This is a genomic window from Massilia niastensis DSM 21313 (assembly GCF_000382345.1).
Lineage (GTDB): Bacteria > Pseudomonadota > Gammaproteobacteria > Burkholderiales > Burkholderiaceae_D > Telluria > Telluria niastensis.
In genome coordinates this window covers 1-57,013 of the sequence record NZ_KB908086.1, presented here as the reverse complement: position 1 = coordinate 57,013, position 57,013 = coordinate 1, and the positions used below count along the sequence as shown (strand labels likewise).

The following is a 57,013-nucleotide window of genomic DNA, read 5'->3' as shown; positions in this document are numbered from 1 at the left end:
GCGACGGCATCGCGGCGGCGCGCAAGGTCGCCGGCTATTCCGCCGGCCACCTCCGGATCGGGTCGCTGTACTCGCTGACCACCAGCACCACCCCGGAAGTCATCTTCGACATCAAGCTGCGCCGCCCCGAACTGGAGGCCGAACTGGTGCTGGGCTCGAACGCCGACCTGCTGCACAAGCTCAAGCAGAACGTGATCGACGCCGCCCTGATGGCGGTGCCCGGCGACGATCCCGAGATCGTGTCGATCCCCCTGTTCGACGACGAGATCTACTTCGCCGCGCCGGCCGGCTCGCCCTACGCCGGCGCCGCCGCCATCGACCTGCGCCAGTGCGGCCACGAGAAGTACGTCAGCCTCAGCGAAGGCTTCATCACCTACCACGGCTTCATGGACGCGTTCCGGGTGGCCGGCTTCCAGCCGACGGTGGTGATGAAGACCAGCGACATCTTCTCCCTGATGAACCTGGTCAGCGCCGGGCTGGGCTACACCCTGCTCCCGGGGCGCGTGCGCAACGTATTCGGCGACAAGCTGCAGCTGATTCCCCTGTTGCCGGAATTCCGCATGCAGCAGACCATCGGCGTCAACTTCCTGCGCGTGCGCGAGCGCGATCCCAACCTGCTGGCCCTGGCGGCGGTCTGCCGCATGCTCAAGCGCGGGCGCGACCTCGCCGCCTGAGCCCGCACTTCTCCGCTTCACCCTTCGCACTCCACACTTTCGCTGAGCGTAAACGTTCAACCGGCGGCGCTAATTGTTCGTGAGAGGTTTCGGGGTTACCTTAGACCTGTTGTCAGTCCCATCATAATTTCAGGCGCGTCCACGCGCTGCCCCGAACAACTCTTGTTCAAGCGGAGACACCATGTCCTCTCACATGCTTTCGATCTACGTACTCGTGGCGATGTTCGTTCTGGCCACTATTTTCCCCATCAACATGGGCGTCATTGCTTTCGTCGGCGCCTTCCTGGTCGGCACGCTGGTCGCAGGCATGCAGACCAAGGCGATCATGGCGGGCTTTCCCGCCGAACTGTTCCTGACCCTGGTCGGGATCACCTTCCTGTTCGCGCAGGCCCAGAACAACGGCACCATCGACTGGCTGGTGCGGCTCGCGCTGAAGGCGGTGGGCGGACGAATAGCGGCGATTCCCTGGATTATGTTCGGGATCACGGCCCTGCTGACGGCGGTGGGCGCGGTCAGTCCGGCGGCGGTGGCGATCATCGCCCCGATCGCCCTCGGCTTCGCCGCCAAGTACGGGATCAATCCGCTGATGATGGGCCTGATGGTGATCCACGGCGCGCAGGGCGGCGGCTTCTCGCCGATCAGCATCTACGGCGGCATCACCAACAAGGTGGTGCAGAAGGCCGGCTTGCCGATCTCCGAGCTGACCACCGCCTTCGCCAGCCTGGGCGTCAACCTCGCGGTGTCGGTGCTGCTGTTCTTCCTGTTCGGCGGCGCGCAGCTGATGCGCCGGCGCGAAAGCGGTCCGGGCCTGGCAGGCATCCCGGCCTTCAATACCCAGGTCGCCGTGCCGGCCCAGGGCCCGCAGCTCTACGCCGACGCCGAAGACGAGTCCTTCGGTGAAGAGAAGCTCACCAGGGCGCGCTCCCCGGATGCGCTCTCCGCGACCGGCGCCGCAGGCGGCGCCCTGGGTGGCGCGGCCGGTGGCGCCGCAGGCGCCATTGCCGGCGGCGGCGCGATGGCGGGGGCCCCGGTCAAGGGCGCCGCGGCTGCGGCCGGCCAGGGCGCCACCATGCAGCAGGTCTTCACGGTCTGCGGCCTGGTCGCGCTGGCCGTGCTGACCCTGATGTACAAGCTCGACATCGGCTTCGTCGCCATCACCATCGGCCTGCTGCTGTCCCTGATCGCGCCGAACGTGCAGAAACGCGCCATCACCCAGGTCTCGTGGCCGGAAATCATGCTGATCGTCGGCGTCAGCACCTATGTGGGCGTGATGGAGAAGATGGGCACCATCACCTTCGTCGGACACAGCGTGGCCGGCCTCACCTCGCCGCTGGTCGCCGCCCTGCTGCTGTGCTTCGTGGGCGCCGTGGTCTCCGCCTTCGCCTCGTCGACGGCGGTGCTCGGCTCGCTGATCCCGCTGGCCGTGCCCTTCCTGCAGATGGGCACCGGGGTCGACCCGATCGGCTTCATCGCCGCCATGGCGGTCGCCTCGACCATCGTCGACGTCAGCCCCTTCTCGACCAACGGCGCGCTGGTGCTGGCCAATGCCCAGGGGGTCGACCGCGATGTCTTCCTGCGGCAACTGATGATCTACGGCGGCATCGTCACCGTGGTCGCGCCGATCGTCGTGTGGCTGCTGTTCGTGGTCCTGTAAGTCACACTATCATGGAGAACACATCAATGGGTCACGCAGAACAGGAGCGCACCGGGCGCGGCTGGAACAGCCTGCAGGAGAACCGCCTGGCCCGCCTCCAGAGGGCGAGCAATGCCCTGGGCGGGGCGCTGTCCGGCAAGGTGGTCGAGGCCGCGAGCATCGTCGAACTGCTGCACCAGGTGATCGAGCCGGGCGACCGGGTCTGCCTGGAAGGGAACAACCAGAAGCAGGCCGACTTCCTCGGCAAGGCGCTGGCCGGCATGGACCCGGGGCGCGTGCACGACCTGCACATGCTGCTGTCGGTGCTGTCCCTGCCCGAGCACCTGGACGTGTTCGAGAACGGCATCGCCTCGCGCCTGGACTTCTCGTTCTCGGGGCCGCAGGCGGCCCGCCTGGCGCGCCTGGCCGGCGCCGGCAAGCTGAATATCGGCGCCATCCACACCTACCTGGAGCTGTTCGGCCGCTATTTCATCGACCTGACGCCGCGCGTCGCCCTGGTGGCGGCGGAAGCGGCGGACCGCCACGGCAACCTGTACACCGGGCCGAACACCGAGGACACCCCGGCGATCGCCGAAGCCACCGCCTTCAAGGGCGGCATCGTGATCGCCCAGGTCAACCAGATCGTGGACACCCTGCCGCGCATCGACATCCCGGCCGACTGGGTCGGCTACGTGGTGCAGTCGCCCAGGCCCTATTACATCGAGCCGCTGTTCACCCGCGATCCGGCCCAGATTTCCGAGATCCAGGTCCTGATGGCGATGATGGCAATCAAGGGCATCTATGCCGAATACGAGATCCGGCGCCTGAACCACGGCATCGGCTTCGACACCGCGGCGATCGAACTGCTGCTGCCGACCTACGCCGCCAGCCTGGGGCTCAAGGGCAGGATCGCCACCCACTGGGCGCTCAATCCGCACCCGGCCCTGATCCCGGCGATCGAAGCCGGCTTCGTCGAATCGGTGCATTCCTTCGGTTCCGAGCTCGGCATGGAGAACTACATCCGGGCCCGTCCCGACATCTTCTTCGTCGGCCCGGACGGCTCGATGCGCAGCAACCGCGCCTTCTGCCAGGCCGCCGGCCACTACGCCTGCGACATGTTCATCGGCTCGACCCTGCAGATCGACTTGCAGGGCAACTCGTCGACCGCGACCCTGGGGCGCATCTCCGGCTTCGGCGGCGCGCCCAACATGGGCAGCGACGCGCGCGGCCGGCGCCACGCCAGCCCGGCCTGGCTGAAGGCCGGCGCCCAGGCGCGCGAGGGCCGCAATACCATCCCGCGCGGCCAGAAACTGGTGGTGCAGATGGTGGAGACCTTCCGCGAGCACATGGCGCCGGCCTTCGTCGAGAAACTCGATGCCTGGACCCTGGCCGAGCAGGCCGGCATGGCGATCCCGCCGGTGATGATCTACGGCGACGACGTGACCCACATCCTGACCGAGGAAGGCATCGCCAACCTGCTGCTGTGCCGCAGCGACGAGGAACGCGAACAGGCGATCCGCGGCGTGGCCGGCTACACGCCGGTGGGCATGGGGCGCGACAAGCGCATGGTGGAAAACCTGCGCGACCGCGGCGTCATCCGGCGCCCCGAGGATCTCGGCATCGACAAGCGGCTGGCCACGCGCGACCTGCTGGCAGCCAAGACCATGAAAGACCTGGTGAGAGCCTCCGGCGGCCTGTACGACCCGCCGAAACGCTTCCGCAACTGGTAAGGAGACACGATGGAGACCTTGAATTTCCGTTTCGAGAACGGCAGCCGGAAGATTGCGGTGCCGCCGCAGCTGGTCGGGGTGGTCAGCTCCGGCAACCTGGAGGTGCTGATCGAGCCCGCGCCCCTGAATGGCGCCTGCGAGATCGAGATCCGCACCGCCGCCAACGGCTTCGGCGCCACCTGGCAGGCGGTGATGAGCGACTTCCACGAACGCTGGCAGCTGGCCGACACCCGCATCTGCATCAACGACATGGGCGCCACGCCCGCGGTGGTCAGCCTGCGCCTCGACCAGGCCGCCGAAACCATGACGACGGGAGCACCATGAGCAGCTATCTCGAATGTAATGCCCGCGAACGGGTGGCGCGCGTGTTCGACCCCGGTTCCTTCCTTGAATTCCTGCCGCCCGCGGCGCGCGTGGTCAGTCCGCACCTGGCCATGCTCGATGCCCCGGTCTCGTTCGACGACGGCGTCGTGGTCGGGCGCGGCACCCTGGACGGCAAGCCGGTGTTCGGCGCGGCCCAGGAAGGCGGCTTCATGGGCGGCGCGGTCGGCGAGGTGCACGGCGCCAAGCTGGTCGGCATGCTGCAGCGCGCGGTCGCCGAGAACGCCCACGCGGTCCTGCTGCTGCTGGAATCGGGCGGCGTGCGCCTGCACGAAGCCAACGCCGGCCTGATCGCCGTGTCCGAAGTGATGCGCGCCATCCTCGACGTGCGCGCGGCCGGCATCCCCGTGGTGGTGCTGATCGGCGGCTCGAACGGCTGCTTCGGCGGCATGGGCATCGCCGCGCGCTGCGCCAACACGGTCGTGATGTCCGAGGAAGGCCGGCTGGCGATGTCCGGCCCGGAAGTGATCGAGACCGCGCACGGGGTCGAGGAATTCGATTCGCGCGACCGCGCCCTGGTCTGGCGCACCACGGGCGGCAAGCACCGCTACCTGCTGGGCGACTGCCAGGTGCTGGTGGCCGACGACGTGAGCGCCTTCCGCCAGGCGGCGCTGGCGGCGATCGCGGAGGGACGCGCCCGCCATCCGGGCCTGACCCTGGAGGGGCTGGAGGCCGAGCAGGCGATGCTGGAGCGGCGCCTGGACGAATTCGGCGCCCAGTCCGAGCCGCTGCAGGTCTGGAAGGCGCTCGGCATCCCGGACCCGGGCGCGATCCCCATGCTCGACGTCGACGATTTTCTCGGCGTCGCCAACCAACACCGGGCAGGAGCCGCATGATGGACTGGCAAACCTTGACATCCCAGCTGTTCCCGCAAGGGCACGACATCCAGGAACGCCTGCATTTCCTGTCCGGCACCGGCACCGTGGACGGACAGGAAGTCGCCGTGATCGGCACCACCGGGCATGCGCCGATCGGCATCGAGATCGCCCTGGCCCAGGCCAGGGCGGTGCTGGAGACGGTGCGCCGCCATCCGGGGCGCCCGATCCTGATCCTGGTCGATACCCAGGGCCAGCGCCTGCGCCACCGCGACGAGATGTTGGGCATCAACAGCTACATGGCCCACCTCGGCAAGTGCATCGAGCTGGCGCGCCGCTCGGGCCACCGGGTGATCGGCCTGGTGTACGACCAGGCCCTGTCGGGCGGCTTCATCACCAGCGGCCTGATGGCCGACGCCTGCTTCGCCCTGCCGGATGCGACCATCCGGGTGATGGGCCTGCCGGCGATGGCGCGCATCACCAAGGTGCCCGAGGAACGCCTGACCGAGCTGGCCAAGACCGATCCGGTGTTCGCGCCGGGCGCCGGCAACTACCTGCGCATGGGCGGCCTGCAGGCGATCTGGGAAGACGACTTCGCAGCGCGCCTGGCGGCCGCGATCCGCGACAGCGACAGCGTCGACCGCCGCCGCGCACTGGGCTTCGAGCGCGGCGGGCGCAAGCTGGCGCAGCCGGTGGCGCAAGCGGTCAGCGCAGGCGAGCATGTTCGCCCGGCATGACCTGGTGTGGCTGACGCCGCGCGGCTGGGAGCGCGCGGCCGCGGCCGCCCCGGTTCCTGACAGTGCCGCGCTCGCGGAATGGGGCGCGGCCGGCTGGCCGGCGGTGGTGACGCGGCTCGGTGCCGGGGTGCCGCCGGGCCAGGTGGCCCTCGGGCTGCCCCTGCCCCCCCGCCCGGACGGCAGCAAGCCGCGCATCGCGTTCAGCGCCGAGGTGACCGACATCGAGAGCGCCACCTCGGCCCTGCCGCTGGCGCGCGCGATCGCCGCGGTGCCGTCGGCCTGGCGGCCCGGGCTGGCCGCGATCGTGCACGACGCCGCCGACGCCGGCCTCGACGTGCGCGTCTACGGTTCGGTGGCGCTGCAGGCCCTCACCGGCCAGGCCTACATCAAGCCCGGCTCGGACATCGACCTGCTGCTGCATCCGGTCACCCGGGCCCAGTACCGCTGCGCGCTCGAACTGCTGGGGCGGCGCGCCGACATGCTCCCGCTGGACGGCGAGATCGTGTTCCCCAACCGGCAGGGCGTGGCGTGGAAGGAGCTGGCGCGCGCCACCGAGGCCCGCGGACGGGTGCTCGCCAAGACCCTCCAGGGCGTCGCCCTGGTCAGCCTCGACAGCCTGCTCGCGACCATGGAGGATAGCCATGCATGACCTGGTGCTCGACCACGACCTGCGCCTGGCGGACGCCGGCGTCCGGGATCGTCCCTTCCGCCTGGACCACATGGCGCGCCGGGCGATCGGCGCCCGCACCGCGCGCCTGGCGGTGCGCAGCCTGTATGCGGAACTGAGCCTGTATCCCAAGCCGGGACTGGTGTCGCTGCGCGACAACGGCAGCCACGCCGACATGACGGCCGAGACCTTCATGCGCAGCATGTTCAGCCTGCGCCACTATTTCGCCCGCATCACCGGGGCCGGCATGGACGGCGCCTCGTTCGCCGCGCTGGCCGGCCTCGGCGTGGCGGCCGAGCAGCGCATGCTGGGCGCCACCCGGGGCATCAACACCCATCGCGGCGCCATCTTCGGCCTGGGACTGCTGTGCGCATCGATCGGGGCCTGCCATGCGCGCGGCGGCGTCGCCAGCGCCGACGCCATCCGCTCGACCCTGGTGTCGCGCTGGGGCGCGGCGCTGGCCGCGCATGCGCGCCCGCAGGACCTGGACTCCCATGGCCTACGGGTCAGGGCCCGCTATGCGGTCGGCGGCGCGCGCCAGGAAGCGGCGCTCGGCATGCCGGCCGTGTTCGACGTCGCGCTGCCGGCGCTGCGCCGGGCCCTGCTGGCCGGCCGCGGCCTGCGCCGGGCCCGGGTAGATGCGCTGTTCGCCCTGATGGCCCACATCGGCGACACCAATGTCTATCACCGCGGCGGCGCCGACGGCGCCTTGATCGTCCGGCAGCACGCGCTCGACTTCCTGGCCCATGGCGGCAGCGCCGCGCCCGACTGGGAGGCGCGCGCCGAGGAGTGCCACCGCCTGTTCGTCGCCCGCAGGCTGTCGCCCGGCGGCGCGGCCGACCTGCTGGCCGCGGCCTGCCTGGTCAACGAGGCGACCGGAGGCGCGCACTAGCATGACGGCGACGCTCGCCCTCCTCTGCCCCGGCCAGGGCGCCCAGCACCGCGGCATGTTCGAGCTGGCGCGCACCGATGCGCGCGCCAGCCGGCTGCTCGCTGATCTCATCGACGAGGCCCGGCTCCCGCAGCCGCTCGACGAGGTGCTGGCGCAGGACGCGCTGCTGTTCTCGAACCGCCTGGCGCAGCCGCTGGTCGTGGCGGCGACCCTGGCCAACTGGACGGCGCTCGGCGACGCCCTGCCCGCTCCCGCCGTGGTGGCCGGCTACAGCATCGGCGAAGTCGCGGCCTATGGCGTGGCCGGCGCGCTCGCGCCGCGCGACGCGGTGGCCCTGGCCCGCGAGCGCGCCCGGCTGATGGACGCCTGCCTGCAGCACACGCCGGCGCAGGCCCTGGTCGCCATCTCCGGCCTGCCCCAGGGCGCGCTGCGCGCAGCGCTCGGGCAGGCCGGGTATGACGTGGCGATCGAGACCGGGGAAGACAGCTTCATCGCCGGCGGACGCGCCGACCGGGCCGACGCGCTGCAGCACGCGCTGCAGGCGCTGGGCGCGCGCGCCAGCCGGCTGCCGGTCGAAGTGGCGTCGCATACCCCGTTCATGGCCGGCGCGGTGGCGCCTCTTGTGGCCGAACTCCAGGCTTGCCGCTTCGGCAATCCGCAGGCGCCGGTCCTGTCCGGCATCTCGGCCGAGCGGATCGTGCGCCGCGACCAGGCCATCGACCACCTGTCGCGCCAGCTCGCCCAAACCATCCTGTGGAAGGATTGCATGGATGCCATCGCGGAAGCCGGGGTGACGGTCGCACTCGAACTGGGACCAGGCGCCGGCCTGGCCCGCATGCTGCAGGCGCGCCATCCGCAGATCGCCACCCGTTCCGTTGCCGATTTCCGCTCGCTGGCCGGTGTCGCGGCATGGCTGCAGCGGCATGTCGATTAGCCTATTCAGCCATCCCATGTCTGATATTTCCAATCGGAATTGGAAATAGCGGGGTTTCGCCTCTATAACTAGAGCATAGGAAACCCATGGCGCACCGGATGGACCGCGCGCCGCAACGCTATCAGGAGATCGACGTGAAAGAAGTATTCGCCGCAGTGACCGAATTGTTGACGCAAGCCGCCCAGGAGCGCGCAAGCGAGGTCATGCACAAGCAGGCACAAGTCAAGGCCAGGGCCGCCGAGGATTACCGTTCGAACGCCGGCGGCTGGAACTGATCGTCCCCTGGTCACCGGCGTTGTTATGGGCGCTATCACCGTTGTCTGGTGGTCCGCCATGAACTGTTGAGGTTTTGCCTGGTCCAACGCCTATTGCATCGCAGGCGGAGGTCCGATGAAAGCGCCGCGTTTCAAGAGGTGGTTGGGACGATTGCCCGGTCTGATCCGGCCCCAGCGGGCACAGGTGCTGCAAGCCCTGGGTCCGACCGTCGGCCTGGACCGGGTCGTCGAAGTGATCGCGCAGGCCAGGGCCGCCCAGTGCTATTCTACCTGCGGGGAGAGCTCAAGGGCGGCTTCGGCATGGCCTGAGCCTGCCGCTACCAGGTCCTGCCGCGCCAGTCCGCGGCCCAGCCCATGTACTGGCTCACGGGCATGGGCTGGGCGAGGAAAAAGCCTTGCGCGACGTCGCAGCCCTGCGCTTCCAGGCTGGCCCAGACTTCCCTGTCCTCGACGCCTTCGGCGATGACTTCCAGGCCCAGGTTGTGTCCCAGCTCGATCGTGGCCCGCACGATCACGCTCGAGTCCGCCTGCGACGTCATCGGCCGCACAAAGGACTGGTCGATCTTGATGGCGTCGATGGGGAAGCGTTGCAGGTAGCTGAGGCTCGAGTAGCCGGTTCCGAAATCGTCGATCCAGATGTCGAAGCCAAGGTCCTTCAGGCGCCGCAGCGATACCATCACGGCCTCGGGATCGATCATGAGCGCACTCTCGGTGAGTTCGAACTGGATCGCATCGGGCGGGATGCCCCAGGTGGAGACCAGGTTGCGGATCCGGCCGACCAGGGCCGGGTCGTGCAGGTCGTGCGCCGACAGGTTGACCGACAGCGAGTAATCCTTGCCCGCCGCGCGCCAGGCATGGACCTGCTGGAAGGCCGCCTCGAGCATCCAGTCGGTGATCGAGGTGATGAGTCCGCCCTGCTCGGCCAGCGGAATGAAGGATCCCGGTCCGATCAGGCCGCGCACCGGATCGCGCCAGCGCAGCAGCGCCTCGGCGCCGCAGGGGCGGCAATTGCCGATCTCCACCTTGGGCTGGCAATACAGCTCGAACTCGCCGAACTCGATCGCGCGGCGCAGCTTGCCCATCACCGCAAGACGGTTCGCGGTGGCCTTTTCTTGCCGTGCGGAATGCACCGCGATCCCGTTGCGCTCGGTCCGCGCCACGTACATGGCGGCGCTGGCGCGCCGCGCCAGGCTCTCGGCATCGTCCGCGTGTTCGGAAAAGACGGCGATGCCGATGGCCAGCCGCGTGTCGATCAGCGCGGCCGAGGCTTCGATCGGCTTGGCGAGCCCTGCCAGCGCCTTGCGCGCGGCCGCGCGTGCATCCTCTACATTGCAATCTTGCAAGACGACGGCGAATTCGCCGTCTCCCGGCGTCGTCACCTGCGCGCCGACCGGAAGCAGGGACGCCAGGCGCCGGCTCAGCTCCTGCATCACCGTGTCGCAGGCGCCGTAGCCCAGCACATTGCAGATATCGTGGAAGCCGTCCACCCCGATATGGAGCAGGGCGAGCGGGCCGCCCGCGACGCGCGCGGCCTCGATGCCGGCGCGCAGCCGCTGCAGCAGGCCGGAGCGGTTCGGCAAGCCGGTGGGCTGGTCGTAGAAACTGAGGCGTGCGATCGTTTCCTCCGCCTTCCGGTGTGCGCGCCGCATGCGCAGCGTGTGGATGCCGAACGCCAGGTCGGCGGCGAGTTCGCTCAGCAGGTCGATTTCCTGCTGGTCGAAGGCATCCGGTTCCGGTGCCGCCATGAAGAGCGCACCCACCACGTCGTCGTCACATATCAGGGGAAAGGCGGTGAGCGACAGGAACTTCGCCTGCTCGGCCAGCCGGCGCAGGAGTTCGTAGCGGGGGTTGGCGAACACCGGGCCCGAAAGCACGTTCTGGCGGGTGAACGGTTCCCTGGTCCGGATGGCGATGCCCATCGTGTCCTGGCCGAGCGCCGTATCGTCCCAGGTGTAGCCGGCTTCATTGAGTTCCCGGACGTCGAACTTGACCGCCTTGCCACCCTCCAGCCCCATGCAGACCATCCACTGCTGGCGCCGGGACGGTCCCTTGTCGGCATACACGACGCCGGCCCGCACATAACCGCCCTGCTCCACCGCCACGGCGCACATGTCGCGCAGCAGTTGCATCTCATCGGTGGCGCGGAGCAGGGTCCGGTTGCTGGCGCTGATCGTCCGGTGGGCACGGATTGCGCGCTGCAATGCAGGCGGGACCGCCTCCGGCGGCTGCGGACCCTCGTGATTCGGCGTGTCGGACATGGCGCTTTCCCGTGCTGGAAGACAGCTCCAGTATAGTCGCTGTCCTTACGCTCCGGTTACTCTCGCATCGCGAATCGCCAGTGGGGGCAAATGAGAACCGGGCCGGCAGGACGCCGGCCCGGTGTGTGCGGCTATCAGGCCGACACGTCGCCTTCGCGGATGTCGGCGGCCGCCAGCGCCGTCATGTTGACGATGCGGCGGACCGTCGCGCTCGGGCTCAGGATGTGCACCGGCTTGGCGGTGCCGAGCAGGATCGGACCGACGGTGACGCCCTTGCCCGACGCGACCTTGAGCACGTTGAACAGGATGTTGGCGGCGTCCAGCGACGGCATCACCAGCAGGTTGGCGCTGCCGGCAAAGCCGTTCTCGATCTGGTAGATGTCGCGGATCTCTTCCGACAGCGCGGCGTCGCCGTGGATCTCGCCGATCACCGACAGCTCGGGCGCCATCTGGGTCAGCAGTTCGCGCGCTTCGCGCACGCGGCGCGCCGACGGACGCTCCGAGGAGCCGAGCGAGGAGTGCGACAGCAGCGCCACCTTCGGATCGACGCCGAACTGTTTCACCGCGTTCGCCGCCAGGCGCGCGATCACCGCCAGTTCGCCGGCGCTCGGCTGGTCGTTGACATAGGTGTCGGTGATGAACAGCGTGTACTTGTCCAGCACCAGCGCATTCATCGCCGCCAGCACCTCGACGCCGGGCGCCGTTCCGATCTCGTTCTTCACGTGCGCCAGGTGGCTGTCGTAGCTGCCCTTCATGCCGCAGATGAGCGCATCGACTTCGCCCGACTTCAGCAGGCGCGCGCCCTGCAGGGTGGTGTCGCCCTCGGCTTCCACCAGCGTGAAGTCGACATCCTGCTTCAGGCGCAGGCCCGCTTCCTTGATCGCACGCTCGACCTTGGCCTTCTCGCCGATCAGGACCGGCTTGGCGATGCCTTCGTCGACCACGGTCTGCACCGCGCGCAGCACGCGGCGGTCGTCGGCTTCCGCGTACGCGACCTTGCGCGGGTTGGCCTTGGCCTTGGTGAACACCGGTTTCATGAAGAAGCCGGTGTGGTAGATCATCTGCGCCAGCTTGTCGCGGTAGGCCGCCATGTCCTCGATCGGACGGGCCGCCACGCCCGACGCCGCCGCGGCTTCGGCCACGCGCGGTGCGATCGCCGCCAGCAGGCGCGGGTCGAAAGGCTTCGGGATGATGTATTCGGGACCGAAGGTCAGCTCCTGGCCTTCATAGGCCGAGGCCACCACGTCGGACGCTTCCGCTTCGGCCATCTCGGCGATCGCGGTCACGCAGGCCAGCTTCATCTCGTTGGTGATGCGGGTCGCGCCGCAGTCGAGGGCGCCGCGGAAGATGTAGGGGAAGCACAGCACGTTGTTGACCTGGTTCGGGTAGTCCGAACGGCCGGTCGCGATGATGCAGTCGGGGCGCGCGGCTTTCGCCACTTCCGGACGGATTTCCGGCTCCGGGTTGGCCAGCGCCAGGATCACCGGCTGCGTTCCCATGGTCTTGACCATCTCGCCCGTCAGCACGCCCGCGGTCGAGCAGCCCAGGAACACGTCGGCGCCGTCGACGATGTCGGCCAGGGTGCGCGCCTGCGTGTCTTGCGCATAGCGCGCCTTGTTGACTTCCATGTTGGCTTCGCGGCCGACGTAGATCACGCCCTTCGAATCGGTGACATAGATGTTCTCGCGCTTCACGCCGAGCAGGACCATCATGTCCAGGCAGGCGATCGCCGCCGCGCCGGCGCCGGAAGCGGCCAGCTTGATCTGGCCGATGTCCTTGCCGACCACCTTGAGCGCATTCAGCAGCGCCGCGGTGGAGATGATCGCGGTGCCGTGCTGGTCGTCGTGGAAGACCGGGATGTTCATGCGCTCGCTCAGCTTCTTCTCGATGTAGAAGCATTCCGGCGCCTTGATGTCTTCCAGGTTGATGCCGCCCACGGTCGGCTCGAGCATGGCGATCGCATCGATCAGCTTGTCCGGATCGAGTTCGTCCAGTTCCAGGTCGAACACGTCGACGCCGGCGAATTTCTTGAACAGGCAGCCCTTGCCTTCCATGACCGGCTTGGACGCCAGCGGTCCGATATTCCCCAGGCCCAGCACGGCGGTGCCGTTGCTGATCACGGCCACCAGGTTGGCGCGCGAGGTGTAGTCGGCGGCGGTGGCCGGGTCGGCGGCGATCTCTTCGCATGCATAGGCCACGCCCGGCGAATAGGCCAGCGACAGGTCGCGCTGGTTCGACAGCGGCTTGGTGGCGACCACCTCGATCTTGCCGCGCGTCGGGCTGCGGTGGTATTCGAGGGCGTCCGCACGCAGCTGGCTGTCGCGTGTTCCTTCGTTGTTGGATTCGATACTCATCTTTTCTCCTGATCCCTGTTTTGGAGTGGTTGGGGCGTTTATCCTGTGACGCCGGTCCCTGGACGCTGCGTCCATGCGGCCGACCGGTCAGTGGTTGGTGCGGCAGGCCTGTCAGAAGCCCGGCAGCGCGACATCGAAGTGCGACACATGCGGCGGCCCGTCGAAGCAATGTCCGACCAGGCGGCGCCACTCCTGGAAATCGTCGCTGGCCCTGAAGTGGACGGTATGGTCTTCCACCGTCTCCCATTGCACATGCAACAGGTAGGTCAGCGTTTCTTCGAGGCCACGCAGTAGCTGCATCGAAATGCATCCTGGCGCCCTCTGGAACAGCGGCAGCGCCTTGGCCACCGCCTGTTCGAATTCGTCTTCCATCCCTGCCTTGACCTTGATGACAGCGCTTTCCAGAATCATGAGTTCTTCCGCAAAAAAAACGTCGAGGCGAACGCATACCGGCCGGCAACAAGCCGCGCGGGCGCAGCCGTACCGCGATGGACACGGACAGCAACGCATTGTTCTATTTATAACCGATGATTGCGGGAGCGTCTACTTCTTGCTGGAAGCATCGATACCGCAATGCATGCCGTGCGAACGGAAACCGGAAGACGGGCCTGCTCGTACCGACATCGGCTTATTATCCTACATGCGGAGAAACGTTGTCTGACATGACATATTTCCCGAATTTCATCTGGAAGCGGGGACAATGAACGGCATCGATTCCTGGCCGTCGCGGCCATGGCCGCGCTGAAGGCAAGGGTGCGCAGCGTGGACCGCGCCCGCCTCGACCTGGCGCTGGCCGCCGTCCTGGAGGAGGCGAGCCGCTGACGCGCCGCGCCGTCGAATGCCTCAGAACGAATGCTTGATGCCGGTGATGACGCCGCTCTGGTTCAGGCCCGGACCGACCGAGCCGCCGGCCGACAGCGCGAGCGCCGAGCTGCCGCTGTTGACGATGCGGCCCGCCGCCGCATACACGGCGGTGCGCCTGGACAGTTCGTAGACGCCGCGCACCAGCAGCTGCCTGGCGTCGTTGTCGCTGTCGCGGTAGTCCAGCTTCGACACCTGGGCATCGACCTGGAATGCGGGCGCCGCGCGCCAGGTGGCGCCGACATAGTAGAGATTGCTGCGCTGCGTCAGCGCGCCCTCGTTGTCGCGCGCCAGCACGCCGGCCCCGATCTTCCATGCCCCGGCCCTGGCGAAGCCTGCGACGTGCAGGCGGCTGTCGGACAGCCCGCTGCTGTTCAGGCCAGCGGCCGCCGCCGGGCCGCCGTGGATGCGGTCATAGGCGCCGACCACACCCCAGCCTGCGCCGTCGTAGCGCAGCATGGCCGACCATTCGCGGCACTGTTTGCTGTCGGCCGCGCTCTCCCCGGCGCAGCCGGTTCCCGCCGGGCCGCCGGCGCTCGAGGTGTCGCGCCCGGTGCTGTAGGTGCCGGCCACGGTCAGGCCCTTGAACACCCCCTTGTAGGCGATCGAGTTGTCGCTGCGGCCGTTCGGGATGGCCGGGTCGAGCGAGCCCAGTCCGTACTGCGAGGCGGCGAACACGTCGACGTCGAAGGAAGACTGGTAGATCGCGTTGTAGTTGCGCCCGAAGCTGAGCTGGCCCCAGGAGCCGGCCAGGCCGACCCAGGCCTGGCGGCCGAACAGGCGGTTGCCCTGCCCCTGGCTGCCGCTGTCGAGGTAGAAGCCGTTTTCCAGGGTGAAGACAGCCTTCAGGCCGTTCCCGATATCTTCCGAGCCCTTGAATCCCAGCCGGGACGGGAACATGCCGCCGCCCAGGCTGGGCATGCGCACCAGGCTGTGGCCGGCGGCGTCGGCATTGTCATAGTATTCGGCGGCGCCGTCGACGATGCCGTAGATCTGGACATTGGCCTGCGCCGAGGCGTTGGCCATCGTGGCGGCGATGGCGCAGGCCGCCAGGGCGGCGCTGGACACGGGATGTTTCATTGAGGTCTCCTCCATGAGGGTGCGCGGCGGCGCGCCGGCCTCATGGCCGGCGGACCGCATCTGTGTTGCAGGGAGCCCCGCCCAGGGGCGGCGCCTGAAGGGAAAAACGCCGGAAGCCGTCAGGACCGGGACTGGTCCTGGTCCTTGTTCCAGTCGGCGCCGCTGGCGGCGCCCGCGCCGGCGACCGAATACAGCGCCCTGGTGTTGCGCGTCTTCTGGAAGTCTTCCAGTGTCTCGCCGCGCATGGCGGCGTAGATGTGCAGGTTGGACACGCCCACCACCGCGCCCAGCTTCTCCAGCAGGAAGAAGATCGCGCCATAGCGGATCAAGCCCTGCCAGTCGCGCCGCGTGATCAGGTCGCGCTCTTCCGGCAGCAGGCCGGCTTCCTCGTAGGTCGCTTGCGGATCGGCCAGGAAGCGGGCGCGGAACTCCGGCTGGACCAGCTGGTGCAGGTACTTGTTGATACGGTAGCCCTCGACGCTGCGCTGCAGGGTGAACGGATAGGTGCCTTCCAGTTCCTCGACGCCCGCCGTCTGGTGGCGCATGTGGGCGCGCTGGCGCTCGTTGGCTTTCGCGCTCAAGGCGGGATCGGGGTTGGCCTCGTTCTCGTACAGGGCCACCGCGATCCCGGTCATCGACGGCAGGTAGTATTCGCGGTGCAGGCAGCGCAGCTTGCTCGCCATGGCGCCGCGCGCCACCATCCACATCACCACTTCCGCGCTTTCCCAGCCGCCCAGGCGGGCGAAGTCGGCATGGGTCATGTTCAGCAGGGTTTCCGGATCCTTCTCGAACAGGTCGAGGAACTGGTGATCCCAGGGCGTGTTGTTGAAGCCGGCGCGCTCGCCGTGCACCTGGTGCGACAGGCCGCCGGTGGCCACCAGCACCACGTTCAGGTCTTCCGGATAGCTTTCGATCGCACGGCGCAGGCCCTGGCCGAGCTTGAAGCAGCGGCGCGCGGACGGCACCGGGAACTGCAGCACGCCGCACTGCAGCGGCACGATGCTGCCCGGCCAGCCGCCCTCGTGCGGCCACAGGATCGACAGCGGCGAGAAGCAGCCGTGGTCGAGCGGCTTGTCCTGGAAGAAGGACATGTCGAATTCGTCGGCCATCAGCGACTGGCCGATGTGGCGCGCCAGCCCGGCATGGCCGGCGACCGGCGGCAGGTCGCGCGCGCCGCCGCCCTCGTCGGCGACCCGGTACTGGTCGCCGATGCCCAGCGCGAAGGCCGAGTAGTGGTCGAAGAAGAACGAGGTGACGTGGTCGTTGTACACCACCAGCAGCACGTCGGGCTTCTTCTCGGCCAGCCATTGCTGGACCGGTTCGTAGGCCTTGAAGATCGGGGCCCAGGCGGGGTCGTTCTGCTTGCCGGTATCGAGCGCGAAGCCGATGGTCGGGGTGTGGGAGGACGCGATCGCGCCGATGATGTTTGCCATGATGGATCCTTAAGCCGCGACCGTGCGCGGTGCGATACGTGAAGAGATGATGGAGATTGCCGCGATGGTGGCGGGGATGGCCAGGATCGCGATCACGGCGCTGAAGCCCCAGCCCATGGACAGCAGCAGGCCGCCGGCGAAGGAGCCGAAGATGCTGCCGAAGCGGCCCATGCCCTGCATCCAGCTCACGCCGGTGGCGCGCACCGCGGTCGGATAGCAGGACGGGGCGAAGGCGTTCAGGCCGGTCTGGGCGCCGCTCATGCAGAAGCCCGCGAACAGCACGAACATGGCGAAGGTCGAGGACTCGACCGTGCCCGAGGACAGGAACAGGATGAAGGCCGCGCCGCCGATGTACGCCGATGCGATCACCTTGTTGGGCGTGAAGCGGTCCATCAGGTAGCCCACCACCAGGGCGCCGACCGTGCCGCCGAGCTGGAACAGGGCCGTGATGTTGGCGGCGCGCTCGATCGACTGACCGGCGTCCTTGATCATGGTCGGCAGCCAGCCGCTGAGCAGGTAGATCACGAGCAGGCCCATGAAATAGGTGCTCCACAGCGACAGCGTGATGCTGCGATAGGACGGCGACAGCAAGGCCCTGGCCGGTTGGCCGCCCTGGACGGCGGGTTCGCTGATGGTGAAGCTGGTCTGGTGCGTGACATCGGAACCGCAGACGCGGCGCAGGGTCCGGGCAATGCGCTCGGCCGGGTATTTCTTGACCACCATGAAGCGCACCGATTCCGGAATTAGCCAGAGGTAGAACGGCAGGCAGACCAGCGGAATCGCGCCGCCGGCGACCAGCACCGTGCGCCAGCCATGGTCCGGCAGCAGGGCCGCCGCGCCGAAGCCGACCAGGGCCGAGCCCAGGTTAAAGCCGGTGAACATGATGGCCAGCAGGGTGCTGCGCGACTTTTCCGGCACATATTCGGACAGCAGCGTGGTGGTGTTCGGCATCGCCGCTCCCAGTCCGAGGCCGGTCAGGAAGCGCAGCAGCGACAGCGTATAGACGTCGTTGGCCAGCGCGCACAGGATGCTGAACGTACCGAACCAGGCCACTGCCCCCATCAGCAGTTTCTTGCGCCCGTAGCGATCCGACAGCGGACCGATCAGCAGCGCGCCGATGGCCAGGCCGATCGGCGCCGCGCTCATCACGACGCCGAAGGCGGCGCGCGAGATACCCCATTCGCCGATGATGGCCGGCGCCAGGAAGCCCATGATGGCGACGTCCATGCCGTCGGTGGTGATGATGAGGAAGCAAAGGACAAGCAAGAGCCACTGGTAGCGACTCATCTTGCGGCCGTTGATGTGCGCCCGCACATCGAGGGTGTGTGCTGTATTCATTATGTCTCCTGGTCGAATACGAGTGTGGATGTTCCGCGCTGTTGTTCTTGCTTTTTCAGCCGGAATGGCGGCGAGGTACTGAATACCCCTCATGCAATCTGGTGATACCGCACTCGAAGTGTACGTTTCGACTAAGGATGAAGCATTGCTTTCGGCTGGCTCAGTGTTTCAATCTGCTTATCGGCCCTGCAAGGCACCGGCGCCTGCACTCATGCGGAATGGCCCTGGCGCCACTGGGCGCTGATGCTGTCGATCTCGTCGAGCAGCGCGCGCGCCCCCGGGGCCAGGTGGGCGCCCTTGCGCGTCATGACGCCGATCGAGCGCCCCATGCCCGGCATCGCGAACGGCAGCACCATCAGCTGCGAGGTCGCGATCTCGTGGTGCAGCTGGTGCGCCGACAGCACCGTCAGCATGTCGCTCGACAGCAGCAGCCCGCGCAGCAGGGCCAGGTCGCCGGTTTCCACGGTCGGTTCCGGCGGCGCGGCCCCTTGGCGCTGGAAGAACTGGCCCAGCGATTCGCGCAGCGGCGTGCCGGCGCGCGACAGCACCCAGGGATACCCTCCCAGGTCGGAAACATGCAGCGTCTTCTTCGCCGCCAGCGGATGCCCGGCGCGCGCCACCAGCGCCGCCTCGTCGTCGAACAGGGCGCGCGCGGCGAAGGCGTCGCCGGCGCTGGCGCGCTGCGCGCCGATGATGAAGTCGATCCGGCCGCTCAGCAGCCCGGCGGTCAGTTCCCCGTACGGACTCTCCAGCGAGCGCACATGCAGGCGCGGATGGCGCCGCAGCACCGAGGCGATCGCCGCCGGCAGCAGCTGGGAGCGCGCCAGCGGCAGGGCGCCGATGGTGACCGTGCCCTGCACCACCCCGGCCAGCGCCGCGACATCTTCCGGAATATGGCGCAGTTCGGCCAGCGCCCGTTCGAAGCCTTCGATCCAGCGCCGCCCGGCCTCGGTCGGCAGCATGCCGTGCGCGGTGCGCAGGAACAGCGGCTGGCCCAGCATGTCCTCGAGCCGCGCCACCGCCTGGCTGATCGCCGACTGCGAGCTGCCCATCGCATGGGCGACGGTCGGCATGTGGTGGACCTCGGCCAGCAGCGCGGCCGCCTGCAGGCGCCGTTCGTTCAGCAGGGCTTCGATGGCGCCGACCTTGGGTCCGCCGCGCTCCTGCAGGCGCACGGCGTCGTCGCGCACCGCGTGCAGTTCCTCCTCGATGCGGTCGGCGCGCAGGCGCACCACCTCGCCGGCCGCGGTGAGCAGCATGCCCCTGCCCTTGCGCTCGAACAGCGGCACGTCCAGGCTTTCCTCCAGCGCCGCCACCGAGCGCGCCACCGCGGACGAGGCGCGGAACAGCGATTCGGAGGAACGGCGGATGCCGCCGGTGGCGGCGACGACGCGGAAGGCATGCAGGTGGCGGAGGCTGACGAAACTCATGGACGGGACCGGGAATGTGGAGGGTGATAAGAAAATTAGAACAGTGTTGGGCGCACAAAGCAACCAAGGCCGAGGCTGTGCCAAAGATACTTGCGTACATCGAAAAGCACACCGAGACCCGTCATGACCACCGACCAACCTTCCGACCTCCGTCCGGTTCCGTGCATCCTGATGCGCGGCGGCACCTCGCGCGGCCCCTTCTTCCTCGAATCCGACCTGCCCCCGGACCCGGCCGCGCGCGACCGCGTGCTGCTGGCCGCCATGGGCTCGCCCGACCGCCGCCAGATCGACGGCCTGGGCGGCGCGCATCCCCTGACGAGCAAGGCCGGCATCGTGCGCGCCAGCACCACGCCGGGCGTCGATCTCGACTTCCTGTTCGCCCAGCTGCAGCCCGACAAGGAGACGGTGGACACGACCCCGAATTGCGGCAACATGCTGGCGGCCGTGCTGCCCTTCGCCCTCGAACGCGGCCTGCTGCCGATCAGGGACGGCGCGACCACGGCGCGCATCCTGACCCTCAACACCGGCATGCAGTGCGATGTCACGGTCCCGACGCCGGACCGCCGGCTGCGGTACACGGGCGCGGCGCGCATCGACGGCGTGCCGGGCACTGCGGCGCCGATCACCATCAATTTCCTGGACACGGCCGGCTCGGTCTGCCCTGCGCTGCTGCCCAGCGGCCGGGTCAGGGACGAGGTGCTGGTGGACGACGGCGTGGACGCGTTCGGCGTGCAGGCCACCCTGATCGACAACGGCATGCCGATGGTGATCGTCCGCGCCGCCGACTTCGGCCTGACCGGCTACGAGACGGTCGAGGAACTGAACGGCAACGGGCGCTTGCGCGCCCGCCTCGAAGCCCTGCGCCTGGCCGCCGGCCCGCTGATGGGCCTGGGCGACGTGAAGGGCAAGAGCTATCCGAAGATGTGCCTGGTGGCCGCGCCGGCGGCCGGCGGCAGCATCGCCACCCGCTGCTTCATCCCGCATGTCTGCCACGAGGCGATCGGGGTGCTGGCGGCGGTCACGGTGGGCACCGCCTGCGTGCTGGAAGGCTCGGTCACCCAGGGCATCGCGCAGCTGCCGCAGGGCCTGCGCAAGACGGTATCGGTCGAGCACCCGACCGGAGAATTCAGCGTCGAGCTCGAACTCGACGCCCACGACCGGCAGCGGGTGACGCGCGCCGCCCTGCTGCGCACGGCGCGCCCCATCATGCGCGGCGAAGTGCTGATCCCCGAATAAATCCACAGGAGACCCCATGCGACAACCATTGATCATCGACTGCCACGGCCACTACACGACGGCCCCGAAGGCGCTCGAGGAGTGGCGCAACCGCCAGATCGCCAACCTGGCCACGCCGGCGCTCGGACCCAGGCCATCGGAACTGACCATCAGCGACGACGCGCTGCGCGATTCGATCGAGACCAACCAGCTGCGCCTGATGAAGGAACGCGGCTCGGACCTGACCATCTTCTCGCCGCGCGCCAGCTTCATGGCCCACCACCTCGGCGACTTCGAGACCAGCGCCACCTGGGCCGCGATCTGCAACGAGCTGTGCTACCGCGTCTCGCAACTGTTCCCGGACAGCTTCATCGGCGCGGCCATGCTGCCGCAGTCGCCCGGCGCCGACCCGAAGACCTGCATTCCCGAGCTGGAGCGCTGCGTCAAGGAATACGGCATGGTCGGCATCAACCTGAATCCCGACCCCTCGGGCGGGCACTGGACTTCGCCACCGTTGTCGGATCGCCACTGGTATCCGATCTACGAGAAGATGGTCGAATACGACATCCCGGCGATGATCCACGTGAGCACCAGCTGCAACGCCTGCTTCCACACCACCGGCTCGCACTACCTGAACGCCGACACCACGGCTTTCATGCAATGCCTGACCAGCGACATGTTCAAGGACTTCCCGACCCTGAAGTTCCTGATCCCGCATGGCGGCGGCGCCGTGCCCTATCACTGGGGACGCTTCCGCGGCCTGGCCCAGGAGATGAAGAAGCCGCTGCTGCAGGAGCACCTGCTGAACAACATCTTCTTCGATACCTGCGTCTACCACCAGCCGGGCATCGACCTGCTGACGAAAGTGATCCCGGTGAAGAACGTGCTGTTCGCCTCCGAGATGATCGGCGCCGTGCGCGGCATCGATCCGGACAGCGGCCACTACTACGACGACACCAGGCGCTATATCGAGGCGGCCGCGCTGAGCGACGAGGACCGCTTCCGGATTTTCGAAGGCAATGCGCGCCACGTCTTCCCGCGCCTGGACGCCGCCCTGAAACTGAAAGGACTGTAAAGATGAGTATTTCCCTGATGAACCGGCTCGGCATCGTCAAGCGCCACATCGGGCGCGCCGACCGCGCCGCCGCCGAACGCCTGGGCAGGCTGGGCAGCGCCACCGTGCACGAGGCGATGGGCCGGGTCGGGCTGCTCCAGCCCCATATGCGCCCGATCTATCCGGACGCCCAGGTGTCCGGCACCGCCGTCACCGTGCTGCTGCACCCGGGCGACAACTGGATGCTGCACGTGGCGGCCGAACAGATCCAGCCGGGCGACATCGTCGTCGCCGCCATCACCGCCGAATGCAGCGACGGCTATTTCGGCGACCTGCTGGCCACCAGCTTCACGGCGCGCGGCGCCCGGGCCCTGGTGATCGACGCCGGCGTGCGCGACGTGCGCGTGCTGAAGGAAATGGGCTTCCCGGTGTGGAGCAAGGCGGTCAGCGCCAAGGGCTGCATCAAGTCCACCCTGGGCTCGGTCAACATTCCGGTGATCTGCGCCGGCGCCCTGGTCAACCCGGGCGACGTGATCGTGGCCGACGACGACGGCGTGGTGGTGGTGCCGGCCGGCGACGCGGCGCGCGTGGCCGGCGTCGCCGAACAGCGCGAGGCGCTGGAAGGCGAGAAGCGCGCCCGGCTGGCGGCCGGCGTGCTGGGCCTGGACATGTACGACATGCGCGGCCCGCTCGCCAAGGCCGGACTTGCCTACATCGATTGAGCCGGCGCCGGCGCCCGGACCTGTCGCCGATCAAGGCCCGCCCCGCCTCCCCTCCTAGAATAGCCCTCTGAAGCCCTGCCCACGGCGGCACCGGCTGAAGTTCGGCATTCACGGGAGGGCACATGGCACTGCTTGGCATTCCGGGAGCGCGTCATCCGGCCCGCGTGCCTGGACGGGCGCGCCGCCAGCGCGAACAGGGTGCGTTCGCCATCATGTTCGTCCCCCTGCTGTTCGTGATGCTGGGCATGTGCGGCCTGGCGCTCGACCTCGGCATGGTCTACAACCGCAAGGCCGAATTGCATGGCCTGGCAAAGACGGTGGCCCTCGCCGCGGCGCGCGAGTTGAACGGCAGGGCCGCGGGAATCGACGCCGCGCTGAACAAGGGCCGCGAAGCCGCCCTGCGTTTCAAGGTCGGGTACAGGATGCCGGTGACCTGGAACGACAACGCGATCAGCTTCAGTACCACTCCCGCCCCCGGCGCCGAGTGGGTGAGCGCCGCGGCCGCCAGGGCGACGCCCGCGGCGCGCTTCTACGTCAAGGTCGACACCGCGGAACTGGCGCAGGAGACCGGCCTGGTGCGCGCGCTCTGGATGCAGGTGCTGTCGCAGTCGCTGGCCACGGCCAGCATCCGCGAACGCGCCGTCGCCGGCCGCACCACCACCAATGTCCTGCCGCTGGCGGTGTGCGCCATGTCGCCGGTGCCGGGCGCAGCGCGCGCCAACGCGGGCGGCCCCCCCGAACTCGTCCAGTACGGATACCGCCGCGGCCTGGCCTATGACCTGATGCAGCTCAATCCGGGCGGAACCGCCCCGGCGAACTACGTCGTCGATCCGGTCTCGCCTCCCGGCGGCCTGGGCGCGGCGGGGAACACCACCCCGGGCGCGGTCGCGCCCTTCATCTGCAAGGGCGCCATGTGGGTGCCGCGTGTGACCGGCGGACCGATCCGGGTCTCATCGCCCTTCCCGCTCGACGCGCTGTACCGGGAACTCAATTCCCGTTTCGACGACTATGGCGCAGGCAGCTGCGATCCGAACGGCGCGCCTCCCGACTACAACATCAAGGCCTATGCCTACGATGCCGCGAAGGGCGTCGTGTGGATGAACCCGAAGCCGACGCGCCAGGGCGCGGCCAGCCACGCCGAAGGCGGCCGCCTGCAGACGATCGCCGACCTGCCGGCGCCGCCGGCCGGCACCGCCGCCGGCATGTATGGCCCGCTCTGGTCGTATGCGCGCGCCGTCAGGTTCTCGGCCTACCAGGAGGGCGAGCCCGAACCGGCCGCGGGCTACGCCAGGTTCAGCCCGTCGGACTGGGGCAAGCTCTATCCCCCGGGGCCGGGCTCCGTCGGCTTCCCGTCCCCGGCGCCCTACCAACTCAGCAGCGGCGACACCTACAAGTCGCCGGCGGCGGCCCGCGCCGACATCTCGGCCCTCGACCGGCGCCTGCTGCATGTGCCCCTGCTGTCGTGCCCGGTTTCCGCGGGAACCAATGTGGGCGCGACGGCGGTCGCGATCGGCAAGTTCTTCATGACGGTCCCGGCGACGGCCACCAGCCTGGTGGCCGAATTCGCCGGGATCGCCAACGAAACCACCCTTGCCGGCCAGGTCGTCCTGTACCCATGAAGCCCTTTCCTACCCTTTTCCCGCGCGAGCGCGGCGCGGCGGCCATCGAACTGGCCCTGCTGCTGCCGATCCTCGTGACCTTCCTGGGCTTCTCGCTGTTCTGGGGGCGCTACTTCTGGCATTACACGGCGGCGCAGAAGGCTGCCCATGACGCGGCCAGGTATCTGTCGACCGTTTCCGAGCAGGAGATGCGCGAGCCCACGCTGACGCCGGCCGCGGCCGCCCTTGCCCGCGGCATCGCGCTGGCCGAAATCGAGGACCTGAATCCCGGCCGCATCGCGCCGGCCGTCATCGTCCTCTGCGGCGGAGAAACCTGCGTCGGCGCCCAGGGCATGGCCTTGCCCGCCACCGTCAGCGTGACGATACGCATGGGCGTGCACGACATCGCAGGCCTGGTCGACTTCGGCCGCTATGGCGTGCCGATCGAAGTCACTTCCGAGATGCGCTATGTCGGCAACTAGCGCCAGCCGGGCGCGGCCCCGGCGCAAGCCCTCCTTCCAGGCCGGGGTCGCCGCGATCGAGGTGTCCCTGCTGGCCCTGGTCTTCTTTTCGCTGGTGTTCGGCGTCATCGAGATCAGCAGGCTCATGTATGTGTTCAATTCGGTGCAGGAAGCGACCAGGCGGGCCGCCAGCGCCGCCACCATGACCAGCCATCGCGACACGGCGGCCCTGGCGAGCATCCGCCAGCAGGCCGTGTTCCGGAACGATCCCGGCTACCTGCCGTTCGGCGCTCCCGTATCGGACCGGAACGTCCGCATCGACTACCTGGCCCTGGTGCGCAATGGCGCGGGGCTGTCCCTCACCCCCATTCCCGAGGCCGCGCTGCCGCTCTGCCCGCGCGAGAATCGCCGGGTCTGCCTGACCAACCCGAATGCGAGCAACTGCATCCGTTTCGTGCGCGCCCGCATCTGCGAGGACGATGGCGCGGCCCAGTGCAATCGCCTGGACTACAGCCTCGTCACTCCGCTGCTGCCCCTGACGGTCAAGCTGCCCCGGGCGACGACGATCAGCCTGGTCGAATCCTTCGGCTCGATGCCGGAAGGAACACCTTGCCTCTGAGCGCCGCGCTTCGCGTCCGTCCCGCTGTTCAATCGCGGCGGGCTTCGTGGTATCGTCTTCTTCACTGACAGGCGCGGGCCCCACGGGACCCCGGCCCGGGCCGTCAGGGAGGGGGGGACATGAACAGGCCACTGAGGCGTGCACTGCCCATTGCTTTGCTGCTCCTGCCCGTGCTCGCGCAGGCGGCGCCGCTGCGCGTCGTCATGGACGAGAACTATCCGCCCTTCGTCTACCGCAAGCCGGACGGCACGCTCGAAGGATACACGGTCGACATCTGGCGCCTGTGGCAGAAGAAGACCGGTGTGGAGGTCGAGCTGGTCGCCGTGAAATGGGCGGATGTGCAGCCGACCCTGCTGCGCGGCCAGGCCGACGTGATCGATCCCATCTTCCGCACCGAGACACGCTTGTCCACCCTCGATTTCACCCAGCCGTATGGCACGGTGTCGACGGCCATCTATGCCGACGCCACGATCGCGGGCATCCACGATATCGCCAGCCTGAAGGATTTCGAGGTCGCGGTGCAGGCGGCCGACGCCTGCGCCGAACAGCTGCAGCGCGCCGGTGTCGGCGAACTGCGCATCTTCCCGTCCTACCAGGCGCTGCTCGACGCGGCCGCCAGCCAGCGCGTCAAGCTGTTCTGCCTGGACCAGTACTCGGCCGATTTTCACCTGTACCGCCTCGGCCTGCAGCGGCGCTACGTCAAGGCCTTCGAGGTGAAGCGCGACGAGCTGCGCCGCGCGGTCAGGAAGGGCGACGAGGCCACGCTCGCGCTGGTCGAACGCGGCATGGCGCGGATCACGCCGGCCGAAGCCGAGGCCCTGCACAACAAATGGATGGGCCGTCCGCTGCTCTTCACGCGCTATGCCGAACGCCTGGTCGAGGCGCTGCTGGCGCTGGCGATCCTGATCCTGCTGCTGGGCTTCTGGCTGAGGTCGGTGCGCCGGGCGGTGCGCACCCGCACCGCCGAACTGGAGCGGGAAAAGGCGCAACTACGCACACTCGTGGAAAGCAGCCCGGACCTGATCTGGCTGAAGGACGCCGCCGGGGTCTACCGGGCCTGCAATGCCGGCACGGCGGCGCTGTTCGGCCGACCGCGCGAAGAGATCATCGGCCGCACCGACCATGAGCTGTTCGAGGCGCACGAGGCCGACCACAACCGCAGCCACGACGCCGCGGCGCTGGCTGCCGGGCGGCCGCTGCGCTACGACGAACAGGTCGCCATGCCGGGGGCGCGCGGCGTGCGCATGTTCGAAACCATCAAGACCCCGGTCGTCAAGCCGGACGGGACCATCCTCGGCGTGCTGGGTGTCGCACGCGACATCACCGAACGCAGGCAGCAGGAGCAGACCATCCACGAGCAGGAGCGCCTGCTCTCGGAGATGAGTTCGCTGGCCCGGATCGGCGCCTGGGAGCTCGATCCGGGCACCGGCGCCTTCCAGTGGACCGACGAAGTGGCGCATATCTACGACTTCCCTCCATCCCAGCCCTTCACCCCCGAGGCTTGCCTGAGCTGCTACACGCCGGAGGGGCGCGCCGCGCTGGAGGGCGCCCTCGATGCGGCATGGACGCGCGGCGAGCCGTTCTCGATCGAACTGGAAATGGTCGACGGCGCGGGACACCACAAATGGCTGCGCTCGATCTGCGGCCCCGTGATCGTCGACGGACGCATCGTCAAGCTGCGCGGCACGGTGCAGGACGTCACCCAGCGCCGCGACCTGGAAGAATCGATGCGGATGGCGAACCTGATCTACCAGACCAGCTCGGAAGCGATCGTCGTCACCGACGAGGCCAACCATGTGGTCGACGCCAATCCGGCCTTCACGGAACAGACCGGCTACCGGCTGCCTGATGTGCTCGGCGCCCCGCCGCCCATGTTCGATTCGAGCATGCACGACGGCCGTTTCTACGATCACATGTGGCAGGAGCTGATGGCGAACGATCACTGGCAGGGCGAGATCCAGGATCGCAACCGGGATGGCTCCTTCACCGCCAAGTTCGTGAACATCCGCGTGATCCGCCACCCGGACGGGCGCATCTACCGGCACGTGATCCAGTTCAACGATATCAGCGAGCGCAAACAGAAGGATGAACTGATCTGGCGCCATGCCAATTTCGACGTGCTGACCGGCCTGCCGAACCGCCGCCTGTTCTTCGACCGCCTCGAGCAGGACCTGAAGAAGGCCCACGGCGCCGGCCGCGGGCTGGGCGTGCTGCTGGTCGACCTCGACCGCTTCAAGGAAATCAACGACAGCATCGGGCACCTCAAGGGCGACAGCGCGCTGATCGGAATGACCCGGCGGCTGGCGGACTGCATTCCCGAGGACGCGACGCTGGCCCGCCTGGGCGGCAACACCTTCGCCCTGGTCGTGTCCGAATTCGACGGGCGCCCGCACCTGGAGACCACGGCCGAAGCGGTGATCCGCGCGGTGGCGCAGCCGCTGCAGGTCGGACCGGACGATGTGGTGCATGTGTCCGCCAGCGTCGGCATCAGCGTGTATCCGGAGGACGGCAACAATGCCGCCGACCTGGTCAGGAATGCGGAACACGCCGTCTACCTGGCCAAGGCCGCCGGACGCGGCGGCTTCCAGTACTTCACGCCCTCGCTGCAGCAACAGGCGCAAACCAAGCTCATGCTGACCAACGACTTGCGCGAAGCGCTCGCGCGCCAGCAGCTGCAGGTGCACTACCAGCCGATCGTCGACGTCGCCACGGGCCGGATCCGCAAGGCCGAGGTGCTGTTGCGCTGGTTCCATCCGGGACACGGCATGGTCAGCCCGGCGCGCTTCATTCCCCTGGCCGAGGAAACCGGGTTCATCGACGAGATCTGCGCCTGGATGCTGGACGAGGCCATCGCCAGCATCGAGCGCTGGCGCGACAAGTATGGCTGCGTGGTCGAACTGAGCATCAACATTTCGCCGGTGCAGTTTCAACGGCGGGGCCAGCTGCCCTGGCTGGACCGGATCGTGAATGCAAGCTTGCCGCCCAACAGTATTACGGTGGAACTGACCGAGGGTGTGCTGGTGAGCGACGCGGAGCAGGTCACGCGCTGCATCGGCACGCTCCACGCGGTCGGCGCCCGGGTCTCGATCGACGATTTCGGCACCGGCTTCTCGGCCCTGTCCTACCTGAAGAATTTCGAGGTCGACTACCTGAAGATCGACAAGTCCTTCATCAACCACGTGACCGAGAACGGCAGCGACAAGGCCTTGACGGAAGCCATCGTCGACATGGCGCACCGCCTCGGCATCGCGGCCATCGCCGAAGGGGTCGAGAACCGTGCCCAGCGCGACGTGCTGGCGGCCGTGGGCTGCGACTTCATCCAGGGATTCTTCTACTCGCCGGCGGTGACGGCCGAGAACTTCGAGCACTTCCTGGAACGCGAACCCGGCGTCGCCGCCGCTTGCGCCGTGCGCTAGTGGGTCACGTGGCAACGGGAGTGGCCAATCAAAGCGATGGATTTTTGCGCCAGGCCAGGCGCAAACCGCAGCGATAGCTGGCTATCGCGAGGATTTGCAACAACGCCTGGTGCAAAAAAAAGACGCGCTTTCATGCCCCGATCTGCTGCCAAGTGACCCACTAGCTGTGCAGCAGCCGGATGATGGTCTCGATGCTGTACGGCTTGGAGGTGAAGAGATAGGGTTGCCGGGCCCCGGCCAGCAGCGAGGGAATGGTGTAGCCGGAAGTCAAGATGACCTTCACCCACGGATACCGTTCCCTGATGCATTCCGCCAGCTGCAGGCCGGTCATTCCCGGCATCATGACGTCGGAGAAGACCGCGTCGATTTCCCGGTCGCCTTCCAGCGCCCTCAAGGCGTCCGGCCCGGAGTAGGCGACCATGGCCTCTACCCCATTGCCACACAACAAGGCCGCGGCCAGGTCCGCCAGGTCGGGCTCGTCGTCGACGACCAGCACCTTGCGCAAGGCGGCGCCGCTTGTCTCTACCGCATCTTTGTCAGCACCCAAGAAGTCACCTCCATCCGGACGCAACCTGCCTTCATGCCCATCCGCACCATACGCCGCCAGGTCCCGAGCGGCCCATGGCATTAGTATCGGTGAAAACAAAGCCATGAGGCAAACGATTCGCTTGCGGCCGCATCCGGCGCGGTCATGGCCGCGGGGGCGGCGGATCGACCGGCGTGGGCAGCGGCAGGCCGTCGAAGTGGGCGGCGAGGTTGGCGATCGCGAGCTGCCCCATGGCCGTCCTGGCCTCGACCGTGAAGCTGCCGACGTGCGGCGCCAGGACCACGTTGTCGAGCGTCCTCAGGGCCTGTGGCACGCGCGGCTCGTCCTCGAACACGTCGAGCGCGGCGGCGCCCAGGCGGCCCTGCTGCAGGGCCGCGACCAGGGCGTCCTCGTCGACCAGCGAACCGCGCGCGATATTCACCAGGGTGCCCTCGGCGCCCAGGGCGGCGAGCACCTCGGCGTCGACGATCCTGTGCGTCTGCGGTCCTCCGGGCGCGCAGACCACCAGGTAGTCGCTGTCCCGCGCCAGCGCCAGCAGCGAGTCGCTGCGCGCGTGGGCGGTCGCGGCCACGCTGCGCTGGTAGTAGCGGATCTCCATGCCGAAGGCTTCCAGGCGCCGGGCGACCGCCTGGCCGATGCGGCCGAAACCGAAGATGCCGGCCACCTTGCCGCGCAGGCTGCGGGCCGGCGTCAAGGGGAGCTTCGCTTCCCACTCGCCGGCGCGCACATAGCGATCCAGCTGCGGCAGGCGGCGCGCGCAGGCGAGCAGCAGGCCCGCCGCCAGGTCGGCGACGTCCTCGGTCAGCACGTCGGGCGTGTTCGTGACCTGGATGCCGCGCTGCCGCGTCGCCTCGAAATCGACCGCGTCGACACCGGTGCCGTGGACGGCGACGATCTCCACCAGCGGCAGGCGCGCCAGCCGCGCCGCATCGATCCCGATGGTGCCGACCGTCAGCACGCCGCGCACGGCGGCGCCGACGCGGTCGAGGAAGGCGTCCTGCTCTTCGCGGGGTACGCGCGCTAGGTGATGGCACACGAAGCGGCGCTCCATCTCCTCGAGCACCTGGGGGATCCAACCCGAACCGGTTACCAGTATTTCAGGGCGCATGCCTGCCTCCTCATCAAGTTGTCTGACATCTGATGAGTATAGCCCAACTGTTGGCGTGAAGCCGGTTTCCGGTTCGGGAACGTATACTATGCGCCATCGATTCAACTATCCGGCACAGATGAAAACTACCGACACGGTGACCCGGGAGATACCCAAGCACGAACTGATCGATGGCCTGGTCAAGGGCCTCGGCGTGATCCAGGCCTTCACCGAGGAGTCGATGCGCATGGGCGCCAGCGAAGTCGCCGCCAGGGTCGGCATCAGCCGCAGCGCGGCGCGGCGCTACCTCCTGACACTGGTGCACCTCGGCATGGCCGCCACCGACGGCCACGACTTCTGGCTCACCTCCAAGGTGCTCGGCCTGGGCCGCTCCTACCTGGATTCGGCGCGCCTGCCGCGCGCCATCATGCCCTTCCTGCAGCGCCTCACGCACGACCTGCAGGAGTCGACCAACTTCGCCGTGCTGGAAGGCGACGACGTGGTCTACGTCAGCCGGGTCAACGCGCCGCGCGTGCTGCGCGGCGGCTTCGATCCCGGCACCCGCCTGCCCGCCCACGCCTCCACCGCCGGACGGGTCCTGCTGGCGGCCCAGACCGATGCCGGGATCAGGGCCTACCTGGAGCGGGTCGAACTGATCGCCTACACCCACATGACCCTGGTCGACCGCGACCAGCTGTTCCTGGAACTGCAGCGGATTCGCGAAGCCGGCTACGGCGTCAGCGCCAACCAGTATGAAATGGGCTTGCGCGGCATTTCGGTGCCGGTCAAGAACCGGCGAGGCGCCGTGATCGGGGCGCTCAGCGTGTCGATGATCATCTCGAACATGCCGGAGAACGAAGCGGTGGCGCGCTGCGTGCCGGCGCTGCAGGCCACCGCGAATACCCTGATGCTCTGGGTTTGAGTTCTTCCTAGCGCTCGCCCAGTTCGTGCATCGGCGTGCGGCAGGTCTCGCGCGCGGTGGCGATCGCGAGCGCCGCCACCGCGCAGGCCAGGCTGACGAACACCGCCACCGGCACCCAGCCATCGCTGCCTGGCAGGATGATGGCCGCGCTGATGGTGGGTGCGAAACCGCCGAGGGCGAATCCGAGCTGGGTGCCGATCGCGATGCCGGACAGCCGCACCCGGGTCGAGAACATCTCGCCGTACAGCGCCGGCCAGACGCCGTTGGCGGCGCTGTACACCACGCCCGACAGGGCGATGCCGAACACGAACACCAGCGGCAGGTCGGCGCGGCTGATCGCCCACAGGTAGGGCCAGACCAGCGCCGCCGAGGCCAGGGCGCCGAAGATGAACACCGGCCTGCGGCCCACCCGGTCGGCCAGCAGGGCGAACAGCGGAATCGCCGCCAGCGCCACCAGGTTCGCCAGGATCAGGACCGTGAGCATGGTCGAGCGCGCGATCCCGACCGTGTTCACCGCGTACGACAGGGTGAACACGCTGAAGATGGTGCTGACCACCGACACCTGGGCGCCGAACACCACCCGCGCCAGGCTGGCCTTGTGGGTGGCGAACAGCTGGGCCACCGGCAGCTTGTCGTCTTTCCCGGGCGCGTCTTCCTGGAAGGCCGGCGTTTCCGGCAGGGTGCGGCGCACCCAGAAGCCGACCGCCACCACGATGGCGCTCAGGTAGAACGGGATGCGCCAGCCCCAGGACAGCAGGTCCGCTTCCGGCAGCGCCGACACCGGCAGGAACACCAGGGTCGCCAGGATCAGCCCGGCCTGGGTGCCGCTCAGGGTGAAGCTGGTGAAGAAGGCGCGCCGGTGGGCGGGCGCGTGCTCCAGGGTCATCGAATTGGCGCCGGCCTGTTCGCCGGCGGCCGAGATGCCCTGGGCCATGCGCAGCACCACCAGCAGCACCGGCGCCAGCAGGCCGATGCTCTCGTAGCTCGGCAGCAGCCCGACCAGGAAGGTCGAGACGCCCATCAGCAGCAGGGTAAAGGTCAGCACCTTCTTGCGCCCGTAGCGGTCGCCGATGTGCCCGAGCAGCACCGCGCCGAGCGGACGCGTGACGTAGCCGACGCCGAAGGTGGCGAAGGCCGCCATGGTGCCGGCCATCGGATCGAAGGCCGGGAAGAACACCTTGCCGAAGACCAGGGCGGCGGCGGTGCCGTAGATGAAGAAGTCGTAGTATTCGACCGCGCTGCCGATCCAGCTGGCCAGCGCCGCCTTGCGCGGCGAGCCGGCCTTGGGCGCCGGAGGTGCCGGGGGTGGCGGGGACGCGGCCTGTTCCCGCGCATCGAGCCTTGCTGCTGTTTCCATGTTGGTCTCCTGAATATTCTGTGTTATCCGGCTCGGCGGCCGCTATCCGTTCGTCCTGCCCGTCACGCCGGCGCCCGGTGGCCGCGTCCCAGCACCGGCAGGCTGCGCCGCAGTACCTGGTCGGTCACCCACTTGGCCGAGCGCCAGGCGCGCTGCGCCACGATCTCGGGCGAGAGCTGCAGGTAGTCGTCGTTGAAGACCTCGAAACTGTAGTCGCCGCGGTAGCCGGCGCGGTCCAGGCGCCGCAGCAGGTCGGACAGTTCGCTCGAATGCAGGCCTTCGCCAGGGAACACGCGCAGGTGGCGCGCCGTCTCCAGCCTTTCCTCGGCGCTGCGGATCTCGCGCCACATGAAGTCGGACAGCTGCACCAGCGCGATCTTGTGGCCCGGGATGTCGCCCAGTCCGTCGAGGTCCGCGCCGTTGGCCAGCATGTGGAAGGAATCGATCACGACCCCGAGGTTGGCATGTTCCGCCATCTCGACCGCTTCCCACGACTGTTCGTAGCCGTTCACGTGGCGGCCCCAGGACAGCGCCTCGTAGCCGACCCTGACACCCAGCGGCACCCCGAGGTTGGCCAGCTTGGCCAGGTCGCGCGCGATGTGGGACATGTCGCCGCTGGCGTGGCTGGAGGTGCTGGAGCACACCATCAGCAGGGGCGCGCCGACCGCCTTGCAGACCTGCAGCATGTTGCGCGCGATATCGAGCTTGTACTCGTGCAGCGGGCCGGCCAGGCCTTCGTAGTCGCGCATGACCTGGATCCCGGTCACGCGCACGCCGCTGGCTTTCACCAGGCGCACCGCCTCGGCGAGGCCGCCGGGATGGCCGGCCAGGTCCTTCGCCCACAGCATGATCTGCGAGAAGCCGGCCGCCTTCGACGCCGCCAGCTTGGATTCCAGCGGTCCGGCCAGCGTGATGCTGTCCATCCCGAAGTTGGACAGGTTCATAGCGCCTCCAGCGCGCGGAACGCGTCCGCCGAGACACCCGGCCAGCCGAACAGTTCCAGGTAGAGCGGCGACTGTTCGATCATCATCTCCTTGCCGAACTGGATGCGGCAGCCGCGCGCGCTCGCATCGCGCAGCAGGCGCGTGTATTCGATCTTCATGCCGCAGTCGGCGACGATGCAGTGCGTTCCCACGCCTTCCAAACTGAGCGGCTGCGGATCGTCCGCGTGCATGCCCAGCGGGGTGGCGTTGACCACCAGGTCGTAGCCGGCCGCATGCGGCGCGCCGAGCCCCACGTCGGTCGCCGGGAAGGCATCCTGCAGGCGCCGGCGCAGCTGCTCCGCCTGTTCCGTGCGGACGTCGCAGATCGCCACATGCCTGACGCCGCGCGCGGCCAGCGAGGCCGCCACCGCGCAGCCCACGCCGCCGGTGCCGACCACCAGGGCGCGCGCATTGGCGTAGTCGAAAGGCGCCTCCAGGCAGGTGCGATCGAGCGCGCGCACGAAGCCTTCGCCGTCGATCAGGTCGCCGACGATGGCGCCTTCCGCGTCCTTGTAGATCGCATTGCAGGCGCCGGCCAGCAGCGCGCGCCGGGTCGGCCTGTCGACCGCGCCCACGCTCATCGGCTTGTGCGGGATCGAGACGAAGATGCCGCCGACATTCTCCATCGACGTCATCAGCATGCGCACCGCCGCCGCGTAGTCCTGCGGCGCGATCTTCAGGGGAATCACGCGGGCGTCGATGCCATGGCGCTCGAAGTAAGCGTTGAACAGGGCCGGCGCCTTCACCTGCTCGACCGGCCAGCCGATGACGGGGAAGATGCGGGTGGTGCCGCTGATGGGCAGGCTCATGCTCGCGCCTCCAGGCGGCTGGTCACCAGTTCGAAGCTGACGCCGCCCTTGTACAGCTGGGTCAGCGCGCCCTTCTCGCTCGGCTGCACGCCCTCGCGGTCGACGAACACGATGCCGCGCCCCTTCAGTTCGCGCACGGCGGCCGGCACGTCGGGTGCGCCCATGCCGATGCGCAGCAGCTGTTCGTCCCAGTGCCGGGTGGCGCCGGTCTCGGGCGGCTCCACCAGTTGCAGGTAGAAGCTGTGGCAGGGACTTTCGAGCAGCACGCCGCGCGGCATCACGCCGAAGCTGCGCCCTTCGGGCAGCGGCTGGAAGTCCATCAGCTGCTGGTAGAAGTCGATCCACTCGTTCGCGCGGCCCTCGCCGATGGCCTGGACCACGCCGAAGAAATGCAGGCCGGCGATGGCGGGCGGATTGCCCGGGGCGGCGGCGACCGGCTTGAAGTCGACGTCGTAGATGGAAAAATCGCGGAAGCGGTCGACGAAGTACAGGATCGAATCCCCTGCCCCGTGCACGCCCGGTATGTTCAGCTCCATGGCGCCGGCGCGGGTGGCGATCGGCCAGGCGCCGCGCTCGAGGGCGCGCCGGTAGGCCATGTCGGCGTCGCGCACGCGCAGCGCGATGGCGCTGATGATGGTCGACTGGACTTCGCTGCCGGCATGCGGCAGCGCGCGCGGATCGGCGTTCACGATCACGTTCATGCTCCCCTGGCGGTACAGGGTCACTTCGCGCGAACGGTGGCGCGCGGTGAGCACGAAGCCCACCTGTTCGAGCAGCGCCCCCAGCGCCAGCGGCGCGGGGGTGGCGTACTCGATGAATTCGATGCCGTCGATGCCGAGCGGGTTATGCGGTTCCGGATTACCTTTTTGCGCAATCATCGTCTGTCTCTCTATTCTTGATGTGTTGGGCGCACCGCCACCTCTCGTGGATCGGCGTACATCAAGTATATGGACGGGACGCGCACCAAAACAGGGCTGGCGCGCGCGATTTGTCCGCTAATCGCGCAACGCATCCGCCATTCGCTCAAAGCGGAATTTTTCGAAGCACTTTCGCTCCAGCGTCTTCAAGTCGCCTGAATGCTGCCCCCTGTCGTGGCGGCAGGGGCAGTGATATCAGTCTGCCTGATTCACTTTGTTGCGGAAAGTGATGTCAGTGCTGTCGGCGCGTAGAGCGCGCTCTGGAAATCGGGTACGTATTCATACTTCAACATCTTCCCCAGTTTCAGGGACTTGATGTAGGAAGACAGACTTCCATCGCTCAGCTGCAGGCCGGCCGACTCCGCTCTTTTGCTCGACGCGTGGCGAAGCTGTCGAGAAAGCGTGTGCCCGGTGGTTAATCGCCCGCTCGCGTCGAGATTGGTAAAGCTGTTTTTGACGAAAGTCGCCTCATTTGACAGAGCTCCCAACTTTTCGCCCCGGAACACGACGTCGGCCTTCCCCGTTTGGCTGTCGGCGATCGTGAACGTGAGACTTTTTCCATTTTCTTCGATGTCGATACCGGTCAACCATTTCGGCAAGTTGTATCCGACAATGCCTCTCACCCTGGCCAATTCCGTATTCACCGGCAGCTTGAGTACATAGCCCCAGTAATCGTCCGACATCGCTTGACGCAGCAGGGATACCGGGCCGAGATCGATCGTGCCCGGTTTCGTCGTGACGATGGAGAGCGAAATTTCGTTGTAGCTGTCATTATCGCAATATTGATATTCGTAAGCCGTCAGCGCAACGACGCCGCGCCCCGGCCAGAGTTGAACCGGCTGGACCGCTTTCATCACCTCCACAGGCATCAGCTTCCGCAACCGCTCGATATCGGCAGTAAAGATCGCGGTGATCCTGCGGTTCTTGTAATAAAAATTTGGCGAGTAGGTCTCGAATCCCACATCTAACTTGACTTTGGGAATAGTCCTGAACCAGCTCACATCCACTCCAGGCGCCTCCGCCTGAACGACCGACAGGGGTGTATTCGACCGGTAGCGGTCGTACAGTCCGCCTGCGACAACAGGGACGCTGTAGTCTGCGATATCGATGGTCCTGGTGGACGGCGTCGCCGGCTCGCTTCCGCTCAGCGTGTCCGCGTGACTCGCCGCGGCACCCGGCAAGGAAACCGACAACACCAGTGCTCCTGTTTTCAAATTCATGTATCGCTGCCTTCTCAGTCATTAATGGGTAACCATGAACAGGAAAGCGGCTCCCGGCATAGCGGGAATTCACGAGCCTGCCCATCGCATGGCGGCAGGTTTCATCATGCGGGCCTGACAAATCAGGGCGCCAAGTGGCGAAACCTCCATGCCATCCTAAGGTTGAACCCAGGTTCAAGGTCAAGCGAGCAAAGACGATCCAGGTGAAACGTGCCGGGAATCCCGCCGCCGAGGCTCCCGCTATCAGGAACCGTTCTTGCCATCCGAAATACCCACCGAGTCCATCACTCTGCTAGCGTTGTCCTTGCACGCCATTCCCTCGGGCTTGGAGTTGATGAGCTCAATAAGGGAACGAAGATGGGCCTTGTTCTGCGCGAGCCGGACTTCCATGGATTCGATGTCATCCAGCTTCTTGTGCAGCATCGCCATCAATTCATCATGTCGCCAGTTCGTGGAATTCGCGGGCAACACCTGCTTGATCTCGTCAAGCGTAAAGCCGGTCTGTTGCGCATTCATGATGATGGAAAGGATCGCCACCGCTTCGAGCGGATACTCCCGGTAGCCGTTCGAAAGGCGGCCGACCGATTTCAACAATCCTTTGGATTCATAGAACCGGATCGTTGACGGCGCAAGACCCGTGCGCTTGGCAAGGTCGCCGATTTTCATGTACCTCTCCTTTCTGTCTTTACTGCTTCAATGAACTACCCGCAGCGTTGCTGGAACTCTGTCGTCCTACGTGACGGGCACTTGCTGCCCACCGCCTCCAACTCTACACATGAAGTTAAGTTCAATGTCAATGGGCAGCGCGGACTTTTCGATCCATGTGCAGCGCCCGCCTTCGGCAGTACGCCGCCGTATGCCAGCCTGGCCGGATTCCGGGACCTTCCTGCCGTGGTGACACAGCCGCGAAAATCTGCTTGACCTTCAAGTTCACTTGAATCTTACGATGCCCCTTATCCCAAACAAGGAGCATCCAATGAACCCCTTCACCCCGCTAACTTTGCCAAATGGCACGTCTCTTCCGAACCGGATCGCCAAGTCGGCAATGGAGGAAAACCTTGCTGATCCGGACCATGCGCCATCTGACGAGCTCATCCGCCTGTACCGGGCGTGGGGAGACGGCGGGGTTGGCTTGATTATTACCGGAAACGTGATGATCGATCGCCGCGCCATGACGGGTCCCGGAGGAGTCGTTCTCGAATCCCAACGACACCTGGCGCGTTTCCAGCAGTGGGCGCAGTCCGCACGCGCGCGCGGAGCGCAGGTCTGGATGCAGATTAACCACCCCGGGCGCCAGATGCCGGCCGCTCTCGGGCAACTGACGATCGCTCCCTCCGCTGTTCCGATGGACATGGGGAATTTCTCAAAACAGTTCACCGTGCCGCGCGCGATGTCCGAGGATGAGATCTCTGAAGTGATCGGCCGCTTCGTCAACGCCGCGGTACTGGCCGAACAAGCCGGCTTCGACGGCGTGCAGGTTCATGCAGCCCATGGCTATCTGATCAGTCAATTTCTATCGCCGCTCACCAACAAGCGCATGGATCGCTGGGGCGGCGCGATCGGCAACAGAGCGCGCATGCTCGTCGCAATCGTCAGGGAAATCCGCGCCCGCGTCAGCCCCGGCTTTTCGCTGTCGGTCAAGCTCAATTCGGCTGACTTCCAGCGGGGCGGGTTCAGTCCCGAGGATGCCAGGCAGGTGGTCGCCCTGCTCAATCCCCTGGGAGTCGATCTCATCGAAATTTCCGGCGGCAGCTACGAAGCGCCGGCCATGCACGGCCAGGCGCGGGACGGGCGCAGCTTGTCGCGCGAAGCCTATTTCCTGCAGTTTGCCCAGGATATCGCAGGGGGCGCCCGCCTGCCGATCATGGTCACTGGCGGCATCCGGCGCCTGCCCGTCGCCGAACAGGTGCTTGAGGGCGGTATCGCCATGGTCGGTATTGGCACGGCCCTGGCACTCAACCCCGCCCTGCCGCGAGAGTGGGAATCGGGGAAGGCCAGCGCACCGATGCTGCGTTCGATCGGATGGAGGAACAAGGTATTGGCCTCGCTCGCGTACATGGCGATGGTGAAGCACCAGCTGCGCAGGCTAAGTCGCGGGCGTATCCCCAACCCGGGCGTCACGCCGGCGTATGCATTCCTGGAGCAGCAGCTCGACACGACCATCAAGACCTGCCGCTACCGTCGCTGGATGGGGCGTCAGCCGGCATGAGCCGGCCCGCTTGCCGTCGCTACCCTACGAGCTTACGCCAGGACCTGCCATGACCGCGCTGCTTGACATCCCCGCCGACGAAACAATGCAAATGACACTGCGCCAACAGCGAAAATCCTTTCTCGACGATGGGCCGCCTACCCTGGGCGAGCGCAAAGAGCGCCTGAAGCGCTTGCGCTCGGCAGTGCTGGATTACCGGCTCGAAGTGGAAAACGCGATCAGCCTGGACTTTGGAAACCGGTCCCGATACGAAACCGGGGTCATGGAACTGATGGGCATTATCCAGTCGATCGATTACCTCATGCGGCATCTGCGACGCTTCATGAAACGGGAGCGAAGGCATGTCGGCCTGTCGTATCGACCTGGGTATGCCTATGTGGAATACCAGCCCAAGGGTGTCATCGGCATCATGGCCCCGTGGAATTACCCGTTTTCACTGACGATGATTCCTCTGGCGACCGCGCTGGCGGCCGGTAACCGCGCCATGATCAAACCATCCGAACTGACACCGCGTACCAGCGAACTGATCAAGCGCATGCTGGCCAGCCGGTTCTTGACGGACGAGGTTGCCGTCATACTGGGCGGCCCCGAAGTCGGTGCGCAGTTCAGCCGCCTGGCGTTCGATCATCTCATCTTCACAGGCAGCACTGAGGTAGGCCGAAAGGTCATGAAGGCGGCGAGTGAGAACCTGGTCCCCATCACGCTCGAACTTGGCGGCAAGAGCCCGGCTATCGTCGCGCCTGGGCATTGCCACACACGGACCATACAAAGCCTCGTGTTCGGAAAACTGTCGAATGCCGGGCAAACCTGCGTGGCGCCCGATTACGTCATGGTGCATGAAGCCGATATTGAGAAATTCGTTTCCACGTATAAAGATGTGGTCGCCGCGTGCTACCCAGAGGAGGCCGCAGGGGCTCAATACACGTCGATCATCAACGAGCGGCACTTCAGCAGGCTAGGCGCGCTGTTGAAGGATGCCCAGGATCGAGGAGCCAGCGTGATCCAGGCAAGCACCCACCTCGAAAGCGCAACCGAGCGCACGCTTGCGCCGACAGTGGTCGTGGGCGTCGACGACAGCATGGCCATCATGCAGGAGGAAATCTTCGGGCCCATTCTGCCGATCCGCACCTATCGCACGATGGCCGAGGCAGTCGACTACGTGAACGCTCGTCCACGGCCGCTTGCACTGTATTATTTCGGCCCCGATAACGCCGATTGCAGGACCTTGTTGAGCCGCACGACGTCTGGAAACGTTGGGATAAACAATACCCTGATGCATGTCGCGCAAGACGACCTTCCGTTTGGAGGCATTGGACCAAGCGGCATCGGCGCGTATCACGGCATCGAAGGGTTCCGGTCGCTGAGTCATGGAAAAGGCGTGTATGTGCAGAGGCGCTGGAGTCTCCCCAGGCTCTTGCATGCGCCCTTTGGACGCTTCGCCGATCTGGCGCTCGCCATGCATCTTGGCCGTGTCCGACGCAAGTAGCCTTTGCGGCTTGAATCGACCACCGCCCTGGAGGGAGCGACGGGCAGGAAGCCAAGCGGCGATGTCCGCACGGGCCCGGGCTGTGCAACAACCCCGGGCCGTGTAAACGAAAGCGGCTCGGCAAGCGTTGAGCCAGTATCTCCTCTCGACCTGCCTGACACGACGTAATCATGACCAGAAGGCGCACCATGAATGACGATCCATCCGGCGGCTGGGAAGCCATTGCCGCTGAGTTCCTGGCTGCTCGCTCCGACATCGGTAGCGGTGTCGTGAGGCGGTGGGCGACACATCTGCCGCCAGGTGCCGATGTCGTGGATATTGGCTGCGGGTCAGGCGCGCCGATTTCCCTGGCGCTCGTGGAAGAAGGCTTCACGGTCTTCGGAATCGATGCATCTCCAACGCTGCTGTCGGCGTTCCGTCGCCGATTTCCCGAAGCGCCCGCGGCGTGCGAAGCGGTTCAGGGCAGCACTTTTTTCGGCCGAAAATTTGATGGCGCAGTTGCTGTGGGACTCATGTTCCTGCTTGCGGAAGACGACCAGCGGAAGCTGATCGACAGCGTCGGAACAGCCCTCAAGCCAGGCGGACGCTTCTTGTTCAGCGCGCCTCGCGCTCCCTGTGCATGGAAGGACCTTCAAACCGGTCGGCCTTCACGGTCGCTCGGTGAGGCGACCTACCGGCGCCTGCTTGCCGGCGCGGGCATGCGCCTCATGAACAGCTACGTTGACGAAGGTGACAACCACTATGTCGATGCGAGGTCGGGCTGAGGCGCTCAATCGCCGAACAGCGCGCTGACCAGCGGATCGCGGCGCACCGCTGCGCCGCCGGACGGCAGCATCCATTGGCTGCTCTCCACCCGGATCACGCTGCGTTCGGGCTTGCGCTCGAGGGCGCACTGGCGTACCGGCCGCTCGGGACGCTCCCATTCGCCGCCCTGCTCCAGGCTGGCGCGAAACGCGCTGATGAGCCCCTGGTCCGGGCCCAGCCGGTACAGCGACTTGTACATGCGGCCATTCGCATGCCCGTGCGGCACGGTCTCGATGACGCCCGCCTCCAGCAGTTCGAGCACATAGTTGCGGGCCGAGGACGTCGAGCACCTGAGCAGGCTCGCGATCTCGACCTGGGGAAGTTCGCGAACGGACAGGACGGCGAGCAGCCTGCTCAGCCGCGAAACACGAAGCACGGTGGACGACCTCATTGGACACTCCTGCATCACGACGAGACAAGCGCGCCGGTGCGCCGGCACAAGAAAAAAGCGGCCCCGTTGTCGCGGGGCCGCAAGGGACATCAGGAGACGGCCGCCTGTTTCATCCCGGCGGCGGCCAGGCGTGCATTCTGGCGTTCCGCGTAGTTCTTCAGGAACAGGATCAGCGCGGCCGAGAAGATCGCCACGCCGGTCAGGGTGTACCAGCCGGCATGGAAGCCGCCCGACCAGTCGCGCAGCCAGCCCAGCGCCTGCGGACCGAGGAAGCCGAAGATGCCGCCGCCCAGTGCGGTGATGCCCATCAGCGGGCCGACGTCACGGCCGCGCATCAGTTCCGCGATGGTCGGATACAGCTGGTTGGTCGAGGCCAGGCCCAGCGAGATCAGCAGCGCGGCCGAGATCTCGAACACCAGCAGGTTACTCGAGGTCATGGCCAGGCAGGCCGGGACCATCAGGACCATCATGCCGGCCAGGACCATCCAGCGGTTGAAGCGGTCGGCCAGGTAGCCGCACAGCGGGTTGACCGCGATCGCCAGGATGTAGGACATGCTGATCACGGTCGCCGCTTCCGAGGCGTCGAGGTTGAAGTCCGCCTTCAGCACCGAGGGCAGGAAGAAGGTCGCCGCGAAGCCGCCCGCATTGGTCAGGCCCAGGAGCGGAATGGTCCAGACGATCGGATACTTGAAGGCCGAGAACGCGCCCTGCGACTTGGCGCCGCTGCGCGCCGCTTCCATGACTTCCGGACGCTGCTGGTAGAACATCGAGAACACGATCAGGCCGACGATGGTCATGCCGCCGAAGCCCATCACGGCCTCGCGCCAGCCCCAGGCCTCGGCCAGGCCGGCGCAGAACGGCGCGCCCAGCACCGTGGCCAGGGCCGAGCAGGCGCCCAGCACGCCCATCGCCCTTCCTTTCAGGTGCGAGGGCGCGGTCAGGGCGATGGCCGTCATCACGCACACGAAGGCCAGGCGGTAGCCGAAGATCCACAGCGCGCGGGCGGTCAGGCCCTGGCCGTAGTTCTCGGCCATCGACAGGCCGAACAGGCCCAGGGCCAGGATCGCCATGCCGATGACCAGGATGCGCTTTTCGCCGTACTGCTTGGCCAGGATGCCGGCCGGGATGCTGACCACCAGCGCCACCAGGCCGTAGATGCCGGTGAACAGGCCCATCTGCGAGAAGCTCATCTGGAAGTCGGCCTGGATCGCCGGCAGCAGCGGCGAGAAGCCCAGGCTGGACATCTGCAGCGCCATCATCGCGATCACCGTCGCCAGGTAGTAGACCACCCAGCGCTTCTGGGGCGCCAGGGCCGGTCCTGCGTTATCTGCCATCATGTTCGTGTCTCCTTGTTCGTAGTGTTGTTGCGACTCAGATGGCGCCGTCGGCCTTCAGCCGCGCGACCTGTTCCTGGCTGTAGCCGAGCAGGTCGCGGTAGACCGCTTCGTTGCTGGCGCCCAGGGTGACCGCCGGCTTGTCGAAACCGGTGAAGGAACCCGACATGCGGATCGGCAGGCCCCCCACCACGATGTCCTCGGTCGCGCCGTAGATCGGGTGTTCGAGCTTGGTGGTTTCGCCGCGCATCAGGAGGTTCGGGTCGCGCATCGCCTCGGCCGGATTGCGCACCGGACCGCTCGGGACGTCGAAATCGGCCAGCAGGTCGGCCGCCTGGTCGGTGGTCATGGTGCGGGTCCACTGGCTGACCATGTCGTGCAGCTCGATGTGGTTGCGCACGCGCGCGTCGCGCCCGCCGAAGCGTTCATCCTTGAGCAGTTCTTCGCGTCCCATCGCGCGGAACAGGCCGGCCACGAATTCGTCCTTCGGCGCGCAGATCGAGATGTAGCCGTCGCTGGTCGGGAACACCCCGAACGGCGCCAGGCGCGCCATGAAGTTGCCGGAACGGGTAGGACGACCCAGCTTGACCATCATGTCGAAGGGTTCGGCCGCCACCAGGGCGCTGAGGGCGCCCAGCAGCGAGACGTCGACGTGCTGGCCGACGCCGCTCGAACGCGCCTGCATCACGGCGGCCATGGTGCCGATGGTGGCGAACAGCGGCGCGGTCAGGTCGCCGAACGGAATGCCGACCCGCACCGGCGGCTCGCCCTCGTTCCCGGATGCCATCATCATGCCGCTCATCGCCTGCACGATGTTGTCCATCGCCTTGTTCTGCTTCGGATTGACGTTGGCGCCGAAGCCGCTGATCGAGGTGAACACGATCCTCGGATTGACCTCGGCGCAGGCCTTGTAGCCGATGCCGAGGCGGTCGGCCACGCCGGCGCTGTAGTTCTCCACCACCACGTCGGCATGGCGCACCAGGTCGAAGAAGATGGCGCGCGCTTCCGGATGCTTCATGTTGAGCGTCACGGCTTCCTTGTTGCGGCCGCGCTCGAGCATGGCGAGCGAGTAGTCGTCGTCGTGCTCCTTGGCCACCTTGACGCCGTCGCGGCCCAGGTAAGGCGAATTGGTGCGCGCGGAATCCGGATTCTTCGGATTCTCGACCTTGATCACGCGCGCGCCCAGGCCGGCCAGCAGCAGGGTCGCGTAAGGACCCGCCAGCGCGGTGGTCAGGTCGAGGACGGTCACGCCTTCGAGCGGGCGTGGCAGGTTGTCGGTATTCTGGTTCATGGCTGCCCTTTCGCGGCTTGGTTCGGCTTGATGCGTGTTTCGATGAATTCTTCGACCTGGCGGGTCATCGCGGCGTCGTCCCACAGGCGGGCGTCGACCATGTTGGCTTTCAGTTCCACCACCGGGATGCCGGCGGCTTCGAGGGCGGCCTTGGTCATGCGGTTGCCGAACGAGGCCATCCGGTCGTGTGTCGGCGTGAGCATCACCGCGCCGTCGGCGCCGTAGATGCGGGCCTGCTCGATGATCCAGTCGGCCATCCAGGGCGGCACGTGCAGCTGTTCGTTCATGCTGACGTGGCGCGAGGCGAGCGCGCGCATGGCCTGGCCCGGCTCCTCGTTGAAGTAGCGGCGGTAGCCGTCCGACAGGAAGTTGGAGTACATCGACCAGACGAACACGGCGCCGTACTTTTCCTCGAAGGCGCGGTAGAACCTGGTGTTGAACCACAGGCCGTTGCCGACCCACAGCAGGCGCACGCGCTCGTTCTTGCAGGCGCCGACGCCGGCCGCCACCCGCTCCTTCACTTCGTCGCGGTAGGCGCGCAGGTGGTTCACCGACCACTCGCTGCCGCGGTCCCAGGTCGGGGCCATCACGTTGGCCAGCTGCTCGGTCAGCGGCACCGGGCATGGACGGGCGGTCGCGATCAGGTCGCGCACCTCTTCCACGATTTCGCCGGCCTCGTTGATGCGGTGCATCTGGCGCACGAATTCGGCGTTGTCGAACGTGCGGCCGCTCAGGGTCTCGACGGTGCGCACCAGCGAGTGCAGCTGCTCGACCTGGAAGTCGAGGCGGTGGGTCTCGTACAGGGTTTCCCAGTCGTGGTGCGAGCGGGTCCACCACTGCTCGCCCAGCACGGTGCTGGAGCTCGATTCGAGCGGGAAGCACGGCACCCCGCCGTAGGCCTGCGACCACTTTTCCATGATGCGCTGGCCGTAGTCGTCGCGGAAGCGGTTCAGGAACAGCATCGGCTTCGGCAGGCCGCCGTAGGGCGCCAGGCCGGAATCGGCGTCGAGGGTGGTCATCAGGGGCAGGCTGGTGTAGCGCGGCAGGCGCTCGTGGTAGCCCAGCTTGTCCATCACCGAAAAATAATGGGGCGACAGCTGCTTGGCGGCGACGATCGCCGAGTACCAGACCACCGGCACCACCGGGATATCCATCGCATGCAGGATCTCGGCCGGCGCCACCGCGTCGGAGATGACGTAGGGTTCGCCCTCCTCCAGCACGCGCTTGCGGAAGCTGATGAAATCCTGCTTCTGGTGTTCGTTGGCCAGCACGGTGGAATGCAGGCGGTCTTCCTTCTGTTTCGGGGCGTCGCTCATGGCGCCTTCCTTTCGAGCAGCGCCCGGATCGCCGCTTCCTGGGCGGCGCGGTCGGGTGCGCGGTAGGATTGCTGCTGCAGGAACACCGAGGGGATACCGCGTTCGTCCAGCAGGCGTTTCTGTTCCGGATAGTCCCACCCGAGGGTGTCGTCGAATTCGTCGTGGAAGAACACCACGCCCTCGACCCGGGCCTGCTCGACGATCTCGATGAAGCGGCGGTCCTGCGTGGCCTGCGGGAAGGAACGGATCCCGGGCGCGTGCAGGTGGTAGTGCTGGGTCAATGCGGCGATCGGCTCGATGCCTTCGTCGACCAGGTGTTCGAAGCTGCGCTCGCCGCTCACATGATCGTCGGCCACGATCACCGCGCCCAGCGCTTCGACCAGTTCGTAGAACGCCGCGTTGTCGTGCGGCGCGCCTTTCACCATCAGGCGCATGCCGGCGCCCGGCGCCTGGCTCGATGCCTGCGCCAGGACGGCGCGGGCCAGCGCGGCCCCCGCCACCGGGCCGGCGAAGCCGGCGGCGCCGGTGGCGGCCAGCATGTCGGCGCCCTGGATGCGGCCTTCACGGCGCGCCGCGTTCAAGTCCTGCAGGGCGGCGCGGCTGCGGTTCACGGTGGCGATGGCGTCGCGCAGCTCGGCTTCGCCGATGGCGCGGCCGCCGAGCTTTTCCAGCCGCGCCTTCAGCGCGACCATGCGCTTGAACACGTACTGGCCGGTCGACCAGTACGGCGTGTTCAGCACGTCGAACAGCACCACTTCCGGGAACGGTTGGTCCGGCAGCATGCGGCGCGTCTCCAGCAGGAAGTAGTACAGGTAGAGATGGCCGTTCGAGCTGCGCGGGATGACGATCAGGTCGGCCATGTTGTAGTAGCCGCCGACGATGCGCTGGTAGACCGACTTCAGGTCGCCGTCGAAGTCGTCGTCCAGGAACTGCTCGGCCAGCGGCGTGGCCTCGCCGGGGTCGCCGGACATCAGGAGCGGGAAGGCGCCGGCGGCCACGATCAGCTCGACCGGCGTGGCGTTGCCGAGGTAGGCCACCACGGGCACGCCCTTCTCGCGGGCGCGCGTCGCACCGAGGGTGCGCTCCTGGTAAGCCTGGCGCATGGCGGAGAGTGGTTCGGGTTGGGTCATGTTCGAAATCCGTCTATATTTACCAGCGTCCTAGCGCGCATCGGTGACGACGACCCGCTCGCCATCCCATGCGAAACTTGCTTTCATGCCTGCATCGACCGTGATCTTCGCGATGTAGTCGGCCACGGCGCGTCCGCGCTCGCAGTCGCCCAGCACTTCCGGCTGGCCGCTGGCGCGGATCCAGACCGGGCGGAAGCCGGCGCTGACCTTGCCTTCTGCATCGATGCGGAAATCCGCGATCATCGTGTTGCGCGACTCCGGGTGGAAGGGATAGCACTCGCATTCCGGATCCGGGGTGAAGCCGAACAGCTTGCGGCGGCGCTCGGCCCAGGCCAGGCGCGCCGGGTGCGCGTTCTTCTCCACGTTCAGGGCGCGCGTCACGGTGACGAAGTTGCCCAGGCCATGGAAGATCGGCTTGCCCTTGTAGAACTCGATGCCGCGCGTGATGTGCGGATGGTGTCCGACCACGATGTCGGCGCCCGCCTCGATCGCGGCGCGCGCCACCGGGCGCTCGTACATCGCCAGCTGGGCCGGCGTATGCACCAGGCCCTTGTGCAGGGCCACCACCACCACGTCGGCCTGGGCGCGCAGCGCCTCGATATCGGCCTGCATCGCTTCCAGCGTGGCCGGGGTGGCGAAGGTGTAGATGAGCGGCGGGCCGCCCGGGTTGGCGCCCTCCTGCTCGTAGTGCGACAGCACGTGCACGTAGGCGCAGCCGGCCTTGCTCGCGCTGGCCCAGGAATCCTTCGGTCCCACGCAGTTATAGCTCAGGAAGCCGAAGCGCTTGCCGTCCCGTTCCAGGATGGCGGGCTTGCGCGCTTCGACCAGGTTCTGGCCGGCGCCGAACGCTGCGATCTCGTTCGTCACCAGCGCCTCGACGGTGTCCTCGATGCCTTCTGCGCCGCGGTCGTAGACGTGGTTGCCGGCCAGGCTGGCGGCGTGGAAGCCGGCGCGCGCCAGCGCGGCGATCTTGGCCGGATCCGCCGCCTCGGCCGGGATGTCCGACTGCAGCTCGGCGCCGCGCAAGGTGTACGGGGTCTCGACGTGGCCGACCACCAGGTCGGCGCTGCGCAGCACTTCGCGCGAAGCTTCGAAGAAGAAGTCCGGATCCGGTTCGTCGAGGACCAGGTCCCCGACCATCATCAGGCTTGTCATGGCTGTCCTTTCACGATCGGCAGAATCAGGTGCGACGGGTGCCTGGCGTCGCGGTGGATGGTCCAGACCGGCGCCGGGTCGAGCTCCTTGCGCAGCTTCTCGCGCGGATCGGCGCCGGTCAGGGTCAGGCGGTAGCTGTGGCCGGCCTTGAAGATATACGACACCGGCATCAGGTCGAACTGCAGGCGCACCGGCACGCCCGGCGTCATCGGCCTGGCGTCGGCCTCGAGGAAGGTCGGCCACAGCATGCCTTCCGGCAGCTTGTACGGCGCCTTGCCCAGGGTACGCAGCGATGCCTTCAGGCGCCCTTCGCTGACCATGGTGATCTTGCCGTCCGGGGCGATGTCCTCCAGGTAGGCGAACAGCGGGCCGTCGGTGGCGGTCGAGGAGACCCACAGGTCGGCGACCGGGAAACCGGTGACTTCGGTGTCGAGCTTCAGCGCCGGACTGGTGAAGGTCAGGCCCTTGCTGTCCTGCGGGCAGGTCGGACCCAGCACGCGGTTGCCCTGCGGGCAAGGGACCGGCTCGTAGTCGACCTTGAACGATACCGCGCCAGCCTTGGCAGCCGGAGCGGCGGTGGCCAGCACGTGGTCGTTCGGCGCCAGCTTCGAGGGCGCGCCCAGGTAGACCCTGGTCCTGGTGGCCGGACGCAGCGGCCACTGCCGGGCGGTGCGCCATTCGTGGCCCTTCGACGTGTTGGCCGTGGTGTAGTGGATGCGCGGCTCGTCCATGATGCCGTTCCTCTCGCCCTTGAGCCAGTAGTCGAACCAGCGCAGCGCTTCCGCCGTCATCGAGAAGCCTTCGCTTTCGCAATGGCCCCAGGGACCGACGATCAGCTTGGCCGGCTGCGACAGGTTTTCCAGGGCGAGGAAACCCTGGCCGCGGAAATCGTCGTTCCAGCCGCCCTGCACGTACACGGGAATCTTCGAGGCGCGCACCCGGTCGACATAGGTGCCGATGCTGCCCTCTTCCCAGAACGCGCTCCGGGTCAGCGGCGAGATCGAATCGCGGTAGGGCATGCCGCTCCACAGGTCGAGCAGCTTGGTGTTGCCCTCGTGCTCGCGCGCGGCCTGGGCCAGCAGCACCTTGTCCGCGTCGCCGTCGACCGGGGTCGACTGCATGTCCTGCTCGAAGCTGCCCTGCGGGCCGGTGCCCCAGTTGGCCAGGACGCCGCCGCGGTAGCCGCCGCTGTACTTGTCCCAGTTGAAGCAGCCCGCGAACACCGCCTTCAGGGCCGGATTCGGCAGGGTCAGGAAGTGCATGGCGGCGTCGCCGGTGTTCGAGCAGCCGTAGCCGCCGACCTTGCCGTTCGACCAGCTCTGCCTGGAGGCCCAGTCGATCAGGTATTGCGAGTCGCCCGCTTCCTTGCGGTCGTGGTAGCCGCGGCGCACGCCGAACGAGGCGGCGATGCCGCGCCGCTCGACCTGCATGTAGACATAGCCATGGCTGGCCAGGTTGATCATCTGCAGGCTGAACTTGCCGGTGCCCGAGCGATCATCGGTGTCGGCGAAGCGGCGGCGCGACGCGGTGGCGTGGTAGATCACCGGGAAGGGTCCCGGCAGCGCGACGCCGTTCTTGGCCGGCACATAGATGTCGGCCGCCATCCGGGTGCCGTCGGGCATCGGGATGTAAATCGAGCTCATCACGACTTCGTTCCTGGCCGCCGGCAGCGGCTTGCCGAAGTCCTTCGACGGCGCGCGATCCGCCGCCGCCGCGGTGCCGGCGACGCACATCGCCGCCAGGCCGAGGGCTGCGATCCTGAATCCTTTCATCGCACTTCCTTTCATGGCTGTCCCTTGGCGCTGGCCGCGGTGCTCAGGTTCTTGCTCTTCACGTGCCAGTTCGGACGCTTGCACAGGCCGCAGTCGCTACCCACGAACATCTTCGCGGCCTGCTGGTCGCCCTTCAGCTGCCACTTCAGCCAGGCCGCGCCGACCTCGCCGAACTCGCCGCCGTTCGGCTCGCGGTAGGTGCCGCCGTGGCCGGTCTGCTCGCGCCAGCCGCGGAACACCGGGCCGTCGAGGCGCTCGAAGTCGTCGTCGGCATTCTTGAACGCGACATCCGAGGGCTCGCCCGAGATGTAGATCGCGGGGATCTTCAGGGTCTTGAGCACTTCCTTGTCGGCGTTGGCGGCCGCGATTTCCCAGGCGCGCCCCTTGACCGGGAAGGCGCCGCTGTTCCACACGCCGAAGGTGCTCACGCGCGGGTCGTGGGCGGCGTCGATCGCCTGCACGCCGCCGCAGGACTGGCCCATCACCGCCACCCTGGTGGTGTCCAGCCGGCCCTGGTACTTGCTGCCGGGTCGGCTGTTCTCGGCGATCGCCCAGGTGATCGCGTCGCGCAGCTGGGCGGCGGTGGTGTCCGCCGGACGGCGGCTGCCGGCGCCGGCCGGGACCGGGTTGAGGGCGCCCGGCGAACCGGCCGCCGGGGTGCCGCGCAGGCTTTCGCTGGTGGCGCGCCCTTCCGCTTCCTTCGGTCCGATCGGTCCGGTCGCGACGGCGATGAAGCCGTGCGAGGCGATCTCGCTGAGGAAGTAGCGGAAGCGGTTGCCGACGTTGATGCAGGCGCCGTTGCCCCAGGCCAGGATCGGCAGCTTCGCGTTGCCGAGCTTCGCCAGGTCGGCCGGGCGGTACACCGTGTGCGTCGGCAGGCCCGGATCGACTTCCATCACCGCGCCGAACGGGCCGCTGCCCTGCGGCGTGTCCGGCGTGACGTAGGGCGGCGGCGGCGGCGCCGGGAATTCCTTCTCCGGCGCCCGCTCCTGGGCCAGGCTTGCGCCGGCCGCGCAGGTGGCGGCCAGCATCAGGACGGCTTGAAGTACCGGTTTCATCGACAGGTTCCTCATCAAGCTCAGAAGCGCTTGTTCAGGGACAGCGAGACGACGCGGCCGACCGGGTTGGTCATGGTCGGGTCGAAGCCGCCGCCACCGTTGGTGCTCTGGGCCAGGTTGACGAACGGCGGCTTGCGGTCGAACAGGTTGGTCGCGCTCAGCGCCAGCGTGGTGCCGCTCAGCCAACCGCCGTCCAGTTCATAAGCGATGCGGGCATCGACCGTGGTGTGGCTGCCGACGCGCTGCACTGGATTGGTCAGGTTGTTGGCGTAGCTGCGGGCGAAGTTCACGTACACGTTGGCATACCACGAATCCTTGCTCCAGTTGGTGCTCAGGCGGGTCTTGAAGCGGATCGGGTTGAAGATCAGGTTCAGCTGATCCGCCATCTCGGCGCCCGGGCTCTGCGCGACTTCGTACTTCGTGAAGTAGGTGCCGGCGATGCCAAGGCCGAAGTTGCCGTAGTCATCGGTCACGATGCGGGTGCTGGCCTGGAAGTCGATGCCGTTGGTCTGCGATTTGCCGAGGTTCTTGTTGCGGCCGTCGATCAGCAGGGTCCAGGTGGCCGGCAGCACGCCGGACGCCACCACGTAGTCACGCGTCATCTGGGCCACCAGTTCCGGCGACGGATTGCGGGTGATCACGCCAGTGCCGGCCAGTTGCGCCTCGCGGTTCAGCACGGTCAGGTCGGACAGCGAGCCGGTGATCTGGTTTTCGTACAGGATGTCGAAATAGGTCAGGCTGAGCTTGGTGTTGCGGCCCCACTTCGGTTCCCAATCCACGCCGATCGAGCGGGTGCGAGCGGTTTCCGGGGTCAGCTCGTCGCTCGGACCGTTGAAGGCCACGCCCTGGCGCAGCGCGCCGCCGATGGTCGGATCCGAGTAGTTCTGGACGTACAGGCCGCCGCGGCCGTTGTTGGCGAAGCCGCGGACCTGGGTCAGTCCCGGCGCGCGGAACGAGGTGCCGTAGCTGCCGTGCACGGTCACACCCTTTACCGGCGACCAGTTGGCGCCGACCTTCGGATTGTTGGTGGTGCCGACGTCGCTGTAGCGGTCGACGCGCATGGCCGCGTTGACGTCGAGGCGGTAGATGCCAGGCAACATGTTGTTGGCGCCGACGACCGGGACCGCCAGCTCGGCGTAGGCCGAGTCGATCTTGCGTTCGAGCTGGACCAGGCCCGTTTCAGGCGTCAGCTTCGGACCCTTGGTCTGGCCGCCTTCTGTCTCGATGCGCTGGTGCTCGACACCGATCGCCGCGCGCACCGTGCCGCCCGGGAGCTCGAACAGCGGACCGTCGGCCTTGACCTGGGCGTTCTGGAACTGGGTATGGCCAGGCGAGATCGAAACGTCGCTCGCGATCCGGGCCAGGGTGGCCGGGTTGTTCGGGCCACCGAACACGTTCAGCGCGGTCGCCGGATTGGTGTCGCGCAGCGCCGCGTTCACGGCCGCGTTGTCGAGGCCGAGGTAGGTCGCCGCCTGGTCGTCGTTCTCGCCGTAGGTGTACAGCACGCCGGCCTTCCAGCCGTTGCCGAAGGTCTTGTCGATGCCGACGGTGGCGTTCAGGCTGCGCGAGAAGCCGCTCGCATCGTTGGTCGGCAGCTGGTCGCCGAACGAGTAGGCGACCGTCTCCGAGGTGCCGGCCGGTGCGCCGACCGGACGCACATAGAATGGATTGGTGGACGGCACGTTGAAGTTGGCCGCCGTCAGCGCCCGGCGCAGGTAGTACTCGCGGCGGGTGGCGAAGCCGTCGGCATACAGGGAGAAGCCGTTGCCGAGTTTCTGGTCGAAGGTGAAGGCGCCGCTGTTGCGTTCCTGGCGCGGCAGCAGGTCGAAGTACTTCAGGTTGTCGCACATGTTCGCGGTGCCCGGCACCAGCGCGCCGGCATTGGCTGCGGTGACGCCGCCCTGGGGGATCGCGTAGGAAGTGCCGTTGATGATGATATTGCCCGGCTGGCACTGGTTGGAGCGGAAATCGCGGCCGCCGCGGGCACGCAGGTCGCCGCTGTAGAAGTCGCGATCCAGGCCGCTCAGCGCGCCGCGGGTGTCGTGCTGGAAGGTGGCGACGAACTGGCCGCCCTTCCACTCGTGGCCGACCAGCAGGCCGGCCTGGCGCTCGTTGTAGTCGTCGCCCTTGCCGTAGCGGACGAAGCCTTCGACGCCCTTGACGTTGCGGCGCATGATCAGGTTGACCACGCCGGCGACGGCGTCCGAACCGTAGATCGCGGACGCGCCGTCGGCCACCACCTCGACGCGCTGCAGCGCCAGCATCGGAATGACGGACGGGTCGATGCTGGCGCCGGTCGTGCCCTGTGCAACCACGCGGTGACCGTTGATCAGGGCCAGGGTGGCATACGGACCGATGCCGCGCAGGTTGACCGAGGAACCGTAGGTGATGTTGCCGGAACCGCCAGCCTGGCCGCGCGAGGAATCGGACACGCCAAGGTTCATCACCTGCGGCACTTCCTGCAGCAGGCCTGCGGTGCTGGTTGCGCCCGAGTTGTCGATGTCGGCGCGGGTGACCGAGATCACCGGGGAACCGACTGGCGCGACGCCGCGGATGCGGCTGCCGGTCACGATGACCTGGTTGTCCGCCGCCGGGGCGCTCGGCGCGGCCGGCGCCAGCTGCGCCACCGGCGCCTGTGCGACGACCGCTTCAGGCGCCGGCGCGACGTTGGCGGCTTCGGTCGCGGCAGGCGCCGGCTGCGCTTCCTGGGCGATGGCGGCGGCCGGGAGGCCGGCGGCCAGGCAGAACGCGGCGAAGGCCACCGCGGTCATGCGTTCCGGGGCGTGGCCACGGCCGCAGTGGTAGGAAAGATCGTTCGAATTGGCGCGGGAAGTGCTTTTCATTGTACGTCTCCTAAGGAAGTAGTTATTTCTTATATTTGTTATAGCTTATAACCATTTCGGCGGAAATGCAAAGCCTAAAGTGTGTTGTTTCGAAGCCACGATAAAAAAACCCGCGAGGCACTTCAGGAGTGCGGTCGCGGGAATGGAGACATGCTGTCTTTCCTTACAGTGGCAGGCCCACGTAGCTCCAGGCCTTCGCCGTCTGCGTGATCACTTCGATACCAGCTTTCCACTCTCCAGGCCCAGGTTCTTGCCTTTGACTTTCCACTCCGGCTTGGCGCACAGGCCGCAGTCGGGCCCGACGAACTGGCGCGCGGCCTTCTCGTCGCCCTTGAGCTGCCACTGCAGCCATGCCACCGCCACCTGGCCGAAGGCGCCGCCATTCGGTTCGCGGTAGGTGCCGGCGTGGCCGGTCTGCTCGCGCCAGGCGCGGAACACGGGACCTTGCAGCTGTTCGAAGTCATCGTCGGCGTTCGGATAGGCGACGTCGGACGGCTCGCCGGAGACGTAGAGGGCGGGGATGCGCAGCTTCTTCAGGTCGGCCTTGTCGGCCCTGGCGGCGGCCAGCCCCCACGCAAACCCATCCTTCGGGAAGGTGCCGCTGTTCCAGACACCGAAGGTGGTCACGCGCGGATCGTGGGCGGCATCGACGGCCTGCAGGCCGCCGCAGGACTGGCCCATGACCGCGACCTTGCCGGTATCGATGCGTCCCTCGTACTTGCCGCCCTTGCGGCTGTTCTCGGCGATCGCCCAGTCCACCGCGTCGAGCAGCTGCTTCGGCGTGGTCGGGGCCAGGCGCTGGCCATCCGGCGCCGCCGGCTTTCCGGCCACGGCCGCCGGGGAACCCGGCGCCGGCGCGGCGCGATAGTCGGAGCTCGACAGCTTGCTCTCGACTTCCTTCGGTCCCATCGGCCCGATGGCGATCGCCAGGAAGCCATGCGAGGCGATCTCGGAAAGGAAGTAGCGGAAGCGGTTGCCGACGTTGACGCAGCCGCCGTTGGCGAAGGCCACGACCGGCAGCTTTTCCTTGCCCAGCGCGGCCAGCTTGGCCGGACGGTAGATGGTATGCGTCGCCAGGCTGGACTCCGCCTCCATCACGGCCGGGAAGCGCCCGCTGCCCTGCGGCGTGTCGGGGCTGACATACGCCGGCGGCGGCGCCATGGGGAAGCGCTTGTGCGGTTCGCGCTCCACCGGCTGGGCCAGGGCGGAGCCGGCCGCGGAGAATGCGGCGGCGCACAACAGCATGGAAGGTGCAAGCTTCATCGGGTGTCTCTCATGTTGTGATGGGAATCGGCGGCGATCATTTGGCCACGAGCTTGGCCGTGCCGGCGGCGCCCAGGCCCCGGCTCTTGACGTGCCATTCGGGTTTGGTGCACAGGCCGCAGTCGGCGCCGACGAACTGGCGCGCAGCCTTCTGGTCGCCCTTCAGCTGCCACTGCAGCCAGGCCGCCGCCACCTGGCCGTAGGCGCCGCCGTTCGGTTCCTGGTAGGTCCCGAGATGGCCGGTCTGTTCGCGCCAGGCCCGGAACACGGGCGCCTCGATGCGCTCGAAATCGTCTTCCGCGTTCGGGTAAGCGACGTCGGCAGGTTCGCCGGACACGTAGAGCACGGGGACGCGCAAGGTCTTCAGGTCGGCCTTGTCGGCCTGCGCAGCCGCCATCGTCCAGCTGCGCCCCTGCTCGGGGAAGGTGCCGCTGTTCCAGACGCCGACCGTGGTCACGCGCGGATCGTGGCCGGCGTCGATGGCCTGCAGGCCGCCGCAGGACTGGCCCATCACCGCGACCTTGCCGGTGTCGATGCGGCCCTCGTACTTGCCGCCCTTGCGGGTGTTTTCCGCGATCGCCCAGTTCACCGCGTCGAGCAGCTGTTTGGCCGTGGTCTGGGACGGACGCGCGTTGCCCTCCCCTTGCGGCTGTCCCTTCACCAGGTCCGCCGGCGAACCGGGCGCCGGCGCGACGCGATGGACGGAACTGGTCAGCGCGGATTCCACTTCCTTCGGCGCCATCGGCCCGGTGGCGATCGCCAGGAAGCCATGCGAGGCGATCTCGGAAAGGAAGTAGCGGAAACGGTTGCCGACGTTGACGCAGCCGCCGTTGGCGAAGGCCACGACCGGCAGCTTTTCCTTGCCCAGCGCGGCCAGGTCGGCCGGACGGTAGATGGTATGCGTCGCCAGGCTGGACTCCGCCTCCATCACGGCCGGGAAGCGCCCGCTGCCCTGCGGCGTGTCGGGACTGACATAGGCCGGCGCTGGCGCAGTGGGAAACAGCTTGTGCCGCGACGCCGCCGGCGCCGGGGCCTGGGCCAGGGTGGAACCGGCGGCCGACAGAGCGGCCAGGCAGAGCAGGAAAGAACGGGCAGGCTTCATCGTGTGTCTCCGTGGTGTTATCGTTTTAGTTATTAATTATATTTATTAAATTTTATAATCGAACTGGGTGAAAGCAAACAGGAATGACGTCATTTTTGTATCAACTATGTAACGATGGAATCCATCGCGTCGCGCTGCCTCCCAACCACCCCGACATTCAGGGTCAGGTCTGACATTCGGACACCGAGCGCGCACCTTTGCTCAATCTCACAATGCCGGTTTGCTTATCCCAAACTCGTCAATGCTCGGCTCAGCTTTGTTACCGCAACCGGCGCACAACGGACTATGTCGGAACGAGGAAAAGGTCTCAGCATAGTTAGAACCGTTTTGAGATTTCGCAAAGCTTGTGCGTCCATGTCCGAATGACAGACCTGACCCTGAATGCCGCAGTTCTTCCTGCTCATCCGTGAGGAAGCAAAAAAATGCCCCCTCCCACGCCGGAGCATGGAAGGGGGCGAGGAGACCAGGTGCCGGAGCGGTTGGGGCGCGATCAGCGCGATCAGCGCGGCGGCAGGCGCAGGCCGCCGTCGAGGCGGATGACTTCGCCGTTCAGCGACAGGTTGCCGACGATGTGCTCGGCCAGCTGGGCGAACTCCTCGGCCTTGCCGAGACGCTTGGGGAAAGGAATCGACGAGGCCAGCGACTGCTGCACCTCTTCCGGCAGCTTGAACAGCAGCGGCGTCATGAACAGGCCCGGGGCGATGGTCATCACGCGCACGCCGAACTGCGCCAGGTCGCGCGCCAGCGGCAGGGTCAGCGAGGTCAGGCCGCCCTTCGAGGCCGCGTAGGCTTCCTGCCCCACCTGGCCGTCATAGGCCGCCACCGACGAGGTCATGATGATCACGCCGCGTTCGCCGTCTTCCAGGGCTTCCTGCGCCACCATCTCGGCCGCCACCAGGCGGATCACGTTGAAGGTGCCGATCAGGTTGACCGACACGATGCGGCTGAAGTCTTCCAGCGGCATCGGCGCGCCGTCGCGGCCGACCAGGCGCCTGGCGCCGCCGATGCCGGCGCAGTTGACCAGCACGCGCGCCGGGCCGTGGCGCTCGCGCGCCGCATGCATGGCCTGCTGCACGCTGGCGGTGTCGGTGATGTCGCAGCCGCAGGCGATGCCGCCAATCTCGTCGGCCAGCGCTTCGGCCGCGGCCAGGTTGACGTCGAGTACCGCCACTTTGGCGCCGGCCTTGGCCAGGCGGCGCACCGTTTCCGCGCCCAGGCCCGAGGCGCCGCCGGTCACGAGGACCGATTTTCCTTGCACGTCCATGTATTCTCCCTTTGCTGCTATATAAAAAGTGCTTATTCGAAGTCGGGGTTCTCGAGCAGGATCGCGATGCCCTGCCCGCCGCCGATGCAGGCCGAGGCCACGCCGTAGCGCGAGTTCTGCTTGCGCAGCGCGCGCGCCAGGGTGACGGTCAGGCGCACGCCGGTGGCGGCCAGCGG

General features: G+C 67.3%; 48 protein-coding genes and 1 pseudogene (1 of these 49 cut by a window edge). 21 read left to right on the top strand and 28 right to left on the bottom strand.

Annotation, left to right across the window (positions count from 1 at the left end; all coding sequences use genetic code 11):
* From H162_RS0108565 to H162_RS0108520, 10 genes are all read left to right on the top strand, one after another.
* A protein-coding gene (locus H162_RS0108565) for a LysR family transcriptional regulator (RefSeq protein ID WP_020653046.1) crosses the window boundary here: on the top strand, nt 1–674 show its 3' portion. Its footprint begins 250 nt before the window's first position; the window shows 674 of its 924 coding nt (coding positions 251–924); its start codon lies off the left edge, out of view; the stop codon is at nt 672–674.
* A 181-nt stretch (nt 675–855) separates the two neighbouring features.
* Nucleotides 856–2,328: an SLC13 family permease gene (locus tag H162_RS0108560; RefSeq protein ID WP_026354414.1), complete on the top strand. Its 1,473-nt coding sequence runs from the start codon at nt 856–858 to the stop codon at nt 2,326–2,328.
* A 26-nt stretch (nt 2,329–2,354) separates the two neighbouring features.
* Complete coding sequence (mdcA, locus tag H162_RS0108555) at nt 2,355–4,037, top strand: malonate decarboxylase subunit alpha (protein WP_020653044.1); 1,683 nt, start codon at nt 2,355–2,357, stop codon at nt 4,035–4,037.
* Between the two features lie 9 nt (nt 4,038–4,046).
* Nucleotides 4,047–4,361: a malonate decarboxylase acyl carrier protein gene (gene mdcC / locus H162_RS0108550; protein WP_020653043.1), complete on the top strand. Its 315-nt coding sequence runs from the start codon at nt 4,047–4,049 to the stop codon at nt 4,359–4,361.
* On the top strand, nt 4,358–5,254 hold the full coding sequence (locus H162_RS0108545; protein WP_020653042.1) for a biotin-independent malonate decarboxylase subunit beta: 897 nt from the start codon (nt 4,358–4,360) through the stop codon (nt 5,252–5,254). Before mdcC ends, H162_RS0108545 begins: the two co-directional genes overlap by 4 nt.
* Nucleotides 5,254–5,970, top strand: a complete 717-nt coding sequence (gene mdcE, locus H162_RS0108540) for a biotin-independent malonate decarboxylase subunit gamma (protein WP_020653041.1) — start codon at nt 5,254–5,256, stop codon at nt 5,968–5,970. Before H162_RS0108545 ends, mdcE begins: the two co-directional genes overlap by 1 nt.
* Nucleotides 5,954–6,619: a malonate decarboxylase holo-[acyl-carrier-protein] synthase gene (mdcG, locus tag H162_RS0108535; RefSeq protein WP_020653040.1), complete on the top strand. Its 666-nt coding sequence runs from the start codon at nt 5,954–5,956 to the stop codon at nt 6,617–6,619. The genes mdcE and mdcG overlap by 17 nt, the downstream gene beginning before the upstream one ends.
* Nucleotides 6,612–7,529 (top strand): triphosphoribosyl-dephospho-CoA synthase MdcB, encoded by a 918-nt coding sequence (mdcB, locus tag H162_RS0108530; protein WP_020653039.1) that lies wholly within the window; start codon nt 6,612–6,614, stop codon nt 7,527–7,529. The genes mdcG and mdcB overlap by 8 nt, the downstream gene beginning before the upstream one ends.
* A 1-nt stretch (nt 7,530) precedes the next feature.
* On the top strand, nt 7,531–8,463 hold the full coding sequence (locus tag H162_RS0108525) for an ACP S-malonyltransferase (protein ID WP_020653038.1): 933 nt from the start codon (nt 7,531–7,533) through the stop codon (nt 8,461–8,463).
* Nucleotides 8,464–8,549: 86 nt separating this feature from the next.
* Nucleotides 8,550–8,738: a hypothetical protein gene (locus H162_RS0108520; RefSeq protein ID WP_020653037.1), complete on the top strand. Its 189-nt coding sequence runs from the start codon at nt 8,550–8,552 to the stop codon at nt 8,736–8,738.
* A gap of 317 nt (nt 8,739–9,055) precedes the next feature.
* Here H162_RS0108520 and H162_RS0108515 read toward each other — a convergent pair whose 3' ends face one another.
* The 7 genes from H162_RS0108515 to H162_RS0108480 form a co-directional block, all read right to left on the bottom strand.
* Nucleotides 9,056–10,996, bottom strand: coding sequence for a putative bifunctional diguanylate cyclase/phosphodiesterase (locus tag H162_RS0108515; protein ID WP_020653036.1), 1,941 nt, complete (start codon nt 10,994–10,996; stop codon nt 9,056–9,058).
* A gap of 134 nt (nt 10,997–11,130) precedes the next feature.
* Entirely contained in the window at nt 11,131–13,350 is a 2,220-nt protein-coding gene (locus H162_RS0108510; RefSeq protein ID WP_020653035.1) for an NADP-dependent malic enzyme, read from the bottom strand.
* A gap of 111 nt (nt 13,351–13,461) precedes the next feature.
* Nucleotides 13,462–13,761: an antibiotic biosynthesis monooxygenase family protein gene (locus H162_RS0108505; RefSeq protein WP_020653034.1), complete on the bottom strand. Its 300-nt coding sequence runs from the start codon at nt 13,759–13,761 to the stop codon at nt 13,462–13,464.
* Between the two features lie 432 nt (nt 13,762–14,193).
* The gene (locus H162_RS0108495; protein WP_026354413.1) at nt 14,194–15,291 is read right to left on the bottom strand and encodes a porin; all 1,098 of its coding nucleotides are present in this window, start codon (nt 15,289–15,291) and stop codon (nt 14,194–14,196) included.
* Nucleotides 15,292–15,410: 119 nt separating this feature from the next.
* Nucleotides 15,411–16,724 carry a gallate dioxygenase gene (locus H162_RS0108490; RefSeq protein WP_020653031.1) on the bottom strand — a complete coding sequence of 438 codons (1,314 nt, stop codon included), beginning with the start codon at nt 16,722–16,724 and terminating at the stop codon, nt 15,411–15,413.
* Between the two features lie 9 nt (nt 16,725–16,733).
* Nucleotides 16,734–18,062 (bottom strand): MFS transporter, encoded by a 1,329-nt coding sequence (locus H162_RS0108485; RefSeq protein WP_020653030.1) that lies wholly within the window; start codon nt 18,060–18,062, stop codon nt 16,734–16,736.
* Nucleotides 18,063–18,271: 209 nt separating this feature from the next.
* On the bottom strand, nt 18,272–19,492 hold the full coding sequence (locus H162_RS0108480) for a LysR family transcriptional regulator (protein ID WP_020653029.1): 1,221 nt from the start codon (nt 19,490–19,492) through the stop codon (nt 18,272–18,274).
* Between the two features lie 123 nt (nt 19,493–19,615).
* Between H162_RS0108480 and H162_RS0108475 the strand changes: the two genes are divergently transcribed.
* From H162_RS0108475 to H162_RS32580, 7 genes are all read left to right on the top strand, one after another.
* Nucleotides 19,616–20,728, top strand: coding sequence for a 4-oxalomesaconate tautomerase (locus tag H162_RS0108475; RefSeq protein WP_020653028.1), 1,113 nt, complete (start codon nt 19,616–19,618; stop codon nt 20,726–20,728).
* A gap of 28 nt (nt 20,729–20,756) precedes the next feature.
* Entirely contained in the window at nt 20,757–21,782 is a 1,026-nt protein-coding gene (locus tag H162_RS0108470) for an amidohydrolase family protein (protein ID WP_020653027.1), read from the top strand.
* A gap of 17 nt (nt 21,783–21,799) precedes the next feature.
* Nucleotides 21,800–22,483 (top strand): 4-carboxy-4-hydroxy-2-oxoadipate aldolase/oxaloacetate decarboxylase, encoded by a 684-nt coding sequence (gene ligK, locus H162_RS0108465; RefSeq protein ID WP_020653026.1) that lies wholly within the window; start codon nt 21,800–21,802, stop codon nt 22,481–22,483.
* Nucleotides 22,484–22,605: 122 nt separating this feature from the next.
* Complete coding sequence (locus H162_RS0108460; RefSeq protein ID WP_020653025.1) at nt 22,606–24,102, top strand: pilus assembly protein TadG-related protein; 1,497 nt, start codon at nt 22,606–22,608, stop codon at nt 24,100–24,102.
* Complete coding sequence (locus H162_RS0108455; protein ID WP_020653024.1) at nt 24,099–24,563, top strand: TadE/TadG family type IV pilus assembly protein; 465 nt, start codon at nt 24,099–24,101, stop codon at nt 24,561–24,563. Before H162_RS0108460 ends, H162_RS0108455 begins: the two co-directional genes overlap by 4 nt.
* A complete protein-coding gene (locus H162_RS0108450; protein ID WP_020653023.1) occupies nt 24,550–25,161 on the top strand; it encodes a TadE/TadG family type IV pilus assembly protein in 612 nt (203 codons plus the stop codon). Before H162_RS0108455 ends, H162_RS0108450 begins: the two co-directional genes overlap by 14 nt.
* A 119-nt stretch (nt 25,162–25,280) precedes the next feature.
* Entirely contained in the window at nt 25,281–28,577 is a 3,297-nt protein-coding gene (locus H162_RS32580; RefSeq protein ID WP_084676965.1) for an EAL domain-containing protein, read from the top strand.
* A 160-nt stretch (nt 28,578–28,737) separates the two neighbouring features.
* Here H162_RS32580 and H162_RS0108440 read toward each other — a convergent pair whose 3' ends face one another.
* Together H162_RS0108440 and H162_RS0108435 are read right to left on the bottom strand one after the other, a co-directional pair.
* Nucleotides 28,738–29,124, bottom strand: coding sequence for a response regulator (locus tag H162_RS0108440; RefSeq protein WP_229451982.1), 387 nt, complete (start codon nt 29,122–29,124; stop codon nt 28,738–28,740).
* 142 nt (nt 29,125–29,266) lie between these two features.
* Nucleotides 29,267–30,232 carry a 2-hydroxyacid dehydrogenase gene (locus tag H162_RS0108435; protein ID WP_026354410.1) on the bottom strand — a complete coding sequence of 322 codons (966 nt, stop codon included), beginning with the start codon at nt 30,230–30,232 and terminating at the stop codon, nt 29,267–29,269.
* A 118-nt stretch (nt 30,233–30,350) separates the two neighbouring features.
* Between H162_RS0108435 and H162_RS0108430 the strand changes: the two genes are divergently transcribed.
* The gene (locus H162_RS0108430; protein ID WP_026354409.1) at nt 30,351–31,133 is read left to right on the top strand and encodes an IclR family transcriptional regulator domain-containing protein; all 783 of its coding nucleotides are present in this window, start codon (nt 30,351–30,353) and stop codon (nt 31,131–31,133) included.
* A 7-nt stretch (nt 31,134–31,140) separates the two neighbouring features.
* Here H162_RS0108430 and H162_RS0108425 read toward each other — a convergent pair whose 3' ends face one another.
* The 6 genes from H162_RS0108425 to H162_RS0108400 all read right to left on the bottom strand — a co-directional run bounded on the left by H162_RS0108425 (nt 31,141) and on the right by H162_RS0108400 (nt 37,085).
* On the bottom strand, nt 31,141–32,490 hold the full coding sequence (locus H162_RS0108425) for an MFS transporter (RefSeq protein WP_020653018.1): 1,350 nt from the start codon (nt 32,488–32,490) through the stop codon (nt 31,141–31,143).
* A 62-nt stretch (nt 32,491–32,552) separates the two neighbouring features.
* A complete protein-coding gene (locus H162_RS0108420; RefSeq protein WP_020653017.1) occupies nt 32,553–33,434 on the bottom strand; it encodes a sugar phosphate isomerase/epimerase family protein in 882 nt (293 codons plus the stop codon).
* The gene (locus H162_RS0108415; RefSeq protein ID WP_020653016.1) at nt 33,431–34,282 is read right to left on the bottom strand and encodes a shikimate dehydrogenase family protein; all 852 of its coding nucleotides are present in this window, start codon (nt 34,280–34,282) and stop codon (nt 33,431–33,433) included. The genes H162_RS0108420 and H162_RS0108415 overlap by 4 nt, the downstream gene beginning before the upstream one ends.
* A complete protein-coding gene (locus tag H162_RS0108410) occupies nt 34,279–35,160 on the bottom strand; it encodes a 4-hydroxyphenylpyruvate dioxygenase (protein WP_020653015.1) in 882 nt (293 codons plus the stop codon). The genes H162_RS0108415 and H162_RS0108410 overlap by 4 nt, the downstream gene beginning before the upstream one ends.
* Nucleotides 35,161–35,408: 248 nt before the next feature.
* Nucleotides 35,409–36,419, bottom strand: a complete 1,011-nt coding sequence (locus H162_RS0108405; protein WP_051109901.1) for an acetoacetate decarboxylase family protein — start codon at nt 36,417–36,419, stop codon at nt 35,409–35,411.
* A 243-nt stretch (nt 36,420–36,662) separates the two neighbouring features.
* On the bottom strand, nt 36,663–37,085 hold the full coding sequence (locus tag H162_RS0108400) for a MerR family transcriptional regulator (RefSeq protein ID WP_020653013.1): 423 nt from the start codon (nt 37,083–37,085) through the stop codon (nt 36,663–36,665).
* 310 nt (nt 37,086–37,395) lie between these two features.
* Between H162_RS0108400 and H162_RS0108395 the strand changes: the two genes are divergently transcribed.
* The 3 genes from H162_RS0108395 to H162_RS0108385 all read left to right on the top strand — a co-directional run bounded on the left by H162_RS0108395 (nt 37,396) and on the right by H162_RS0108385 (nt 40,878).
* Nucleotides 37,396–38,628, top strand: coding sequence for an NADH:flavin oxidoreductase/NADH oxidase family protein (locus H162_RS0108395; protein WP_020653012.1), 1,233 nt, complete (start codon nt 37,396–37,398; stop codon nt 38,626–38,628).
* Nucleotides 38,549–40,114, top strand: a complete 1,566-nt coding sequence (locus H162_RS0108390) for a coniferyl aldehyde dehydrogenase (protein WP_371846844.1) — start codon at nt 38,549–38,551, stop codon at nt 40,112–40,114. Before H162_RS0108395 ends, H162_RS0108390 begins: the two co-directional genes overlap by 80 nt.
* Nucleotides 40,115–40,302: 188 nt before the next feature.
* Nucleotides 40,303–40,878 (top strand): class I SAM-dependent methyltransferase, encoded by a 576-nt coding sequence (locus H162_RS0108385; protein WP_020653010.1) that lies wholly within the window; start codon nt 40,303–40,305, stop codon nt 40,876–40,878.
* Between the two features lie 5 nt (nt 40,879–40,883).
* On the opposite strand, the gene H162_RS0108380 is transcribed toward H162_RS0108385, so the two are convergent.
* The 13 genes and pseudogenes from H162_RS0108380 to H162_RS33150 form a co-directional block, all read right to left on the bottom strand.
* Entirely contained in the window at nt 40,884–41,309 is a 426-nt protein-coding gene (locus H162_RS0108380; protein WP_020653009.1) for a hypothetical protein, read from the bottom strand.
* Nucleotides 41,310–41,398: 89 nt separating this feature from the next.
* Nucleotides 41,399–42,646: an MFS transporter gene (locus H162_RS0108375; protein ID WP_020653008.1), complete on the bottom strand. Its 1,248-nt coding sequence runs from the start codon at nt 42,644–42,646 to the stop codon at nt 41,399–41,401.
* Between the two features lie 34 nt (nt 42,647–42,680).
* Nucleotides 42,681–43,934 carry a CaiB/BaiF CoA transferase family protein gene (locus H162_RS0108370; RefSeq protein WP_020653007.1) on the bottom strand — a complete coding sequence of 418 codons (1,254 nt, stop codon included), beginning with the start codon at nt 43,932–43,934 and terminating at the stop codon, nt 42,681–42,683.
* Nucleotides 43,931–45,250 (bottom strand): 2-hydroxyacyl-CoA dehydratase family protein, encoded by a 1,320-nt coding sequence (locus H162_RS30395; protein WP_020653006.1) that lies wholly within the window; start codon nt 45,248–45,250, stop codon nt 43,931–43,933. Before H162_RS30395 ends, H162_RS0108370 begins: the two co-directional genes overlap by 4 nt.
* On the bottom strand, nt 45,247–46,380 hold the full coding sequence (locus H162_RS0108360) for a 2-hydroxyacyl-CoA dehydratase subunit D (RefSeq protein ID WP_084676964.1): 1,134 nt from the start codon (nt 46,378–46,380) through the stop codon (nt 45,247–45,249). The genes H162_RS30395 and H162_RS0108360 overlap by 4 nt, the downstream gene beginning before the upstream one ends.
* A 30-nt stretch (nt 46,381–46,410) precedes the next feature.
* Complete coding sequence (locus tag H162_RS0108355; RefSeq protein ID WP_026354407.1) at nt 46,411–47,535, bottom strand: CapA family protein; 1,125 nt, start codon at nt 47,533–47,535, stop codon at nt 46,411–46,413.
* A complete protein-coding gene (locus H162_RS0108350) occupies nt 47,532–49,307 on the bottom strand; it encodes a CocE/NonD family hydrolase (protein ID WP_020653003.1) in 1,776 nt (591 codons plus the stop codon). The genes H162_RS0108355 and H162_RS0108350 overlap by 4 nt, the downstream gene beginning before the upstream one ends.
* Before the next feature lie 11 nt (nt 49,308–49,318).
* Nucleotides 49,319–50,365: an alpha/beta hydrolase gene (locus tag H162_RS0108345; RefSeq protein ID WP_026354405.1), complete on the bottom strand. Its 1,047-nt coding sequence runs from the start codon at nt 50,363–50,365 to the stop codon at nt 49,319–49,321.
* Nucleotides 50,366–50,385: 20 nt separating this feature from the next.
* On the bottom strand, nt 50,386–53,208 hold the full coding sequence (locus H162_RS0108340) for a TonB-dependent receptor plug domain-containing protein (RefSeq protein ID WP_020653001.1): 2,823 nt from the start codon (nt 53,206–53,208) through the stop codon (nt 50,386–50,388).
* Nucleotides 53,209–53,418: 210 nt separating this feature from the next.
* Nucleotides 53,419–54,471, bottom strand: a complete 1,053-nt coding sequence (locus tag H162_RS0108335; protein WP_026354403.1) for an alpha/beta hydrolase — start codon at nt 54,469–54,471, stop codon at nt 53,419–53,421.
* Between the two features lie 37 nt (nt 54,472–54,508).
* Entirely contained in the window at nt 54,509–55,573 is a 1,065-nt protein-coding gene (locus H162_RS0108330; protein WP_020652999.1) for an alpha/beta hydrolase, read from the bottom strand.
* A gap of 499 nt (nt 55,574–56,072) precedes the next feature.
* Entirely contained in the window at nt 56,073–56,837 is a 765-nt protein-coding gene (locus H162_RS0108325) for an SDR family NAD(P)-dependent oxidoreductase (protein ID WP_020652998.1), read from the bottom strand.
* Between the two features lie 32 nt (nt 56,838–56,869).
* A pseudogene (locus tag H162_RS33150) lies at nt 56,870–57,013 on the bottom strand (acetyl-CoA C-acyltransferase); the annotation flags it as partial.

What these genes read in the sequence shown, in the direction of transcription:
- H162_RS0108560 (WP_026354414.1), top strand. Translation starts at nt 856, where the DNA reads ATGTCCTCTCACATGCTTTCGATCTACGTACTCGTGGCGATGTTCGTT.
- mdcA (WP_020653044.1), top strand. Translation starts at nt 2,355, where the DNA reads ATGGGTCACGCAGAACAGGAGCGCACCGGGCGCGGCTGGAACAGCCTG.
- mdcC (WP_020653043.1), top strand. Translation starts at nt 4,047, where the DNA reads ATGGAGACCTTGAATTTCCGTTTCGAGAACGGCAGCCGGAAGATTGCG.
- H162_RS0108545 (WP_020653042.1), top strand. Translation starts at nt 4,358, where the DNA reads ATGAGCAGCTATCTCGAATGTAATGCCCGCGAACGGGTGGCGCGCGTG.
- mdcE (WP_020653041.1), top strand. Translation starts at nt 5,254, where the DNA reads ATGGACTGGCAAACCTTGACATCCCAGCTGTTCCCGCAAGGGCACGAC.
- mdcG (WP_020653040.1), top strand. Translation starts at nt 5,954, where the DNA reads ATGTTCGCCCGGCATGACCTGGTGTGGCTGACGCCGCGCGGCTGGGAG.
- mdcB (WP_020653039.1), top strand. Translation starts at nt 6,612, where the DNA reads ATGCATGACCTGGTGCTCGACCACGACCTGCGCCTGGCGGACGCCGGC.
- H162_RS0108525 (WP_020653038.1), top strand. Translation starts at nt 7,531, where the DNA reads ATGACGGCGACGCTCGCCCTCCTCTGCCCCGGCCAGGGCGCCCAGCAC.
- H162_RS0108520 (WP_020653037.1), top strand. Translation starts at nt 8,550, where the DNA reads ATGGCGCACCGGATGGACCGCGCGCCGCAACGCTATCAGGAGATCGAC.
- H162_RS0108515 (WP_020653036.1), bottom strand. Translation starts at nt 10,996, where the DNA reads ATGTCCGACACGCCGAATCACGAGGGTCCGCAGCCGCCGGAGGCGGTC.
- H162_RS0108510 (WP_020653035.1), bottom strand. Translation starts at nt 13,350, where the DNA reads ATGAGTATCGAATCCAACAACGAAGGAACACGCGACAGCCAGCTGCGT.
- H162_RS0108505 (WP_020653034.1), bottom strand. Translation starts at nt 13,761, where the DNA reads ATGATTCTGGAAAGCGCTGTCATCAAGGTCAAGGCAGGGATGGAAGAC.
- H162_RS0108495 (WP_026354413.1), bottom strand. Translation starts at nt 15,291, where the DNA reads ATGAAACATCCCGTGTCCAGCGCCGCCCTGGCGGCCTGCGCCATCGCC.
- H162_RS0108490 (WP_020653031.1), bottom strand. Translation starts at nt 16,724, where the DNA reads ATGGCAAACATCATCGGCGCGATCGCGTCCTCCCACACCCCGACCATC.
- H162_RS0108485 (WP_020653030.1), bottom strand. Translation starts at nt 18,062, where the DNA reads ATGAATACAGCACACACCCTCGATGTGCGGGCGCACATCAACGGCCGC.
- H162_RS0108480 (WP_020653029.1), bottom strand. Translation starts at nt 19,492, where the DNA reads ATGAGTTTCGTCAGCCTCCGCCACCTGCATGCCTTCCGCGTCGTCGCC.
- H162_RS0108475 (WP_020653028.1), top strand. Translation starts at nt 19,616, where the DNA reads ATGACCACCGACCAACCTTCCGACCTCCGTCCGGTTCCGTGCATCCTG.
- ligK (WP_020653026.1), top strand. Translation starts at nt 21,800, where the DNA reads ATGAACCGGCTCGGCATCGTCAAGCGCCACATCGGGCGCGCCGACCGC.
- H162_RS0108460 (WP_020653025.1), top strand. Translation starts at nt 22,606, where the DNA reads ATGGCACTGCTTGGCATTCCGGGAGCGCGTCATCCGGCCCGCGTGCCT.
- H162_RS0108455 (WP_020653024.1), top strand. Translation starts at nt 24,099, where the DNA reads ATGAAGCCCTTTCCTACCCTTTTCCCGCGCGAGCGCGGCGCGGCGGCC.
- H162_RS0108450 (WP_020653023.1), top strand. Translation starts at nt 24,550, where the DNA reads ATGTCGGCAACTAGCGCCAGCCGGGCGCGGCCCCGGCGCAAGCCCTCC.
- H162_RS32580 (WP_084676965.1), top strand. Translation starts at nt 25,281, where the DNA reads ATGAACAGGCCACTGAGGCGTGCACTGCCCATTGCTTTGCTGCTCCTG.
- H162_RS0108435 (WP_026354410.1), bottom strand. Translation starts at nt 30,232, where the DNA reads ATGCGCCCTGAAATACTGGTAACCGGTTCGGGTTGGATCCCCCAGGTG.
- H162_RS0108430 (WP_026354409.1), top strand. Translation starts at nt 30,351, where the DNA reads ATGAAAACTACCGACACGGTGACCCGGGAGATACCCAAGCACGAACTG.
- H162_RS0108425 (WP_020653018.1), bottom strand. Translation starts at nt 32,490, where the DNA reads ATGGAAACAGCAGCAAGGCTCGATGCGCGGGAACAGGCCGCGTCCCCG.
- H162_RS0108420 (WP_020653017.1), bottom strand. Translation starts at nt 33,434, where the DNA reads ATGAACCTGTCCAACTTCGGGATGGACAGCATCACGCTGGCCGGACCG.
- H162_RS0108415 (WP_020653016.1), bottom strand. Translation starts at nt 34,282, where the DNA reads ATGAGCCTGCCCATCAGCGGCACCACCCGCATCTTCCCCGTCATCGGC.
- H162_RS0108410 (WP_020653015.1), bottom strand. Translation starts at nt 35,160, where the DNA reads ATGATTGCGCAAAAAGGTAATCCGGAACCGCATAACCCGCTCGGCATC.
- H162_RS0108405 (WP_051109901.1), bottom strand. Translation starts at nt 36,419, where the DNA reads ATGAATTTGAAAACAGGAGCACTGGTGTTGTCGGTTTCCTTGCCGGGT.
- H162_RS0108400 (WP_020653013.1), bottom strand. Translation starts at nt 37,085, where the DNA reads ATGAAAATCGGCGACCTTGCCAAGCGCACGGGTCTTGCGCCGTCAACG.
- H162_RS0108395 (WP_020653012.1), top strand. Translation starts at nt 37,396, where the DNA reads ATGAACCCCTTCACCCCGCTAACTTTGCCAAATGGCACGTCTCTTCCG.
- H162_RS0108390 (WP_371846844.1), top strand. Translation starts at nt 38,549, where the DNA reads ATGCATTCCTGGAGCAGCAGCTCGACACGACCATCAAGACCTGCCGCT.
- H162_RS0108385 (WP_020653010.1), top strand. Translation starts at nt 40,303, where the DNA reads ATGAATGACGATCCATCCGGCGGCTGGGAAGCCATTGCCGCTGAGTTC.
- H162_RS0108380 (WP_020653009.1), bottom strand. Translation starts at nt 41,309, where the DNA reads ATGAGGTCGTCCACCGTGCTTCGTGTTTCGCGGCTGAGCAGGCTGCTC.
- H162_RS0108375 (WP_020653008.1), bottom strand. Translation starts at nt 42,646, where the DNA reads ATGATGGCAGATAACGCAGGACCGGCCCTGGCGCCCCAGAAGCGCTGG.
- H162_RS0108370 (WP_020653007.1), bottom strand. Translation starts at nt 43,934, where the DNA reads ATGAACCAGAATACCGACAACCTGCCACGCCCGCTCGAAGGCGTGACC.
- H162_RS30395 (WP_020653006.1), bottom strand. Translation starts at nt 45,250, where the DNA reads ATGAGCGACGCCCCGAAACAGAAGGAAGACCGCCTGCATTCCACCGTG.
- H162_RS0108360 (WP_084676964.1), bottom strand. Translation starts at nt 46,380, where the DNA reads ATGACCCAACCCGAACCACTCTCCGCCATGCGCCAGGCTTACCAGGAG.
- H162_RS0108355 (WP_026354407.1), bottom strand. Translation starts at nt 47,535, where the DNA reads ATGACAAGCCTGATGATGGTCGGGGACCTGGTCCTCGACGAACCGGAT.
- H162_RS0108350 (WP_020653003.1), bottom strand. Translation starts at nt 49,307, where the DNA reads ATGAAAGGATTCAGGATCGCAGCCCTCGGCCTGGCGGCGATGTGCGTC.
- H162_RS0108345 (WP_026354405.1), bottom strand. Translation starts at nt 50,365, where the DNA reads ATGAAACCGGTACTTCAAGCCGTCCTGATGCTGGCCGCCACCTGCGCG.
- H162_RS0108340 (WP_020653001.1), bottom strand. Translation starts at nt 53,208, where the DNA reads ATGAAAAGCACTTCCCGCGCCAATTCGAACGATCTTTCCTACCACTGC.
- H162_RS0108335 (WP_026354403.1), bottom strand. Translation starts at nt 54,471, where the DNA reads ATGAAGCTTGCACCTTCCATGCTGTTGTGCGCCGCCGCATTCTCCGCG.
- H162_RS0108330 (WP_020652999.1), bottom strand. Translation starts at nt 55,573, where the DNA reads ATGAAGCCTGCCCGTTCTTTCCTGCTCTGCCTGGCCGCTCTGTCGGCC.
- H162_RS0108325 (WP_020652998.1), bottom strand. Translation starts at nt 56,837, where the DNA reads ATGGACGTGCAAGGAAAATCGGTCCTCGTGACCGGCGGCGCCTCGGGC.